Genomic DNA, 42,913 nt, shown 5'->3' with positions numbered 1-42,913 from the left:
TGGGCTTTTTCGACTATGGCGGCGGCGTGAAATACTTCCTGTACGACCGGCTGGCGCTGCGGGCGGATGTGCGGCACGTCGTGGCCAATGCCAGCGCCTTCGAATATACCCTGGGCGTGACCATCCCCTTTGGCGGTGCCACGGGTGAGGCCAGACCGGCACCCACCTTTGCCTCCGTAAAAGCCGCTCTGGCAAAAAAACGGCAGGAGCAGGTAGCGCCGCCCCAGCCGATTCCGCAGGAAAAGCCCCGGCAGCCTGCTGCCGCTGCACCGGACGAAAGCAAACCCCAGGAACCGTCGCCATCGGAACAGCTGGCACGAATGAAGGAACAGTTCACCAAAGAAGAACTGGACCGGATTACAACATTCAAGACAGAATGGGAGAAGGGGAAAGAAGCCCGGTTGGCTGCTGAAAAGAGTGCGCGGGAACAGGAAATGCTCGATCAGGCCACGGCCCGGAGCGAGCTGAGCCCGGAAAAGGGATGGCAGGATGCTGCACCGGCAGTCCAGCAAACCAAAGGGAAGTCAGCCACCGCAGGCGCCTCAAAAAAGTCCGTATTGAAAAAGCGACATAAAACCATCGTTAAGAAAAAAAGGCTCCTGCCGGCGACCCAATAAGCAACCGTGCATTGGGCGCGGAGCAAAATACGTTTTGCCACGCCGAATACAGAAACAATACCTATTATTGCTTGATTTAATACCCAAAATGGTAGATATTTCAGACAGGTTCGCGATAATTGTCTCTCGTTGACGCGATCAGATACAAGACGACAACCGTATTTCCCGCTACATGGAGTACCCCGCCTATGGCCGTTCCTTCCCACATGCGAAGTCCGCGAGACAAGTTCCTCAACCAGCTTACCGGCATCGACTGTGAATTCAATAATTGGCAGGCGTGGCAAAGGCTCATGGACTGGCTGAAAAAGCAGCCCTGGCATCAGGAGCTGTTCGGCGGCGACAAGATTCCCAGCCGGTTGCTGCATCACTCGACCCTTGCCAACGAGGTCAGCAAGTACCTCGGCGGCCCGGAAGACAACTCGTAAGTCCCCTCATAACGTAGTTAAAGCAAAACGGTTTCCGACCATAGCGCCGGGAACCGTTTTGCTTTGCACCTGCCGGGCCACCATCCTCCGGCTCTCATTCTTCCGCAGCTTGACGACGCGGGGTCAACGTTTCGTATCCTGCAGGTTCGAGGCGTCCCACCCGCCCCCCAGGGCCTTGATCAGGAGCACGCCGGCAGTCATGCGGCTACCGCGGATGGTTATGGCCGTCCGTTCGTTGGCAAGCTCGGCGGCCTGGGCGGTCAGCAGGGTCAAATAACTGGTGATGCCGGCCTTGTACTGGTTTTCGGCAACGGCTACCGATTGCCGGGCGGCCTGAACCGCCTCATCCTGAACCTTGGACTCTTCCTCCAGGATGCGCAACGCCGCCAGATTATCCTCCACCTCCTGAAAACCGGTCAGCACGGTCTGGCGATAGGTGGCCACCTCGGCATCGTAGGCGGCCCGCGCCTGGTCGTTCTGTGCGCTGCGCAGCCCCCCATCGAACAGGGTCTCCGAAACCGCAGGGCCAACCGACCAAAATCGGCTCGGCCAGCTCAACCAGCGGGAAAAGCTCGTCGTCTCCAGACCGCCCGATGCGCTCAAGGTAATGGATGGATACCAGGCCGCCTCGGCTACGCCTATTTGGGCATTGGCCGCCGCCATCCGCCGCTCCGATGCGGCGATGTCGGGCCTGCGTTCCAGCAACAGGGACGGCACCCCCAAGGGGATGACCGGCGGCGCCGCTTCGAGGGGAGCGGCGGGCAGACTGAAATCAGCAGCCGGTTTGCCGATCAACAGGGCGATGGCATGCTCGTACTGGGCACGTTGCACACCGAGGTCGATGGCCTGGGCCTGGGTGCTCTTGAGCAGGGTCTCTGCCTGAAGCACATCCGCCTTTGCTGCCACACCGCTGGCGTAGCGGTTTTTCGTCAATTCAAGGGATTTGCGGTAGTAGGCAACGGTGGCGTCCAGGAATGCTTTCTGGGCATCCTGGGTGCGCAGTTGAAAATAAGCCTGGGCAAGCTGGGCCTGGGCACTCAGGCGGAGCGCCGCCAGATCGGCCTCGCTGGCCTGGGCGTTTGCCCGGCTCGCTTCCACGCTGCGCCGTACGCGGCCCCAGATGTCGGCCTCCCACGAAATATCCACGGGAATCGTATAGGTGGTGGCGTCGGATTTTGCAGAACTGCCAAGGGTTGACGACTGATGGGCACGGGTGGCCGAGGCCCCGACCGAGACCGTCGGGTAGTAACCTGCCTTGGCGGACTGGATCAGAGCGCGGGCCTGGCGGAAGCCGGCCTCGGCCGCGAGCACGTTTTGGTTCGACACGGCAACCTGCTCTTCCAGGGCATTCAACTGCGGGTCGTTGAATAGCTGCCACCAGGCCCCCTTGATGGCTTCATCCCGCGGTTGTGCCGTTTTCCAGCCGTTCACTTCCTTGTAGGCCGTCGGCATGACCGGCACAGCCGCAGGCCGAACGTAATTCGGGCCGACCGTACAACCGGCCAGGAACATGAGCGTTCCGGCAAGAAAGAAGTAACGGCGGCAGGGCGATTGTATCATAAGCATGGTGTATCCTTTCCCAATTCAAAACGTCATGGCCGGGCAGCGCGAGAAACCATTGCCGCTAATCCGTGGTGTGTCCACGTTTAAGCACGGGATGCGTTCTTCCTCTGTCCCCGGATCTTCGCCACCCACAGCCTGAAACGGTCCATATAGAGGTACACCACCGGGGTGGTGTACAGGGTCAGCATCTGACTGAAGATCAGGCCGCCGACGATGGAGATGCCCAAGGGGCGCCGCAATTCCGATCCTACACCGAACCCCAATGCCATGGGAAGCGCTCCCAGGAGTGCGGCCATGGTGGTCATCATGATCGGCCGGAAGCGGAGCAGGCAGGCCTCGTAGATCGCCTCTTCAGGACTTTTCCCCTCGTTGCGCTCGGCGGCGATGGCGAAGTCCACCATCATGATACCATTCTTCTTGACGATGCCAATCAGCAGAATGACGCCGATGATGGCGATCAGGCTCAAGTCGGTGCGGAACAGCATCAGGGCGGCCACCGCCCCTACCCCTGCCGACGGCAGGGTGGAGAGGATGGTGATGGGGTGGATATAGCTCTCGTACAGCACCCCGAGCACGATGTAAACCGCCACCAGGGCCGCCAGGATCAGGAGCGGCTGATTGTTGAGTGAAGCCTGAAACGCCTGGGCCGTCCCCTGGAAGCTGCCCCGAATGGTGAGCGGCATCCCCATCTCCCGGGTGGCGGCCTCGATCGCCTTGACCGCATCGCCCAAGGCCACGCCGGGTGCCAGGTTGAACGACAATGTGATTGCCGGAAATTGCCCCTGGTGATTCACCGCCAGTGCCGTGGCCGAAGGTTCATAATGGGTAAAGCTCGAAAGCGGTACCTGGCTGCCGTTGGTCGAGGGGACGTAGATGTCCCGCAACGTATCGGGCCGCTGCCAGAAGACGGGGTCAACCTCCATGATCACATGGTATTGGTTCAGCAGGGTATAGGAGATGGACACCTGGCGTTGGCCGAAGGCGTCGTACAGGGTATTGTCGATCACCTGGGGGGTGACGCCCAAACGGGCAGCCGTGGGGCGATCGATCACCAACGATGCCTCCCTCCCCTTGTTCTGCAGGTCGCTGCTGAGGTCGACCACCTGGGGGACCGTGCGCAATTTCCGGAGCACGTTCTGGGACCAGGTGTTGAGCTCGTTCAGGTCGCTCCCCTGGAGGGTATACTGGTAGAGGGCGTTGCCGATCCTGCCGCCGACGCGCAGATCCTGCACCGGGGCCAGGAAGGCCGGTGCACCCGGTACGCCCATAAGCTTCCTGCGCAACCTCTTGATGACGTCGTTGGCGCTGCTGGTCCTCTTTTCAAACGGTTTCAGGGAGATAAACATCCGGCCGGTATTGGTGGTTGCGCCGCCACCGTTACCGCCCGTGAATCCGGTCACATACTCCACATCCGGATCGGATTTGATGATGCCCACGATCTGGGCCAGCTTCTGCTCCATGGCCTGGAACGAGATATCCTGGGCAGCCTGGATTCTCCCCATGATACGGCCGGTATCCTGTTCAGGGAAGAACCCCTTGGGGACGAGTATGAACAGCGCCACATTGACCACCACCGTTGCCACGATGATGAGCAGCATGATGCGGGTATGGGCGAGTGCCCAGGAGAGGGTGACCTTGTAGAAGCTATGAAGCCAGGTGAACATCCCTTCGCTGGCCCGGTAGATGATGCCGTATTTCCGTTTCCGTTCAGGCTTGAGCAACGTGGCACACATCATGGGAGTCGCGGTCAGGGACACCAGCAAAGAAACCATGATCGCCGCCGAGAGGGTTACGGCAAATTCGCGGAACAAACGCCCGACGATCCCTCCCATCAGCAGGATGGGAATGAATACCGCCACCAGGGAAACGCTCATGGAGAGGACAGTGAAGGCAATCTCTTTGGAACCGGACAGGGCCGCCTGGAGCGGCGATTGCCCCTGTTCCCGGTAGCGGGTGATATTTTCCAGCACCACGATGGCGTCGTCCACAACAAAACCGGTGGCAATCGTCAAGGCCATCAGCGACAGATTATCCAGGGAGTAGTCGAACAGGTACATCACCGCAAAGGTGCCGATGATCGACACCCCAACGGCCACGGCCGGGATGAGCGTGGCGCGCGCATCGCGCAGGAACCAGAACACCACCAGGATCACCAGCAGAGCGGAAAGCAGCAGCGAGCGTTCCACGTCCCGCAGGGAGCCGCGTATGGAAGGGGTGCGATCAAGGACGACCGACAGATTGACGGCCCCCGGCAGGGCAGCTTGAAGCTGCGGCAGCAAGGCGCGCACGTTGTCCACCGTCTCGATGATATTGGCGCCCGGCTGGCGTGAGATGATCACCATGACCGACGGCTTGCCGTTCACCAGGCCGGCGGAGCGCAGATCTTCCACCGAATCCCGCACATTGGCCACATCCGCCAGCCGGAGTGCTGCGCCGCTCTTGTAGTTCACCACCAGCGGCAGATACTCCTTGGCCGTGCGAAGCTGGTCGTTGGCACGAATTTCCCAGGTCTTATCGGCTGAGGAAACCTGGCCTTTGGGCCGGTTGGCATTGGTAGCCGCCAGCGTGCTGCGCACGTTTTCCAGGCTGAGGCCGTACTTGCTGAGCGTAAGCGGATTCAGTTCCACCCGCACCGCCGGGAGAGAACTTCCCCCAACAAACACTTGGCCGACCCCTTTCACCTGGGAGAGCTTCTGCTGCATGATGGACGAAGCGGCGTCGTACATCTGCGGTTTGCTCATGGTATCCGAGGTCAGGGCCAGGATCAGGATCGGCGCATCGGCCGGATTGACCTTGCGGTAGCTGGGGTTGCTGGGGAGGTTGGAAGGCAGATCGCCACGGGAAGCATTGATGGCCGCCTGCACGTCCCGCGCGGCGCCGTCGATGTCGCGGTTCAGGTCGAACTGCATGGTGATGCTGGTGGAACCGCGGTTGCTGGTGGACGTCATCTCGGTCACGCCGGCGATACGGCCGAACTGGCGCTCCAGAGGCGCCGCCACCGAGGTGGACATGGTTTCCGGGTCTGCGCCGGGCAGGGATGCCGAAACCGAAATAGTCGGAAAATCCACCTGGGGCAGCGGCGATACCGGCAAGAGACGGAAAGCGATCACCCCAGCCAATACGAGCCCCAAGGTAAGCAGTGTGGTGGCGACCGGACGCTTTATGAAAGGCGCGGAGATGTTCATGGTGTGGTTACGTCGGGGCTCTTGATCGTTCTTTCACCGCCCCGCCGTTTTCCCCGCCGCTGCGCCAGCCGGTCGAAGGCCAGGTAGATCACCGGTGTGGTATAGAGCGTCAGGATCTGGCTGAAAATCAGGCCCCCCACGATGGAGATACCCAGCGGTCGCCGCAACTCCGACCCGACGCCATGCCCCATGGCCAGCGGCAACGCCCCCAAAAGAGCCGCCATGGTGGTCATCATGATCGGCCTGAAGCGTAGCAGACACGCCTGATAAATGGCTTCTTCCGGCGGTTTTCCTTCCTTGCGTTCCGCATCCAGGGCAAAGTCAACCATCATAATGCCATTCTTCTTGACGATGCCGATCAGGAGGATAATGCCGATGATGGCAATGACACTCAAGTCGGTGCGGCAGATCATCAACGACAGCACCGCTCCGACGCCGGCGGAAGGAAGGGTGGAGAGGATGGTGACCGGATGGATGTAGCTTTCGTACAACACTCCCAGCACGATGTAGACCGTAATCAGGGCCGCCAGAATCAGTAGCGGTTCGTTGGACAAAGATGATTTGAAGGCCTGGGCCGTTCCTTGGAACGTGCCTCTGATACTGGCCGGCAGCCCGAGCTTCTCGGTGGCCGCCTCCACCGCCGTGACCGCGGTCCCCAGCGACATGCCCGGCGCCAGGTTGAACGACGTGGTCACCGCCGGGAATTGCCCCTGGCGGTTGATGACCAGCGGCCCGACCGACTCCGTCGCCCGGGCAATGGTACTCAGGGGGATCATGCCGCCACTGGTGCTGCGCAGATAAACCGATTGCAGGCCGGTGGGGCTGTTACGAAAATCCTCTTTAACGGCAAGTACGACCCGGTACTGGTTCAGTTCGGTAAATATGGTCGAGACAAGCCTCTGGCCAAAAGCGTCGTAGAGAGCATCGTCGATATTCTGGGGGGTGATGCCGAAACGGGCCGCCGTGTTCCGGTCGATATCCAGCACGACGCGCGCCCCCTGGTCCTGCTGGTCGCTGCTGACATCAAGAAGTTCGGGACGTGCTTTCATCGCCTCGATCACCTTGGGCGCCAACGCTTTCAGTTCATCGGTATTGGGATCTTCCAGGGTGTACTGGAACTGGGTGCGACTGACCCTGGCATCGACGGTCAGGTCCTGAACCGGCTGCATGAAGAGTTTTATGTCGGCGACACCCGAAGTGTTCGCCTGCAAACGGCGTACGACCTCGCTGGCGCTGGCGTCGCGCTCGGCGAGCGGCTTCAGGTTTATCATGATGCGACCGCTGTTGAGTGTGGTGTTGATACCGTCCACCCCAATGAAGGAAGAGAGGCTCTCGACGGCAGGATCCTTGAGGATCGCCCGGGCAAGTTCCTGTTGACGCTCGGCCATGGCGGGGAACGAGATGGATTGTGCCGCCTCGGTTACCCCTTGGATGGCACCGGTATCCTGTACCGGGAAAAACCCCTTGGGCACCAGCACATAGAGTACGACCGTCAGCACCAGCGTGCCGACCGCTATCACCAGCGTCGCAGTCTGGTGCCTCAGCACGATCTTGAGCGACCGGCCATAGGCGGCAATGACTCGATCGAAGAAGAGCTGCGAGGCGTGGTAAAACCGCCCCTGCCGTTCTTCAGGCACATGCTTGAGCAGTCGGGCGCACATCATGGGGGTCAGGGTCAGGGAGACCACCGCAGATATGAGGATGGTGACCCCCAGGGTGACGGCAAACTCGCGGAACAGGCGACCGACGACATCGCCCATGAAGAGCAGAGGGATCAACACGGCAATCAGCGAGACCGTCAGCGACAGGATGGTGAACCCGATCTGTTGCGAGCCCTTGAGCGCTGCCTGGAGCGGGCTCTCCCCCTCCTCGATGTAGCGGGTGATGTTCTCGATCATGACGATGGCGTCATCAACCACGAAACCGGTGGAGATGGTCAGGGCCATCAGTGTCAGGTTGTTCAAACTGAATCCCAGCAGGTACATGACCCCGAAGGTCCCCACCAGTGAGAGCGGTACCGCCACGCTGGGGATGATGGTGGCAGAAAAATTGCGCAGAAAGAGAAAGATGACCAGGACCACCAGCACTACCGCAAGAAGCATCTCGTGCTGCACGTCGCGCACCGAGGCCCGGATGGTGTTGGTGCGGTCGGTCAGCACCGACACCTTGATCGAGGCGGGCAACGAACTCTGCAGTTGGGGCATCAGTTTTTTAATGCGGTCCACGACCTCGATAACGTTGGCACCCGGCTGGCGCTGTATGTTGACGATCACCGACGGCTTCTCGTTCATCCAGGCGGCCTGGTTCACGTTCTCCGCATCGTCCACGACATCGGCTACATCGGACAGCCGTACCGGCGCGCCGTTTTTGTAGGCGACGACCAGGGGCCGGAAGTCCTTGCTGCTGTAGAGTTGATCGTTGGCTCCGATGATATAGGACTGCCGGGGACCGTCAAAGCCCCCCTTGGCCTGATTGACGTTAGCGGTGGCTATGGAGGAACGCAGGTCTTCCATGGTCAGGCTGTAGGAAGCCAGCGCCGTCGGGTTTGCATGGACCCGCACCGCCGGCCGCTGTCCGCCGCTGATACTCACCAAACCCACGCCGGGAAGCTGGGAGATCTTCTGGGCAAAGCGGGTATCGGCCAGGTCCTCTATCTTGGGGAGAGGCAGGGAATCGGAACTGAGCGCCAGGGTCAGGATCGGCGTATCGGCCGGATTGACCTTGCTGTAGACAGGCGGGTTCGGAAGGCCGGTGGGAAGAAAGGTGGAAGCGGCGTTGATGGCTGCCTGTACCTGCTGTTCGGCAATATCAAGGCTCAACTCCAGGCTGAATTGCATGGTGATGACCGAGCAGCCGTTGGAACTGGTGGAGGTCATCTGGGTCAGGCCCGGCATCTGTCCGAACTGGCGCTCCAACGGTGCCGTGATGGAGGTTGCAACCACATCAGGACTGGCGCCGGGGTAAAAGGTGCGCACCTGAATGGTGGGGTAATCCACCTGGGGGAGAGCCGAAACCGGCAACTGCTTGTAAGCCACGGCACCGGCCAGCAGGATGGCGATCATCAGCAGGGTTGTGGCCACGGGACGGAGTATAAAAATGCGCGAAAGATTCATGGAGTGTCCTGAAAAATTTCATTCGGATGGACGATAACGTCCATAGCAAAAACAGGTTGCCACGGAGGACAGAGAGGACACGAAGGAAAGGCTAGAGGGGTTTTCATAACCGTCTTTATGGATTTGTAATGAAATAGCGGTGTTAACGGCATAAACCCCTTGAACATATATAAACGGCATCCTAGCCGTTACTTTTTTTCTCCGTGTACCTCCATGTCCCCCGTGGCGAAGATTTCGAGGTCATGGTCTTGTTCCTTGTTGAACCCCACCAGGTTTCTGTCCCGCCCCCTTCACCGCTCCCCGCTGTCCACCCTGCCCTTTCGGACTCCCGGGAGCAGTTGCGCCATTTGGGGCGCCCTGGCCCCGCTGGTGACCCGGTTCCCTCAGCTCCACCTTGCTGCCGTCCCGCAGACGTTCGGCGCCGTCCACCACCACCATCTCGCCCGCCGCGAGGCCTGAGGTGATGGCGATATCATCCCCCTGGGGGGTGCCGACGACGACCGGACGAATGCCGACGGTTTTATCGGCCTTCACCAGGTACACGAAGGTGCCCTGGGAGCCGCGCTGGATGGCGGAGGCGGGAACCACGACACTATCATGCCTGGTTTCCACCAGCAGTCGGGCATTGACGAACTGATTGGGAAACAGGACATTATCATTGTTGGGAAACACCGCCTTGAACTTGACCGTGCCGGTGGCCGGGTCGATCTGGTTGTCGATGGTCAGAAGCTGCCCCGTGGCAAGCTTTTGTTTTTGCTCCCGGTCAAAGGCATCCACGGTAAGACGCGTTCCCGACCTGAATTTGCCGAGCACCAGGGGAAGGCTGTCCTCGGGGACCGGGAATACCACCGTAATAGGCTGGAGTTGGGTAATGATCACCAGGCCGGTAGTATCGCTGGCATGGATGATGTTGCCGGCGTCGACCTGACGCAAGCCGACCCGGCCGCTGATGGGCGCCGTAATCCGGCTGTAGACCAGTTGCAGTTTTGCGCTGTCGATCTGCCCCTTGTCAACCTTGACGGTCCCTTCATACTGGCGCACCAGGGTCTCCTGGGTGTCCAATTGCTGCTTGGGGATGGAGTCCTGTTGCCACAAAAGCTTATAGCGCTGCAGGTCGAGACGGGCATTCCGCAACAGTTCCTGGTCGTGGGCCATCTGCCCCTCGGCCTGGGTCAACTGCACCTGGTACGGCCGCGGGTCGATAACGGCCAGGAGATCGCCCCGCTTGACGGTCTGCCCCTCCCGGAAGCGGACCTCCATGAGCTGCCCATCAATACGGGACTTGACGGTGACGGTGTTGAGGGGGGTCACATTGCCGAGCCCTGTGATATACACCCCCACATCCGCCTTTCCCGCGGCCTGCGCCACCACCGGGACCACCTGGGGGGCATTTTTCGCCCCACCCTGCTTGGCGGCCGGGACCGGTTTCCCGCCCCAATACAGGTACCCCCCACCTGCCAACAGCCCTATCAACGGCACGATCAGCCACCAGAGCCGGGACCGTGAGGCTGTCGGGGAGTTTTCGGATGGTCCATTGCCTGTCTCTTTCTGATGAGGTTGTAGGCTCATTGCCGCACCGCCCCTGTTTCCGGTTTCTTCAGGCGCTCAAAAGTGCCTGCTGCATGTAACGTCACGATTTCCTCCTGCCTTATGTGCTTGCTGCCCGGGATAGGATAATGATGGAGATGAAATCCATTACCTCTTTGCCACCAGCCGCAATATATAGACCATAATGTGAAAAATATAAAGGCGTCAGGCGCCCTGTTTTCAGAATACTTTCAGTACTGTCGCCCGGAGTAAAATGAGAAACGGAAGATCTCTTCCGTTTCTCATTGTGTACACTCGTGAAGCGCCGTTCTGCCATCCGTTTTGCATAAGAAGGTGGACCTTACGCTTTCAGAGCATAAGACGGACAAAACGCCCAAAGGTTACACTGACAACAAACAAAAATAACGAGCCGCCTCTCCATAATGCCCGAATTGCCTTCCCATATTCATAGCAGTGGCAACTTTTTTGCGTTTTTTCGCACCATTACAGGGATAAAACGTATACCGATACATGTGACGGTTGACATTAGTCCCATCAGGAGTGAAAATGTCGCTTTAATGGAGGTTTTGTGGATACCGTTCTCGTTGAAATATTCGTCATTGCAGTGATGATTGTTCTGAACGGCTTTTTTGCCTGCTCCGAATTTGCCATCATATCCATTCGCAAGAGCCGTGTCGCCCAACTGGTGGACGAGGGCGACAAGCGGGCAAACCTCATCGAGGTGCTTCAGCAGGACCCCCACCGCCTGTTGGCGCTGGTGCAGGTCGGCGTCACCGTGACCGGTGCCACGGCCTCGACCATGGGCGGCATTATCGCCGTCGACTACCTCCGCCCCTGGTTTCAGAACCTGGGGATCGGCTTTTTGGCCCATGCCGCCGAACCGGTGGCGGTCACCGGCATGGTGGTTATCATCTCCTACCTGTTGCTCATCCTGGGTGAACTGGTACCCAAGGCGATCGGGCTGCAATACTCCGACGCCATTGCCTTGCGGGTTGCCCGGCCCATCAGCGTACTCGCCCGGGTCGGCTCGGTCCTGGTCAGCCTCCTGACCGTCTCCAGCAAGGCGGTGATGCGGCTCTTGCGTATTCCAGCCAACCGAGAGCCCTTCATCTCCCGCGAAGAGGTGCAGCACATCGTGGCCGAGGGGCATGAGAGCGGCGTTTTCAGCGAGACTGAGCACGAGTACATCCGCAATGTCTTCGAATTTTCCCACACCTGCGTCCGCGAGGTAATGGTCCCGCGCACGCGCATGGTAGCCATCGATCTTGCCGCGCCCCGTGACCAGGTGGTGGCCACGCTCCTGGATAACATGTATTCCCGCTATCCGGTCTATGCCGGGAGCATTGAGGAGATTGCGGGGGTGGTGCACGGCAAGGACATCCTGGGGCGGTTGGTGGCGGGTGAACAGCTCGACCTTGCGGCCATCATGCTGCCGCCGGTCTTCGTGCCGGAGGGAAAGAAGGTCAACGAGCTGCTCAAGGAAATGCAGCGCAACCGCAACCAGATGGTGCTGGTGGTAGACGAGTACGGCGGCCTGAGCGGCCTGGTCACCACCGAAGACCTGATAGAGGAGTTGGTGGGCGAGATCGAGGATGAGCACGATGTCGGGGAACAACCGACCATTATGAATATGGAGGACGGCAGCCTGATGGTGGATGGCCTGCTCTCGGTCTTCGACCTGGCCGACGCCCTTGAGATCAAGCTGGACGAGGAACTCCCCTTTGAAACCGTGGCCGGCATGATCCTGCAGGAGCTGGGCCGTTTCCCGCTGAAAGGCGAGACCGTCGAATGGCACGGCTACCGGTTCCTCTGCGAAGAGGTGACCCAGACCGCGGTACTGAAGGTTCGCGTCACAGCCCTTCCCCCCGAACAGCCATGATGAAACGCTCCTATATAAAGCTTTCCGGCATCCTGCTGCTGGTCGTCAGCACCATCGTGGTCAGCCTGGCTTTTTTTCTGCCCTACCTGCTGGATGTCAACGCCTATCGCGACGAAATCCTCGCTTCCCTGCAAAAATCCCTCAACCGTAAGGTCACCTTCACCCGGGGCGAGTTCAAATGGCACTTCGGCCCTTCCTTCGATTTTGACGGCATCACGGTCAAGGAGCCGGACAACAGCGCCGATTTTCTCAAGGCCGACCGCATCACGGTGCGGCTGGCCCTGTGGCCCCTGCTGGAAGAACGTGTCGTGTTGCGCGACGTAGCCCTGGAAGGGGCTGACATCCGTCTGGTACGGAACAAAGACGGGAAGTTGAACATCGACGACCTGTTGGCGCCGGGCAAAGAAGGCATGCAGATTCAGTTCCGCAAGGTGCAGCTCAAGCGCAGTACGATCCAGTGGCACGACATGGCCGTGGGCAAAGACGGGCTGCCGGCGGTTGCCGCCACCAATATCGCCCTGACCATGGATCACGTGGCCCGCGGCCGCAAAGGGAGCGTCAAGCTCGTCTGCGACATCCCGGCCGTATCGGGGGCTCCGGCCAAAATCGCCCTGAACGGCACGATCAGGCTCCCCGAAAAGGGGCAATCCCTGCTTGAGATGGAAGTAAACGGCGATGCGGATGTCAAACAGGCCGAGATCGGCCGTTTCTGGCCTTACTTCGGCAGGCACATCCCCTTCGCCAACCCGGGTGGCCGCCTGGACGTCGCCACCAGCTTCAAGGGCAAGCCCCGGGAGTTCGCCGCCAAGGGCAAGATCCGCATCAACAACGCCGCCGTGTCCTGGCCGACCATATTCCACGCCACCGTGGCGCCCCGTTTCCTCCAGGCGGACTATGACCTCAAACTCAACGGCAAACTGCTGAATATCAAGACTATCGACCTGAGCACCGACGGTTTCAGGATCAAGGGGAGCGTCCAACTGCACGATTATGCAGGCCCGGATCCGCGCATCGTCGCCAGAGCGGCCACCCCGGGCACCTTCCGCTATGAGGATGTCAGGACCTACGTTCCCTACGGAATCATCCCCACCGATACCCGTGATTATATCGAGAACAAGATCAAGTCCGGGGTCTTCAAGCTGGATACCGGCGTACTGGACGGACGGGTCAGCCAGATCGCCCACATGGAGCGGGGAGACAATTACAACACCCTCCTGATCCGGGGGCCGGTGGAAAAGGCCGTTCTCAGCTACGGCCCCAAGGCGCCGACGTTCAACAACATCAAGGGAACCGTCGAGTTGAAGGGCAAGAACTTCAACCTGATCGGCATGACCGGTTCCTTCGGCACGTCGCCGTTCAAATTGCACGGATCGATCACGGAATACAACACCGACAAGCAATCCGACTACCCGGTCCGCATGGAGATCACCCCCCGCTCCCCCGAGATCGCCTGGCTGGCCAGGATCGTCGGGGCGCACAAACTCGATTTCAGTGGCAACTCCAACCTTGTCCTCACCGGCAGCGGCCATTTTTCCGCCTACCGACTGGACGGCGAATGGGAACTGAAGCAGGCCGCCTACACCTTCCCCGGCGTTGTTCGCAAACCCGCAGGCATGGCGAACCATCTCGCCTTCAGTTCGACCCTTCCGCCGGGCGAGATCAAGCTGAACAGCCTGGCCTACACCCTGCCGCCTCTCGCCCTCTCCGCAAACGCCTTGCTGAGATACGGCGATAAGCCGTACCTCGGTTTCGAAGTGCAGACCAACCCGTTTTGGTTGAGCGAGACCTTGCCCATCATACCCATGTGGCAACAGTACCGCCCGCGCGGAAGGGTACAGGCCCATATCCGCGGCACCGGCAACCCCGAAGACTTCTCGGCCATGGATTACTCCGGCAGTATTGCCCTGAACACTTTTTCCTTCCTGCCGGATCCAAAATTGAAGCCGGTGAGCGGCATCAGCAGCACGATCACCTTTCACGGGAACAGTCTGGAAACTACCGGCATGAGCGCCCGCTACGGCGATTCGCTCCTCAACCTGCGCGGCCGGGTCAAAAGCCTGAAAAACGCCGAAGCCGAGATCACCCTGTCGTCACCCCAGTTCTTCCTGCGGGACATAAACCTTATCCCCCCGCCCCCGGCCAAGGCAAATGCCAGCATCCGCCGCCTGCATGCCGTGCTGGCCGTCAGGGACGGCAGGTATGCCGTCAACAGTTTGTCCGGACTCTTCAATACGTCCAATTTCAGCATCAACGGCGATTACACCACGGGGGCCGCCCCAACGGCCAACCTGGCGCTCAGTTCATCCAACCTCGACCTGGACGACCTGCTCCTGCTTGCCAAACTCTCCGGCCAGGGGAACACGGACAACCGGGCGTCATCGCGACTCAACCTGAATCTCAAGCTCAACGCCGAATCCGGGAAATACGAAAAGGTTCCCTACTCGAAGCTGAATGCGACGCTGCACCAGGAAAACGGCATTCTTTATCTCCAGGGCATGGAGGCCGGGATGTTCAGCGGCAAGGTGACCGCAAAGGGACGCATTGCACCGGGCAACGGCCAGGAGCGACGCTATGACCTGAATATCGGGGTTTCGCGGGTCAATGCGGAGCGCCTTCTTCAGGCGCTGGACGTGACCAAGGAGGTCACCGGGACCCTCAACCTCTCCGGCGACCTGACCGCCCGGGGGGCTACCATGGCGGACCTCAAGAGGACAGCGCTCGGCAATGTGAAACTGAGACTGGAAAAAGGCACTCTGCGGAAGTTCAACGTGCTCTCCAAGATGTTCTCGATCCTTAACGTATCCCAGTTGCTCAAGTTCCAACTTCCGGACATGGTGTCGGACGGTATGCCGTATAAGGACATCCATGGCAGCTTCGCCTTCAGCGACGGCAGCATTTCGACCCAAAACCTCTTTATCAACAGCGATGCCATGAACATCTCGGTCATAGGCCGAGCGGACATGGTCAGGGAGGAACTCAATTTCACCATCGGCGTCCAGCCGCTCCAGACCGTGGACAAGATCGTCAACCGCATCCCGGTGGTGGGCTGGCTCCTGACCGGCAAGGGCAAATCGGTGGTAACGGCCTATTTCGAGGCAAAGGGCAAGTGGTCCGATCCACAGGTGAGCGCTATTCCGGTCAAGTCCATGGCCAGGGGAGCGTTGAATATCTTCAAGCGGGTCTTTGAGCTGCCGGTGAAGCTGTTCACGGATACGGGAGAGGTCATGCTGGGACAATAGAAAATCTACTGCGGGGTTGATCTGCGGCGGTGCCACTCGCCTTCTCGCTCGCGTGCGCCTTGCATATCAGCCGACCACAACGATTTTCACCAAGCGGTGAAGGGCAAGCCAACAAGGCGAAACCGACCCTTTGCCCCCTTACTGCACGAGGGTCAAAGGGTCGCGAAAGATTCGTTCCAGTCGGCGTTTGTAGTGATCCGGCACATCAGTAGATGGCGTAATTGGCGGGGTCTGAAAAGATCTCTTTCAGCAGCAGATTGTTGAGGTAATGGCCGGTCTTGTTGGCCTCGACCTTGCCGAGGAGGCGGTAGCCGCTGGTGTACAGATCGCCGATCAGGTCGAGGATTTTGTGGTTGACCAGCTCCTTTTTGTAGCGCAGGCCGTGGGGGTTGACGATGCTGTCCTCGCCGATTGCCACGGCATTGTCCAGGGTCGCCCCCTTGGCCAAACCCGCCTGGCGGATCGCTTCCAACTCCTCGATGAAGCCGAAGGTGCGGGAATTGATGATGGCGAACGCGTTTTCCACGTCCGTGACCCGTTTCTTCTGCTTGCCGACCGGCGCCCGGAACTCGATGGACATGGTGATTTCCAGGGTATTGAGCGGCTTGACCCGCAGAAACGCGTCTTCCCGGGTGACCTCCACCGGGCGCAGCACCTTCAGATAGACGCCGTTTTCCGGGAATTCGTAGACGCCGGCTTTCCACATGCCCTGATAGAACTCCCAGGCCGAGCCGTCCATGATGGGGACCTCGGGGCCGTCGATGTACACCAGGCAGTTGGTGATGCCGGAAAAGTAAAAGGCCGCCATCAGGTGTTCGATGGTGGAAACCGATGCCCCATCTTTGGCGATCAGGGTCGAGAGGCGCGTGTCGGCAACCATGTCGTAGCGGGCCGGGATCATCTGGCCGTTGATGACAAAGGCGATGCCGAACTCGCGGCGGGGAAGGAACTCCAAGTTGACCGGTTGGCCGGTATGCAGCCCGATGCCGGTGATCTTGAAGATACGATTGATGGTGGTTTGTCGTTTGATCATTGCGCAGCTTTCTAAGAGGTTGTTGAAAAACAGTCATCTCGCCGCCGTCCTCGAAAACCCTTTCGTGCGGCGTAGCGCTGCTACGCCTCCTCAGGGCATTCTGCGGGTGCGACGATCTGACTATTTTTGAACAACCTACTGTTTTCTAAGGATCAGCCGTTGATTTTCTTTTTCAGCGCCTCGTGTTCCTCGGCCAGGGTGGCGTACTTTTTCTCCAACTCGCGAATCTGGTCGAACAGACACGAAATCGCCTTGGCCTCCGGATCGGGCAGTTGGCCGTGTTGCAGGTCGGGGCGAAGCTCTTCCTTCTTTTCCTGGGCCATGACCACCCGACCGGGGATGCCCACCACGGTAGCGTTTTCCGGGACCTCCTTGACCACCACCGAGTTGGAGCCTATCTTGGCCCCCTTGCCGACGGTAAACGGTCCCAGCACCTTGGCCCCCGAACCGATCACCACGTTATCGCCCAGGGTCGGATGGCGCTTGACCTTGTCCCAGGTTACCCCGCCCAAGGTCACGCCGTGGTAGAGGGTCACGTTGTCGCCGATCTCGGCCGTTTCCCCGATCACCACCCCCATGCCGTGGTCGATGAAAAACTTGCGGCCGATCTTGGCGCCCGGATGGATTTCGATGCCGGTCAGGAAACGGCCGAGATGGGAAATGAAACGTCCCAGGAAAAACAGCTTGTTGATCCAGAACCAATGGGCAATACGATATATCCAGAGGGCGTGCAGGCCGGGATAGCAGAAGATGATCTCCATGGCATTGCGGGCGGCCGGATCGCGTTCAAAGACGGAGTTGATATCCTCGCGCAGGTTCTTGAACATGGTGAAACTCCCGTACAAACAGTTGAAAATTGTGGTACAGGATTAACATAGGCCCACTAAATCTGTCAATTTTTATCACCTGTTTTGTCGTAAACTTAGCTCTCGACAAAGGGCGTACTTTTCACTAAGATGCGCCCATTACGTCTTGTATACAAAACACTTTTTACTCGGCATCCAACCATAGCAACAAAGCCGAATTTCCGGCAACGAAAGGAGAACCACAGCCATGTCCACCAAACCGTTCGTTTATCAGGAACTCTTCCCCCTTGCCACAGATGAAACCAAGTACCGTAAGGTCGAGGGAAGCGAAAAGTACGTCGAAATTGCCGAATTTGCCGGCAAGCAGGTTATCAGGGTCTGTCCCGAGGCGCTCACCGTTCTGGCCAATGAGGCCATGCGGGACGTTTCCTTCCTGCTGCGCCCCGCGCACAACGAGCAGGTGGCCAAGATCCTGAGTGATCCCGAAGCCTCCCAGAACGACAAAGGGGTCGCCATGGCGTTCCTGCGCAACGCCGAGATCTCCGCCCAGTTCGAGCTTCCGGTCTGCCAGGACACCGGCACCGCCACGGTCGTCGCCAAGAAAGGCCAGCAGGTCTGGACCGGCGTCAAGGACGAAGAGTGGATCTCCAAGGGGGTCTACAAGACCTACACCGAAGAGAACCTGCGCTACTCCCAAACCGTGGCCCTGGACATGTACAAGGAAGTCAACACCGGCACCAACCTCCCGGCCCAGATCGACATCGCGGCCACCGACGGCGACTACTACAAATTCCTGTTCATGGCCAAGGGTGGCGGTTCGGCCAATAAGACCATGCTCTTCCAGGAGACCAAGGCCCTGCTCACCCCGGGCAAACTGGAAAAATTCCTGGTGGAAAAGATGAAGTACTTGGGCACCGCCGCCTGTCCTCCCTACCACATCGCTTTCGTCATCGGCGGCACCAGCGCCGACGCCTGCATGAAGACCGTCAAACTGGCAACCGCCAAAGAGCTGGACGGCCTCCCCACCCAGGGGAACGAGCACGGCCAGGCCTTCCGCGATCTGGAGCTGGAAGCGAAACTCCTTGAGGCGGCCCAGAAGTTGGGCATCGGCGCCCAGTTCGGCGGCAAGTATTTTGCCCACGACGTGCGCGTCATCCGTCTGCCGCGCCACGGCGCATCCTGCCCGGTGGGCATGGCGGTATCCTGTTCGGCCGACCGCAACATCAAAGCCAAGATCACGAAACACGGCCTGTTCGTCGAGGATATGGACCGCAACCCCGGCCGCCTGATCCCCGACCAGTACCGCGGCAAGCACGGCCACGGCGTCAAGATCGACCTGAACAAGCCCATGAAGGAAATCCTGGCCGAACTGACCAAGCACCCGGTTTCCACCCCCCTCCTCCTGAGCGGCACCATCGTGGTGGGCCGCGACATCGCCCACGCCAAGTTCAAGGAGATCCTGGATAGCGGCAAGCCGCTGCCCGAGTACCTGTTGAAGCACCCGATCTACTACGCCGGACCGGCCAAGACTCCGGCTGGCAAGCCCTCGGGCTCCTTCGGCCCCACCACCGCCGGCCGCATGGACTCCTATGTGGACGAACTGCAATCCCACGGCGGCGCGATGATCATGATAGCCAAGGGTAACCGCAGCCAGCAGGTTACGGACGCCTGCAAGAAATACGGCGGGTTCTACCTCGGCTCCATCGGCGGCCCGGCCGCGGTCCTGGCCGAGGAAAACATCAAAAAGGTCGAGTGCATCGATTTCCCGGAACTGGGGATGGAAGCGGTCTGGAAGATAGAGGTGGAGGACTTCCCGGCGTTCATCCTAGTGGACGACAAGGGGAACGACTTCTTTAAACAGCTTGGTTTGTAGAGATTATTTGATACGATGCAACGCCGAATGGCCACAGGGGACTGTGGCCATTTGCACATACTCTCACCTCACCGCCTCTTATACGTCCCCATCAACTCCCCCTTACCCAAAACATGCCCCTGCATGGCCCGTTCAAGATCGCCCTTGGTGGTGGAGCTGCCGAGCTTCAGCACGGTATCCAGGGCATAGACCCTGAAAAAATAGCGGTGGGTCCCGGACGGCGGACAGGGGCCGCCGTAGCTGTTCCGATGCCAGTCGTTCTTCCCCTGGACGGCCTTGGGCGGCAGGCCGTGCTCGGGGATCTCCCGCGTCTGGGGCGGGATATTCCACACCACCCAGTGCACCCAGTCCCCCATGGGCGCATCAGGGTCATCCATGACCAGCGCCAGGCTCTGGGTGGCCTGCGGCACCTTAGCGATGACGATGGCGGGACTAGTGTCGTCCCCGTCGCAGGTGTGGCGGGACGGTATGGCCTCCCCGTGGCTAAAGCCCGGACTCGAAATGGTCAACGTTTCCATCCTGCGTCCCCCCTTTCCCTGAGCGGTCGCGCACAGCCCCCCAAGCGTTGCCAGCAGCAATGCCGCCAGTACGCGCCCCACATTCTTCCGCCCTCGCCATTTCATTACAGCTTGTAGCCTATCGTGCGCAACAGGCCGTGCCGTTGCTGGCGTTCTTCAACCGATTCCACCCCCTTGGGGGCATAACCGTCGATCACCCCGAGGATGCCCCACCCCTGCATGGTGGAGGCGACGATCACCTGGAGTGGGTTGGCCGTGGCGCAATAGACGCAGCAGACCTCGGGGCAATTTTTTACCTGGTTGAGGATGTTGATGGGATAGGCATCCCGCAGCAGGATGCAGAAGACATGGCCGGCGCCGATGGTCTTCAGCACGGTGGCACATCCTTTGATCAGCCCGTCGTCGTTCCCCTCGGTTCGGATCAGGCAGGGGCCGGACGCCTCACTGAAGGCGACACCGAAGCGGGCCTGAGATACCGTGGTGGCGATGGCCTCATAGAGGTCCTCGGCGGTTTTGATGAAGTGGGTCTGGCCGAGGATGATGTTGCACCCTTCGGGATAGTCGATCTTGACGTTATGAATCTCCAACTGCATACCCCCTCCTTTGCGCCCGTTATTTCGGACGCTTCCATGATCGTTGCATTGCAATCGGGACGGCCGCGCTGAATTCCCCTTATCTGTCCAGTATCTCCCGCACCTTCCACAGAAGTTCCTGCGGCCGGACCGGCTTCATGACAAGCTCGATCCCTCCATCATCCACGCCGCGATTCCGAATGAAATCAGCAGTGTATCCGCTGGCATAGCACACCTTTATGTCCGGTTGCAGCCGCCAGATCTCTGCAACAGCCTCTTGACCGCTCTTTCTGGGCATGATGATATCCATGAGGACCAAGTGAATCTTACCACGGTTTGCCATGAATTTCTCGACAGCCTCCTGTCCGTCCTCCGCCAGGATCACCTGATAGCCGTACTGAGTCAGGATATCGTCTAAAAGCCTGCGCACACCAGCTTCGTCCTCGGCCACAAGGATCGTTTCTGTCCCGCCGTCGGGAACAACCGGCTCCCCCGTTTCTTCCTGCGGTCCCTGCCCTCCCTCACTCAGCGGTAGATATATCCTGAAGGTGGTGCCGTGTCCCGGTTCGCTGTAGACAGTGATAAAACCGTTATGCTGCTTGACGATCCCGTAGACGATGGCCATGCCGAGGCCGGTTCCCTTGCCTTGCTCCTTGGTGGTAAAAAACGGCTCGAAGATCCTCTTGCGGGTCTGTTCGTCCATGCCGCAGCCGGAATCGGAAACCGCTATGCAGGCATAACGGCCCGGCGTACCGTAACCATGGGTAGTGATAAAGGAGTCGTCAACATCCAGGGTGTTCGTTTCGATGTTCAACAGCCCCCCCATTTGCATGGCATCCCGAGCATTGGTGGCCAGGTTGATCAGGACCTGTTCGATCTGGGCGCTATCCACGCGAACGGTGATCTCAGGGCGATTGCAGATGGTTCTGAGCTGGATATCCTCACCAATGACCCGGGCAAGGAACTTCTGAACATGCTGTACAATACCGTTGAGGTCGGCCAGCCTGAAATCCATGACCTCCTTGCGGCTGAAGGTGAGCAGTCCACGGGTCAACTGGGCCGCCTTCTCGGAAGAGGCGACAATCTGCTCGACCTCATCACGCTGGTGCGTATCCAACGTCGGGTCCATCTGCAACAGATTGCAATACCCCATGATAACCGTGAGCACATTGTTGAAGTCATGGGCCACCCCTCCCGCAAGCTGGCCGATGGCCTCCATCTTCTGGGCCTGCCGGAGTTGCTCCTCCATGGCCCTCTGCTCGGTCATGTCATAGGCCAAGGAAAGCAGGCACTGGCGACCGTCAACCGTGATGAGTTCGCCGTAATACCTGCAGGTGATGTATTTTTTATCCTTTGAGCACAAGCGCAATTCAACGCCCGAGGTGCGGCCCTTTTCTCCAAATTCGGTCAGCAGCACCTGTCGCTGGTCCGGCGTGATCCAACCAAGCTCAAGCGATGCCCTGCCGACGGCCTCCTGACGGCTGAAGCCGGAAAGCTCGACGAATTTTTTGTTCACATCCAGAAAGCGTCCCTCTTCAAACGTACTGATCGTCATGATGATGGGGGCGTTGTCAAAGGACTTGGAGAACTTTTCCTCGCTGAGGCGCACGGTTTCCTCAATCTGTCGCCGCTCGGCAATTTCCTCTTCCAGAACGATCGTCTGCTCCTGGAGCGCCTCCTGGGCCACCTCACGCTCTACGATTTCATGTTCCAGCGCCACGGTCTGTTCATAAAGCTCCGTGGTCATGCGCCCCAACCTGCGGGTCCCGAATCCGATGCCCCCCAGACCCAGCAGCCAGATGAAGGCGTGGTTGATATATACCCCCCGCATCTCTTTGGCCAACATTGCATAGATCGGTTCCAGGGGGACAGAGACGCTCAGCCCTCCCCGTACATCCCCCTCATGGTACCCCTGGGGCGCATGGCACTTGAGGCAGGGTTTGTCGGCAAAGAGCGACTTCATGTAGCGATAGTACGGTTTGCCGTCGATATGCTCTATCTCGCCGACCTCCGTAACACCCCGTTCGAATGTCTGTAGCACCCCCTTTTCCCAAAGGTCGGGGGCGTTCTCGGCCCTGATCGGTTTGAGGCTGGTGATATGGCCACGGCCGGTCCCTGTGTATTCCTGGGCCATTTCAAACACCTGACGCGTCATGTAGGCCGGGTTCATCAAGGTCAACCGCTTACCGGAGGGGGTGGTTATATCCCGCTCGGGGATGTGGGACAGGTAGGGATTGGGTTGGGTGGATTCCGTCACCGGCACGTACACGCCGCCATGGCGGGATGCCCAGCGGCGGTAGAGGAGATCCTTCTCGAAGAACGCCTGACTCTGCATCTTGCCGAGCAACAGCACATCCTCCTGATGTTGCCGGTGATCCCAGTACAGCGAGTACGCCACGAGCAATGTCCAGAACACCGCAATGATGGCGCCGAAACGCTGTATGCGGTTTCCGGGGGTAAGTCCGGTAGATGCGCCCTGTTGCATATGCCTCCCCCGTGCCTCGGCACGGCACCTATGCCAAAAAAGCTTCGTTATTATTTTTGTAATTTTATCACAAATTGCCGGACAAGCAATTGCCTTCGGTCGCGACCGACTTGACTCAAATTAATATGTAACCGTAGGTCGTTGTGGAAGGAACAACATGAGGACTCCGGCCAACACAGTGGCTCTCTTTAGAAGGGACACCGGGCAGTATCTGTGATAGTCTTACACCTTTATCCCATGTTCACCACGGAGCACCCATGCGCATATGGATCGACGCCGACGCCTGCCCGCGGGTCATCAAGGAGATCGTCTTCCGGGCCTCGGAACGTCTCGATATCCCAGTCTGCCTGGTGGCCAACACCAGCTTGGCGAAACATCATTCCCGCCTGATCGATTCGGTGGTGGTGAGCGAGGGCTTTGACGTTGCCGACGACTACATTGCCGAACATGCCACCCCGGAAGACGTGGTCATAACCGCCGACATCCCGCTGGCGGCACGGATTGTAGCCAAGGGTGCGGTGGGGCTCGACCCGCGGGGCGAGTTCTACACCGAAGAAAACGTAGGCGAGCGCCTCTCCATGCGCGACCTGATGATGGAACTGCGCGATGCGGGCGTGGTACAGGGGGGGCCGGGCCAGTTCGGCGCGACTGACCGCCAGCGCTTTGCCTCCTCCCTGGACAGCCTGCTGACCCGAATGATCAAGGGGAGGAAACACTGAATTAACGATTGCTGTTGAGGCGGCAATGATGATATAAATAGTAATTGACCTGAGCCACAGGGATCGCCCCTGTGGTTTTTTATTTGTTTGAAAGGAACCGATACACATGATCACCGCTTCAAATGTCGCACTTTCCTACGGCAAACGCATCCTCTTCAAGGATGTGAACATCAAATTTACGCCAGGCAACTGCTATGGCCTGATCGGGGCCAACGGCGCCGGCAAGTCAACCTTTCTCAAGATACTCTCGGGGGAAATCACCCCGGACAAAGGGGAAATCGCCCTCGGTCCCCGGGAGCGCCTTGCTGTGCTGCGCCAGGACCAGTTTGCCTTTGACGAGGAGACGGTCTTCAACACGGTTATCAGAGGGCATGAAGAGCTTTACAAGATCATGGTCGCACGGGAGGCGATCTACTCCAAGGCCGACTTCAGCGAAGAGGATGGCGTCCGTTCGGCGGAGTTGGAGGCCGATTTTGCCGAGATGAACGGTTACGAGGCCGAGTCGGAGGCAGCGGTGCTGCTGAACGGACTGGGCATCCCCGAGGAACTCCGCACGAAAAAGATGAAGGAGTTGGAGGGTGGTGACAAGGTGCGCGTGCTGCTGGCCCAGGCCCTGTTCGGCAATCCGGACGTGCTGCTCCTGGACGAGCCGACCAACAACCTGGACCTGAAATCCATCTCCTGGCTGGAGGATTTTCTCTTCCGCTTCACCAACACGGTGATCGTGGTCTCCCATGACCGCCACTTTCTCAATCAGGTCTGCACCCATACCGCCGACATCGACTTCAGCCGCATCCAGGTCTACGTGGGCAACTACGATTTTTGGTACCACGCCAGCCAGTTGAACCTGAAGCAGCGCCAGAACGAGAACCGCAAGGTGTCGGAGAAGGCGGAGGAGTTGAAGGCCTTTATCCAGCGCTTCTCATCCAACGCATCCAAGGCCAAGCAGGCCACCTCGCGCAAGAAACTCCTGGACAAACTGACCCTGGAAGAAATGCCGGTCTCGTCGCGCAAGTACCCCCACGTCATGTTCAAGGCGGAACGCCCCTGCGGCGACATTATCCTGGAGATAACCGGCCTCACCAAGGAGATTGACGGGGTGAAGGTGCTGGATAACCTGGACTTGATCATCCGCAAGAACGACAAGGTAGCCTTTGTCGGTGGCAACGGCCTGGCCCGCACCACCCTGTTCCAGATCCTGGCCGGCGAACTGGAGCCGGACAGCGGCTCGTTCCGCTGGGGCGTGACCATTACCAACGCTTATTTTCCCAAGGAGAACAGTAGCTATTTCGAGAAGGACCTGAGCCTGATCGACTGGTTGGGACAGTATTCGCCCCCCACCGAGGGCGAAACCTTTGCCCGGGGGTTCCTGGGGAGGATGCTCTTCTCCGGCGACGAGGCCATGAAGAAGACCTCGGTCCTCTCCGGCGGCGAGCGGGTACGCTGCATGCTGTCCCGCATGATGCTCTCCGGCGCCAACGTGCTGATCCTGGACGAGCCGACCAACCACCTGGACCTGGAGTCGATTACCGCCCTGAACGACGGGCTCATCGCCTTCCCGGAGGTAGTGCTGTTCGCTTCCCACGACCACGAGTTCGTGGCCACCATTGCCAATCGGATCATCGAAATTACCCCCGGCGGCATCATCGACCGCGTCATGGCGTTCGACGAATACCTGGAGAGCGAAGATGTGGTCCGGGAGCGGGACGAGTTGTACCACGGCCATGCAGAATTGAGCCTGTAGGGAGTCCCGACAACCGGTTATGCCTCTCTGTCACCCCGCCCCGTTGCCATCCGCAGCGGGGCGTTTTCGTGTCTGCACAAAATACATTTGCATCCCAAACAGATCATGGCAATATACTTAGTACGATCAAACGATGACCGCCATTAAGGCGGCGCAACGATCAGGCGGGAGATATTATTCACACGAACGGGGATACCATGCTAGACAACGACGACCTGGAACAACCAAACGAAGATGAGTCTGAAGGCGAAAGCTTTGCCGAGATGTTCGAGCAGAGTGCGAAACAGCATACCCGGTGGCTGGAGCCGGGGCAGAAAGTGACGGCGCGGGTATTGAAAGTCGGCACGGAATGGATCTTCATCGATACCGGCCAAAAGGGCGAAGGTGTCGTCGATGTGAAAGAATTCATGGACCTGGATGGTCATGTGACCGCAAAAATCGGCGACAGCATCGCCGCCTATTTCCTCTCGTCGAGCCACGGCGAGATGCGCTTCACCACCAGGATCGGCGGCGGCGCATCGGGCAATGCCCAACTGGAAGAGGCATTCCAGAGCGGCGTTCCGGTGGAAGGGATGGTGGAGAAGGAGATCAAGGGAGGGTACGAGATCAAGCTGGCCGGTACGACCCGCGCTTTCTGCCCATTTTCCCAGATGTCGCTGCGCCGCACCGACAACCCGGCCGCGTTTATCGGCACCCGCCTGCCGTTCCGCATCACCGCCTACGATGAAAAGGGCCGCAACATCGTGGTCTCCCGCCGCGCCCTGCTGGAAGAGGAACAGCGCCGTCTCAGGGAAGAGGTCCAGGCCGGCATCAGCGAAGGCATGACGGTCAGCGGCACGGTCACCTCCCTGCAAGACTATGGCGCCTTTGTGGATATCGGCGGCCTGGAAGGGCTGCTCCCCATCTCCGAGATCGGCTGGAGCAGGGTCAAGGATGTGAGCGAGGTTCTGAGCGTCGGCCAGCAGATAAAGGTGGTAATCAAAACCATCGACCGGGAGAAGGAGCGTATCTCCCTGAGCCTCAAGGACACCCTGGCTAACCCGTGGGACCTGGCGGTGCAGACCTATCCCGAGGGTTCCTTCCATACCGGCGTTGTTTCGCGCCTCGCCCCTTTCGGCGCCTTCGTCACCCTGACCGACGGGATCGACGGGCTGATCCACATCTCAAAGTTGGGAGGAGGCAAGCGTATCAACCACCCGCGCGAGGTGCTCAAAGAGGGTGAAGCCATCGAGGTCAAGGTCGAGAGCGTTGACCGCGCCGAGCGACGGATCTCCCTGAGTCTGGCCGGTGCGGCCCGGGCCGCCGAAGAGGAGGAGGCCACCCTGTCCGAGTTCCGCCGCCAGGCGGATGAGGCGCCCACGGGAATGGGGACATTTGGCGACCTGTTGCTTGCCAAGGCCAAAAAGAACAAAAAGTAGCGTCATGGGGGTTACGCCGCCCATAACCGTTACGCGACGGGGCAAGGAACGACGGCAGATACGGTTTCCTTGCCCCGTTCTTTTGTGGGGCAACAGAAATTAATGGCCCCTTCCGCACGGCGTCTCACGCGGTTTCATAGTTACGACAACCCCGTGCAAAAACATGTTGACAGGGTGATGCAAATCATATAGTTTAATATTAAACAATATGACATTAAGTAATTATTCGAGAAGAGCCCATGAAACCGACCGACACCACAACCTATCGCGCTTTAAACACCTACACCAAACTGATGCGCGCAGCGGAATCGGTGACCAGCCGCGTGGGACGCAACATGGCGGCTGCCGACCTGACCATCAGCCAGTTTGGGGTATTGGAGGCGCTGCTGCATAAGGGTCCATTGTGCCAACGGGACATCGCGGCTAAGATCCTCAAGAGCACCGGCAATATCACCCTGGTCATCGACAACCTGGAAAAGAGAGGCTTGGTGCGACGCGAACGCATCAACGAAGACCGGCGCTACCTGACCATCCAACTCACCGACCATGGGTTGGAACTGATCCACGAAGTCTTTGCCAGGGTTGAGGCGGCAATTGTGGCGGAAATGAAGGTACTTACCCACGACGAGCAGGAGACCCTGGGGACCCTGTGTAAAAAACTCGGTTTACGGGAAGGGAGGGGATAGGAGCAGGACGTTTTTTTTATTCAGATAGTTTGACATTCAATCACACTACTTTAAACCACTTGTAGCGAAAGGAGAATCACATGAAACGCATCATCACCGCCATCAGCATGATCATCGCCCTCGCCCTGCCCGGCCTGGCTGCAGCATCCAGCTGGACTATCGATCAGGATCATTCCAATGTCGGCTTCAAGGTCAAGCACCTGATGGTCAGCAACGTTAAAGGCGAGTTCCGTAACTTCAACGGCACGCTGGAGATCGACGACAAGGACGTGACCAAGTCAAAGGTCTCCGTCAACATCGAGACTCCCTCCATCACCACCGGGGTCACCAAGCGGGACGATCATCTGAAAAGCCCCGACTTCTTTGATGTGGCCAAATACCCGGCCATGACCTTTGTCTCCAAAAAGGTCAAAAAAGCTGGCAACAACAAACTGAAAGTCTACGGCGATCTTACCCTGCACGGCATAACCAGGGAAGTTGTGCTTGACGTGGAAGGCCCCACCAAGGCCTACAAAGACCCCTGGGGCAACACCAAACGCGGTGCAACCGCGACCACCAAGGTCAATCGCAAGGACTTCGGTCTGACCTGGAACAAAGCCATAGAATCGGGCGGCGTGATGGTCGGCGAAGAGGTCACCATCACCCTGGAAGTGGAATTGCTGCAGAAAAAATAGCGTCGGGTCTTGCGACTCGGCACGGTAACACCATCCCCCTGAGGGCCGGAGAACCGGTTCGGATTCCCGGCCCTCAGGGGGATTGCACGAGGTGAAATACCATGAGACCAATCCTACCGACACTTTTCATCTCCCACGGGGCCCCCACCCTGTTGATCGACCCGGTACCGACCCGCGACTTCCTGCTCACACTGGGTGCCAACATGGAACGGCCGCGGGCGATTGTCTGCATCTCGGCCCACTGGACCACCCGCGTCCCCACGGCGACCCATACGACGCAGCCGGACCTGATCTACGACTTCGGCGGCTTTCCCGATGAACTTTACCGCATGACCTACCCGGCTCCGGGCGACCCGGCTCTTGCCGAACGCATCACCCAACTCCTGGAGAATCATGACATCGAGGCGAGCCGGGATGTGACGCGAGGCCTCGACCATGGGGCCTGGGTGCCGCTCAAGCTGATGTATCCCCACGCGGATATCCCGGTGGTCCAACTGTCGGTGCAACCGCACCTGAGCCCGGCCCACCATATGGCAATCGGAGCGGCCCTCCGTCCCTTGCGGGAGGAGGGGGTGCTGATCCTGGGCAGCGGCTCGGCGACCCACAATCTCAGGGATTTTTTCGGGCGGGCCATCGACGCGCCGCCGCAGCCGTATGCCAAGGAATTTGATGACTGGCTCTGCAAGGCCGTGGAGATCAATGACCGGGACTCGCTGCTGGATTACCGGAATACGGGACCGAATGCCTTGGCTAACCACCCGACGCCGGAGCACTTCCTGCCGTTGTTTGTCGCCATGGGGGCCGGAGACGCGGGCAAAGTGCTGCACCGGGCCTTCACCTACGGGGTTATCTCCATGGGAGCCTTCGCCTGGGAGTAATCATTGCCTTAGCCGCATCCGCGTAAGACGTACAAAAAGGGCGGCCGCTTTTTCGGAAAGCGGCCGCCCTTTTTTGTCCCCTTTGTTGCCATCCGCACCCATGCCGGCGTCCCGCACGCGAACCGCCTGCGGGACGCCGGCTCCAAGATGGGCGGCTGCCTGCTATTTCGTCTTGGCGGGGGAGAGTGTCTTCAGGTAGGAGACGAGTGAAGCCAGGTCAGGAGAACCGGCCGGGAGGGCCTTCCCCTTGAGCGCTTTCACAATGCACTGGTTCACAACCTTTTCAAGCTTTTTAGGGGCAGAGGCAGCGGCCTTTTCCAGCCCACTGCCCCCAGGATGGCAACTGGCGCAACTTTTACCGTTTGTCCCCAGGGCGGTGCTGTTGAACAGCTCTTTACCCCGCTCAGGGGAGGGTGAAACGGCTGCCATTGCACTACTTACCGACACGGCCAACAGGGTGAGAATTGCCACGGACATTTTCATGCTGTTGCTCCTTGAATGAAATGAATTCCTCTCAGGAGATGCTACCCGTGAAGTTCTCTTTGTCAAATTGTGTTAGAACCAAAAAAGGCAAAAACGCCCCCGCGAATGCGCCGCGGCAGCGGTATACACATTTGCCGCCGGCCCAGGTTTGGAATAGAGTGTACGAAATCTGTATTATCAGCATAAAAGGAGATGCCCCATGCGCTGCAACCATGCCCTTATTTTACTCGCTGCACTGTTTGCTCTGACCGCAACCGCGGCCTGTACCAAGAATGACGCCAACAGACCGGTGGAAAAGCCCTCCGAACAGACGGCGTCGGCCCCGGCACAAAAACAGACCGGAGAACAACTCTTCAAAGCCAAATGCGCCCAATGCCACAAGATCAAGGATCAGGGCGGCGTGGTCGGCCCCGATCTGACAGCCATCGCCTCCCGGAAAGATGCTGCCAGCCTCCAGGACTTCATCAAAGATCCCAAAAAACAAAACCCCTCAACCGCCATGCCGTCCTTCGCCGACCTGCCGGCCGACGACCTCAAGGCTATTGTCGACTATCTGGGTAACCTCAAGTAATTTGCACAATTTTCCTATCCGGACACGACAAAGGGTTAGCCTGACGGCTAACCCTTTGTCGTGTCCGGGCGCATCTATCCATACCTATTTTCTCACCAGTAACCGGGTTATTCATCCCCTGAGTGAATTCTGCGCCTCACCCTCGGCCGGATAGGTACGCTCTGTGCCGGTGGCGTTCCGGCCGGGGTGACAACCGGTTGTGGACCAGGGTTCGGCGGGGCAACCTGGGGGGACACCGGTTTGTCCTGTGGTTGGGCCGGAGGTTGCGTGGGCGTGGCCTGTTGGGGTGGTGCTGTGGCTGGTGCGGCCGGTGCTCCGGCCTGGACCGCCTCTATGTGCAGAGGCTTTGCCCGTGCCTTGTAACGCGCGGGAATCTCGTACTCCTTGTTGGTATAGTGGGCCACCCCCCGCCCATCGATCCACTTATAGACATCGGCCTGGGCGCTGGATGCCAGCATCAGCGCCATGACCACCAGCAATCGTTTCATGGTCTACTCCCTCTCTGTTGTCCCTCTTGATGCACTCACATCTAACATCAATGACCGATCCCGAGGGTGACGAGCACAAAAATCCTCCACCCAAGCAACCCCACCGTGGCTCCGGCACACAGTAGGGCCAGGAGCCGATGCAAGGCGTTCTCCTTATTGCGCTCATCATACCCCAAAAGCAGCCCCAGTACGATCCCGCCGACAATACCGCCGCCATGGGCCCAGTTGTTGATGCCCGGCATAATGAAGCCGAACAGCGCCAATCCGAACACCCAGCCACTGACCTCCCGAAAGACTGTGGCCCCGTAGACGCCGCCACGACTGCGGCCATAGTAGAGCAACGAACCGATGAGGCTGCAAATGGCCCCCGAGGCGCCTATGGTAAAGGGAACCCCCGCCAGATAGGAAACAAGGTAACCGCAGACGCCCCCCAGGGTGTAGATAACGAACATGCGGCCTGGCCCGTACTCCTGGGTGACCCAGGGGGCTATCTGGCGCAACGCCATCAGGTTGAAGATAAGGTGCAGAATGCCGCCATGCAGGTAGTTGGCGGTGATCACCGTCCAGTAACCGTTGTACCCGTCAATGGGCACCGTTCCGGTCGCCCCCAGCAGCATAAGGCCCGTCTGGTCCGGGCTGAGCATGGACAGCAGGCCGGCGGCATTTCCGCGCCCCATGCTGAGGATGATGGAGAATGCATAGATGATGATATTGACGGTGATGATGGCCTTGACCAGCCAGGCCCCATCGACCCCGCCCTGCACCCAGGCTGTGGGACGCCACCAGGCACTGGAACGTTGCGCCCCGCACCAGGAACAGACGGATTCTTCGCTGCCGATCAGTTGACGGCAGCGGGGACAGAGCATTGCCTTTTGCGTCATTATGGTAACTCCATCGGTAATTTTAGTGTCCTGTTTCTGCCAAGCGACGGCAGGTGGTCAGAGCGCCCCCAGCACCTTCAACAGGTGGGGCACCATCTGCTTCTTGCGGGACATGACCCCTTTCAGTTCATACAGGCGGGGCTCCAACTGGGGATACCCCATGATATGGGCCAGTTCGTTTTTCCCCTCCACCAGGAAAAGCGTGCTTTCGGTGTAGATATCGGTCACCATCAGGCCCGCCATGTGCAGCCCTTCCTCTTCCTTGACCTGTTTCAGCACCTGACGCAGATCGTCTTTGATCTCGTAGAACTCGTCGAAACCGACCACCTCGACCTGGCCGACGCCGAAAAGGGTATCGTGGGCCGTGAAGTGTTTGAAGTCGGAGCGAACCGCCTTTTCCAACGACCCATAGGCCTTGAAACCGCTGCACGAGGAAAAGATATCCCTGCCGAAGGCCACGTGGTCCAGGCCGGCCCGTTCTTCCAGCCAGGCCACCATCTCCCGGTCCCGTTCAGTGGTGGTGGGGGATTTGAGGATGACCGTGTCGGACATGATACCGGCCAAGAGCAGGGCAGCGATCGGTTTTTCCGGCTCCAGCCCCCGTTCCCGGTAGAGGGTCGCAACCACCGTGCAGGTGCTCCCCACGGGGGCCGTCATGAACGTAATCGGTTGATTGCTGGGGGGGTTGCCCAGCTTGTGGTGGTCGATCACCTCCAGAATCTCCACCGTATCCGCCCCCGGCACGGCCTGCCCCAGTTCGTTGTGATCCACCAGGATCAGGGCATAGGGGAAAGAGGCGAGAAGCGACGACTTGGTGGCGACCCCGGCGATGGAACCGTCCTCTTCCACGGCCACCACCGCAGGCTCGCCCGAGTGGAGCAGCTTGAGGCGCAGGTGTTCCAGCGGTTCGCCGACGCCGATCCGTTCAAATCCCGGCTCGATGAAACAGGCCAGGGGCGTGGAGAGGCGGGCCAGCCAGGCGGCCGTGGCGGTGTCGTGGGGCGTCGAAAGGATTGCGACGCCGGCCTCCCTGCCTTTGGCGACCAGATCGTCCCCGACCGCCAAACCACCGGTCACCACCAAAATCCGCACCCCTTTGTCGATGGCCGCCTGTTGGATGGAGGGGCGGTCTCCGGTCATGACCAGCATGGTCGCCGGGTCATAACCGGCAATTCTGGAGAGGAAGGAATCCTCTTCCATGGCGCCGATGAAGAGGTGGAGGTGCTCCAGTTCGTCCGACGCTCCACCAGACAGAAAGGTTGCATCCAGGCTGCCGGCAAGAGCGGAGAGCGAGCTGTCCACACCCCGTTTGCGGTCGGAGCCTGCCACCAGATATTTTTCCGACAGTTTGAGAAGGGAGACAATACCGATGGGAGCATTCGCCCCATCCACCACCGGCAGCACCCTGATACTGTGGCGATGGAACAATGCCAAGGCTTCCCTGAGCGGCATTTCCGCCCCGGCGGTGACCGGTTGGCGCTTGATGACGTCGCGCACCTTGGGGTGAATATCGGCCAGGTAAACCGGCAGCTCAATGCCGAGGCGGCCAAGGATATAAAGGGTTTGGGGGTTGGGCGAGCCCGCCATGGCAGCCTTGACGTTGGCATGGCCGAGTTGTTTCTTCAACTCCGCGTAACCGATGGCCGCCGCTATGGAGTCGGTATCGGGGTTTTTGTGCCCGATGACATATATCTGTTTGTTCATGGTTGCTCCTGCACATTTTTGTGGGGCCAGTATAGGGATGGCGGACGACATTGTCAAACAGGCCCCTGCCCCCCGCCACGCGACAGTCCGCAGAATGGCGGATTTACATTGGTGCAAAATCGTGCTACATGTCCATTTTACAATATGTTATGAGCCTCCAAAAGGAACCATCATGAAAATAGCATTGCGCATAGTGCTCGGACTGATCCTGCTGACTGCCTCAATCGCCAAACTGAGCAACATGTCGGGCTTCGTAGCGGTACTGCATTCGTATCACATATTTCCCCAGGGACTGCACTGGCCGGCGGCAATCATGATCAGCGGCGTCGAACTGGTGATCGGTTCATGGCTTTTTTGGGGGCGCCATCTGCGGCAGGCGGCCTGGACCTCGTTGGTGCTGCATAGCGTCTATGCCTGTTTTGCCGCCTTCATGCTCCTGCGCAACGTGCCGATTCTCAACTGCGGCTGTTTCGGTTCCTACCTTGCCCGTCCCCTTTCATGGATGACGGTGGGACAGAACCTGGTACTGGTTGCCCTGTCGCTGCTGTTGGCCCGGCTCGCCCGCCCGGTCAGGTCGTTGTACACCCGCTGAGCAGAGCCATCGTACCGAATGAAAGCATCTTTACCAGTGTGATGCACACCATTTATTAAACGGCAGCAAGAGGTTTTCGACTGTAACCCCCTGCCGTTTCGGCACAATGAGACAGAAGTTTGCCATACACGATCACGTTCAATCATAGCGGCTGCTTCGTTGCAACACAATTAATGGCAAGGAGGACATCATGGGATCAAGAGCACGCGAAATCATCGGCATGAATGTGGATGAACTCATCGATCTGTTACGACGGGCCTTTTGCGATGAGTGGTTTGCGTACCATCAGTACTGGCTGGGCGCCAAGCTGGTGAAAGGCCCCATGAAGGACGCGGTCGGGGCCGAACTGCTCCAGCATGCCACCGAGGAGTTGCTGCACGCCGATATGGTCGCCCTGCGGATCATCCAGCTCGGCGGGACCCCGGTCACCAAGCCGGAAGAGTGGTACAAGTTGACCAACTGCGGCTACGACGCCCCGGACGATCCGTTTGTCAAGGTCATCCTCGACCAGAACATCAAGGGAGAGCAGTGCGCCATCGGCGTCTATAGCCGACTTCTGGAGGTAACCAAGGACAAGGATCCCATCACCCACAACATGGTGCTGCAGATCCTCCAGCAGGAAATCGAGCATGAGGAAGACCTGCAGGCGCTTCTGGAGGATTTTGAATTGATGATGAGGGCCTTCAAGGGGTGAGAACCGGAAGGTCGGACCACACCTCCATCAATCATCCACCGGGAGTTATGCATGACCGATAGTGATGCGCGCAAGGAGTTCGATAATGGCCTGATCCTGTTCAAGGCCGGCAGTATCCTGAGGGCATTGGGACATTTCGAAAGATCCATGGATGCGCAGCCAACCTCCCTCTGTGCCTCCTATTACGCCTATTGCATGGCAAAGGAGCGGGGCCATGTCACAAAGGGGGTGGCCCTGTGCCGCGAGGCGTTGGCACAGGAACCGGGCAACCCGGTTCACTACCTGAACCTTGCCCGCATCCACCTGTTGGGGCCAAACAAAGAGGATGCCCTCAAGGTTCTCAGGGAGGGGATCCAGCACGCCCCTGATCCGGAACTTGCTGCGCTGCTTGCCATGGTCGGCGTGCGGAAACCGCCGGTCATGTCATTTTTGCATCGCGACAATCCCATCAACAAATTCCTCGGCATCCTGCTCAAGAGACTTGGCATGCGCTAACGTTCGGTGCGTTCAGTCATGGGACACGGGGCAGAGGGGTCGTTGAAAGAGATGCAACCACGGGAGGAACCGATGCCCCTGCATACCATCACGATCTTCCTCGGCTCGTTCCTCCTGTTCCAACTCCAGCCGCTTGTTGGACGCTCCATCCTTCCCTGGTTCGGCGGCGGGCCTGCCGTCTGGGCGACCTGCATGGTCTTCTTCCAGGTCGGGCTTTTTGCCGGCTACTCCTATGCCCATGGCGTCTCGACCCTGAGCCGGACGCGGCAGGCCTGCATCCATGGCGGGCTCCTGATCGCTTCCCTCATCCTGTTGCCGGTCTCTCCCGCCGCGGATATCTGGAAACCTGCTCCGGGGAGCCCACCCGCACCGACGATCCTTTCGCTCCTGGTGGCCACCATCGGGTTGCCGTACCTCACGCTTTGCGCCTCAGCTCCCCTTGTCCAACACTGGTTCCAGCACGATGTTCCGAAGCATTCGCCCTACCGGCTCTACTCCTTCTCCAACATCGCCTCGCTGTTGGCCCTTGCAAGCTACCCGTTCGTCGTCGAGCCCCTGCTCTCCCTCCGGCATCAGGCCATTGTCTGGAGTTGGGGGTTCGGCCTCTACAGCTTGGCCTGTGCCGCCTGCGTCCTACGACCGGTTCTCTCCGGCACATTTCGCACCGCCATAACCACAAATGGCGGTCAGCCAGAACGAAGTGAGGATGTGATCGGACCGGCGATCTCAGCCGTCGACCTGCTATTCTGGCTGCTGCTCTCGGCATGTGGTTCTGCCCTGCTGCTGGCGACAACGAACCAGCTCTGCCAGGAGGTGGCGGTGATCCCCTTTCTCTGGGTTGCCCCCCTCGCCCTCTACCTGTTCAGCTTCGTTATCTGTTTCCGCAACGACCAGAGTTATGACCGGGTTCTGTGGGGCATCCTTCTGCCCGGCTTTCTGGTCCCCGCCTGCTCGGTCTTCGCTTTGGGCACCAGGGTGGCATTACCGCTGCAGATCATCGTCTACCTCGCCGCACTGTTCGCCGGCTGTATGGTCTGCCATGGCGAACTGGTGCGCTCCCGCCCCCACCCCACCCGCCTGACGACCTTTTACCTGGCGCTATCGGCAGGCGGGGCGCTGGGCGGTATGTTCGTCGCATTGGCCGCGCCAGTCCTTTTCACCAACTTTTGGGAGTATCCGGTCACGTGGTGGGCCACCTGTCTCACCGTTGTTGCCGCCTGGCGCCGAAGCGGCTTCTTCAGCCGCGCCCCGCACTGGCTGATGCCGCTCGCAGGCTGCGGCATCGTTCTGCTCGTCATTACTACGGCACGCCCGCTGCTGAGTTATACGCCTTATACCGACACGGTCACCCGCAATTTTTACGGGGTCCTGCGGGTGGTAAAACACCTGGAAAACTCCGGCGAAATGCGGACCTTGATGCATGGTGCCATCACCCACGGCATCCAGTTCGTGGAACCGGGGAGACGCCGCCTCGCCACGTCGTACTATGGCCCCGGGAGCGGTGCCGGGCTTGCCCTGCTCCTCCATCCGCGCCGCGCACTCCACCTGCCGTTACGGGTCGGCGTTATCGGTCTCGGGACCGGTTCCATCGCGGTGTACGGGCTTTCGGAGGATCTGTTCCGGTTTTATGAGATCAACCCGGCGGTCATCACCATTGCCCGGGAACGTTTTTTCTACCTTGCCGATTCCGCTGCCCGGATCGAGACGGCTACCGGCGACGCACGGCTGTTGCTGGAAGCGGAGCTTGTATCGGGACGGCAGCAGCAATTCGACATCATGGTGGTGGATGCCTTCAGCAGCGACGCCATCCCGATCCATCTTCTGACCAGGGAATGTTTCGCCGTGTACGGCCGCCATCTGCGCCCTGACGGCATCATCGCCATCAATGTCACCAACCGTTTCCTCGACCTCGCCCCCCTCATCAGAACCGAGGGAGAACTGGAAGGCTTTCGCGTAGCGTCCGTCAGTTCACCGGCCGATAGCCCAAACGGCATCTTCAAGGCCGACTGGATGCTGCTCACCAAGAACGCGAAATTCATAAACGATGCCACACTGCGGAGCAGGCTCGCGCCACTACCGCCAGCGGCGCCCCGGCCCTGGACGGACGACTACGCCAGCCTGTGGCCTTTGGTGAAGTTCTAGGGGGTGTCCGTAATGAGCGCACCGATGGGGCAACTCGCGATGCAGGCGCCGCAACGGGTGCAGCGCTCCGCGGACACGATACGGGCCGTCTTGCGGTGTCCCTGTTGTTCAAGCGTCACCAAATGGAGAAGACAGGCGGCCACGCACCGGCCGCAACCGGAGCAGTGATCGACGGCCACGCGGGGTACTGACGGGGAGGAACCTAAAAGAGGCCCAGATCGAGCTGTTTCCATGTGAATTCAGGCTTCTGGGTGGTACGGCTGAAGGGGTAGTAGCGGGGACACTTGGCAACGACGGCATTTGCCGCCTGTTTGCACGTGCGGCGACATGAACCGCACAATCGGTTGGGGGATGCCTGCTTCATTTCCTTGTTCCTGGGGGACATGGTTACCCTCATAGGTCGGGGGAGCGGTTTGACGCGCCGCTCCCCCGGTTCAGTCATTTTCAGGCTACAAAACGTACCCAGTCGAACGTATCGGCGATCTTGCCGGTCTGGATGCCGGTCAGGGTGTCATACAACCTTTGGGTCAGACGTCCCACCCCCTGCCCCACGGAGACGCACTCGTCCTTGTAGCAGAGCTTGCCGACCGGCGTAATCACCGCTGCCGTACCGCTGCCGAAGGCCTCGGTGACCTTGCCGCTCTTGAAATCGGCCATCAGTTCGTTGACATCGATGGGACGTTCCTCCACCGTGCATCCCAGGGTCGTGGCCAGCTTGAGCACCGAGTCGCGGGTAACACCGGCAAGGATCGAACCGGCCAAGGGGGCGGTGACGATGTGGTTGCCGTAGACGAAGAACATATTCATGGCCCCGACCTCTTCGATGTAGCGCCGTTCACGGCCGTCCAGCCAGAGCACTTGATCGAATCCCTTTTTCTTGGCATCCTGGCCGGCCTTCATCGAGCTGGCATAATTACCGCCGGTTTTGGCTTCGCCGGTGCCGCCCGGCGTGGCGCGTACATACTTGTCTTCCACCAGGATGCTGACCGGATTGAATCCGGCGGCATAATAGGCGCCCACCGGTGAGGCAATAACATAAAAATAGTAATGATCGGAGGTTTTCACCCCCAGCACCGGCTCAACGGCGATCATGGCGGGCCGGATATAGAGGGAGGTTCCGGGTGCGGTGGGAATCCAGTCGCGCTCCAGGGAAACCAGCTTCTCGATACCGTTCAAAAAGAGTTCTTCGGGAACCTCGGGCATGCAGAGGCGTTCCGCCGAGGTTTGAAAACGCCGGGCGTTCATCTCGGGACGAAACAGGGCGACCCTGCCGTCATCCCACTTGTAGGCCTTGAGCCCTTCAAAAATCTCCTGGGCATAGTGAAACACCAGACAAGCCGGGTCGAGCACGAACGGCTCGTAAGGTTTGACGCGGGCATCGTGCCACCCTTTACCGGCACTCCATTCGGCCAGAAACATCCGATCGGTAAATATCTTGCCAAAGCCGAGATGCGACTCGTCCTTGAATTTTGCCTTCATCTTATCAGCGGACAACGGTAGTACTGAAATATCCATGAAGCGCCTCCGGAAATGATGCCATGACAGTGTCATAGTAATAATTTGTCTAGAAACTATATCAATTTCCTCTAGCACTTTCAACCCTAGTTTTGATGATGTAAAAAGGGCAAAAATAAGGCATATTGTCAAATTATGCCGCGGCGCCGGCTACGGGCCCAACTGGAAGCGGCTGCGGTATTCACGCCCATGGGAGCATCGTGCAGCTATTCCGCTGCAAAAAATGAAATGGAGGCATTGTCATGAAAAGATTGCTGTCAGTCGCGGCCTGCATTGGGCTCATGCCCCTGTTTGCAGCAGCGCCGTCCTTTGGAGAGGCTGTCAAGGATTATACCGATTCCCCTACCGGCATCCGGTTTGCCCGCATCACCGGCGGCTGTTTCAAGATGGGCGACACCTTTGGCGATGGCGCCAGCAACGAGAAACCGCCTCACGATGTCTGTGTCTCCGACTTCAGCATGGCAAAGCAGGAAACGACCCAGAACCAATGGAAAGTGGTGATGGGGAACAATCCGTCGTTTTTCAAGAGCTGCGGTGACGATTGTCCGGTGGAGAACGTAAGTTGGAATGACGTGCAGGAGTTCATCAGCAAGCTTAACAAACTAAGCGGCAAGGAGTACCGCCTGCCTACCGAGGCAGAATGGGAGTACGCCTGCCGTAGCGGCGGCAAGAGCGAAAAATTCTGCGGCGGCAACGATGCGGAGGCCGTGGCATGGTACTTCAGCACCTCGGGCGACCGCACCCAACGTGTGGCGAGGAAGCGGCCCAACGGTCTGGGCATCTACGACATGAGCGGTAATGTCTGGGAATGGGTCGGCGATTGGTATGACGAGAAATTTTCCAGCATCAAGGACAATCCCCAGGGGCCTTCAACCGGCTCAAACCGCGTCATCCGTGGCGGCGGCTGGTTCATGCTTCCCAAGAATGTCAGGGCCTCGGTGCGCAGTTCCCTGGAGCCGGAAGTGCACACCTATGACGTGGGATTCCGTCTGGTCATTACGGCCCCCTGACCCACCGGGTCAGGGAACGGCAGAGGCGCCGAAAGCGGCTTGTCACTCATCTCTTTTGTAACCGAAGCGTTCCCGGCAGTGGATGCAATTCTTATGGTCGGCACATGGTTTCAAGAGGGAGATGAGAATCAGGTAGAGCAACATGATTTCCTGGACCACGAGACTGATATGGTTCAGGTAGTAGGTGCGATAGTAGCCGGGTATGGTAAAGACCATGAACTGGTTGATCTTGCAGATGATCTCCAACTCCCGCAACCACGGGGCAAGCCATATCAGGCCGAACGCCACGGCAATCAGGCTGCCCAGCCATTTTTTGATCACCCACCGGCAGGCAAATAATTGCAGTTTTTTGCAGAAGCAGAGAAATACTCCGCTCAATATACTGATGATCACCGACGGACCGATCAGATAGTTGTCCAGATAGTGGATTCCCAGGTTGAAGGCGTTCAACTCCGCGGTGCTGCCGGATTCATGGTTGAGATAGAGCAGAACCCCGATACAGACGACGGTCCCAAACCAGATGCAGGATGAAATGATATGCGTGAACTTGAGTACGATGCTGACGGTACTGTATTCCTCAAGTACCTGCATGATTTAGTACCTCCCCGCCCGTTACGCCTCTTCTCACCCTATATACTATAATCCGATGCAGACAAATTGCACATAATGTATACAGAACAACCCCCCATGTGGTCGCCCGCTCCTGTTTCGCCAGGGCTTCGTCATGCACCGGATAACGCCGGCACGGTTAAAAACAATCCGGCTAAGGAACAAGTCCGAGCAGTCTGATTAATCGACAACCCAATAAAAAACCCCGCCTCTTGCGAGGCGGGGCGATTTCCAACTATGCATTACAAGTTGCCGTGTTCCTGATTACGGCCGAAGTCTCAGCGGAGTCGGCGTTGTACCTTTGGTGTCGGTATAATGCGTACCAGCCAACCATGCCATTGATTCCGTGGCAAGGCCGGTACCGGCCAGAACCGTACTGCCGCCAGAAGCCCCCGGTGTCGGGTTCAGAACGTTTACGTCATAGCCTGTGTAGACGCCAGCCAAGCCAGCTACTGACGCTGCAGTCATGGCCCGAGCGGTAGTCAGGGAGGTGAAATCCATCTTGTTGTTGTCCAGGTAATCGACGGTGTCATACACAACCCGCTGGCTATAGGTGCGGGCATGGAGGTATGCGCCAGGATCGCGGGCCAGGACATTAAGGTTGTAACAGGCGCCCATCAGCCTGTAAGCCTGTACCTGGGTAAGCCCCCCGGTCGGAATGACCGTTATGTTGGCGTTGCCCAATGCGGCAACCGCAGCATCGGTGACTCCGGCAACATTTTTACGAGTCCAATCGGTAATTGCCGTCTTACCGGTGGCATCCTTTTGCATATCAAAGAAGTAAGGATAGGCGGTGCCGTCATACTTGATAGCATACTTGATCAGCAGCAGTTGCTTGACCAGGGTCAGACCATTCTGGAACGCAGTGCTTTGCGGTTCCAGCATAGCTTTCTCCATATCGGCAAGTGTTTTCATTGTGGTGTAATTGCCAGTGCCCGTACCCGTACCGCCGTCAAGATGGGGAGCATCCGCATGGCATTGGAGGCAGAGTTCCTCTGCCGTTGCTTCGTCGATCTGCAGACTGTGCCCGGCGCCCGGGCGACCAGCGGCGGGAGGCGTAAAACCATTGCCGGCGACAGGATTATACGCCTTCATGTGACAAGTAACGCAGGGACCGTTGGAAGCGATGGCGGTCGCGTCACCAGCCGCAGTAAGATAATCCTCGCTGTTAGCAATAAGCGGCGTGCCAAGCCTTCTGTGGGCGCTGTTCTGTCCAAGGGCAACGCCATCGGGTGTGGTGGTGTTTAATGCTGAAAGCGTCTGGTTGTAGGTTCTGGTGCTGGCAAATGTAGCACCTTCGTTGCTGGTGGCTGCCGGAGCGGTCAACGTGGTGAAGTTTTTGAAGCCTACTTCCATATACATGGTGCCGGCTGCGGCCATGTAATGGCTATTCTGGAATGAAGCATTGGAGAGGTTCCAATTGCCGGTAGCAAACATTTCCGTCAGGTTGGGACCGGCAACCCTGCCGCTGTGGCAGGAAATGCATATGTTTGAATGGCCGACATCCGGGAATTTAGCCGCTTTGTGGCTCTGAACGACCTTAGCTGTGACCTTGTCCGTCATATTGACGTTGTAGAAGGTAGAGACAGCGTTTACTCCCCGTACTGAGAAGCTGTCGTTGTAGTGGCAGGCATCGCATTTGAGCGCCGAGTTGACCTTTGGATCACCCGGGAGGTTAGCGACGCTGGTGAAGTTGCTCTTGGTAAACTGCACGAAACCGTCGGCGGTATGACAACGTAGGCAGTCACTGGCAGGGATGACTTGCGAAAAATCTTCGCTGCCGCCGGTAATCAGCCACTTATGGCTCGAGCTTGGCACCCATGCAGCGCCGGCAACGTCGCCATGGTCGGACGCCGCCCATGCTTTACGCTCCGAAGCGCCGAGGCCAGTGTCTGGATTGTGGGGTTCGTGACAGAAAGTGCATCTTGTCGTGTCGGCGCTGGTTGGATTGATGTACTGGACACGATAGCTGGTAATGTTTTGGAAGTGGGCCACTTCTGCGGCGGTAGGAGTGCCGAATGCACCAATAAATGCAGGTTGATGACAAGCCCAACATCTTCCGGCAGTATCAGGGTTCGGGTAGGGCATGGGGCCGACGCCATTATGCTGTGAACCGCCGCCGTGGCAGTCCTGGCAACCAATAACTTCGCCGACGCTGTTCTTGAAATGCTTTGATTGAACGTATTCAGAGTAAATAGGCATACCGCTTTGTGCGTTATATGACGAGCCATGGCATTGGGCACATAAAGCTTCGTCCACCTTGGGCACATCGCTTGGAAGTATGCCCGCTTCTTTGCTGCTGGCGCCACAGCCGTTCAATAATACGGCACAAGACAACGCGCCCAGCAACATCATGCTTAACTTATTGATCTGCATAGTTTCCTCCTTCAGTTTAATAACGACCTAAAAGGTTCCCGACAGGTGACACTGCAAGCAAACCTTGCCGCCGCTTCTGTCTTTGTAGTTGCCGCCCTTGAAGCCTCGCGGATGGGGGTTCACACCGCTCGTTGTCGCGCTGTGGCATTTCTTGCAGGTGTCGCCGTCAGCATGGCACGTCTGGCACGCCTGCAGGTTCCGCCGCGCTTCGGTCGCATGGTCCATGCCCCATCTGTTCCCGTTCACCGCCTGGCTGTTGTGGGATTTGAAACCCAGTGATTTCAGGCCGGCCTGGGGAAGTTTGCTGTGGCATGCCGTGCAGTATTTCTGATCATGGCAGCGATAGCATTGCTGCTGGTTGTCCTGAGCCTTGATCGG

34 protein-coding genes and 2 pseudogenes are annotated in these 42,913 nt (G+C 58.8%); 17 read left to right on the top strand and 19 right to left on the bottom strand.

Going from position 1 to position 42,913, the window contains the following annotated elements:
* Window positions 1-617, top strand: a pseudogene (locus F6V25_RS17125) (hypothetical protein); the annotation flags it as partial.
* A gap of 206 nt (window positions 618-823) precedes the next feature.
* Window positions 824-1,042: a hypothetical protein gene (locus F6V25_RS16350; protein WP_151129677.1), complete on the top strand. Its 219-nt coding sequence runs from the start codon at window positions 824-826 to the stop codon at window positions 1,040-1,042.
* 123 nt (window positions 1,043-1,165) lie between these two features.
* On the opposite strand, the gene F6V25_RS16345 is transcribed toward F6V25_RS16350, so the two are convergent.
* The 4 genes from F6V25_RS16345 to F6V25_RS16330 form a co-directional block, all read right to left on the bottom strand.
* Window positions 1,166-2,608 (bottom strand): efflux transporter outer membrane subunit, encoded by a 1,443-nt coding sequence (locus tag F6V25_RS16345; RefSeq protein WP_246167078.1) that lies wholly within the window; start codon window positions 2,606-2,608, stop codon window positions 1,166-1,168.
* 80 nt (window positions 2,609-2,688) lie between these two features.
* Entirely contained in the window at window positions 2,689-5,790 is a 3,102-nt protein-coding gene (locus F6V25_RS16340; RefSeq protein WP_151129676.1) for a multidrug efflux RND transporter permease subunit, read from the bottom strand.
* Window positions 5,787-8,903, bottom strand: coding sequence for an MdtB/MuxB family multidrug efflux RND transporter permease subunit (locus F6V25_RS16335; protein ID WP_151129675.1), 3,117 nt, complete (start codon window positions 8,901-8,903; stop codon window positions 5,787-5,789). Before F6V25_RS16335 ends, F6V25_RS16340 begins: the two co-directional genes overlap by 4 nt.
* Before the next feature lie 240 nt (window positions 8,904-9,143).
* A complete protein-coding gene (locus F6V25_RS16330; protein ID WP_246167077.1) occupies window positions 9,144-10,382 on the bottom strand; it encodes an MdtA/MuxA family multidrug efflux RND transporter periplasmic adaptor subunit in 1,239 nt (412 codons plus the stop codon).
* A 637-nt stretch (window positions 10,383-11,019) separates the two neighbouring features.
* Between F6V25_RS16330 and F6V25_RS16325 the strand changes: the two genes are divergently transcribed.
* Both F6V25_RS16325 and F6V25_RS16320 read left to right on the top strand, forming a co-directional pair.
* The gene (locus F6V25_RS16325) at window positions 11,020-12,330 is read left to right on the top strand and encodes a hemolysin family protein (RefSeq protein WP_151129673.1); all 1,311 of its coding nucleotides are present in this window, start codon (window positions 11,020-11,022) and stop codon (window positions 12,328-12,330) included.
* Window positions 12,327-15,569, top strand: a complete 3,243-nt coding sequence (locus F6V25_RS16320; RefSeq protein WP_191966239.1) for a DUF3971 domain-containing protein — start codon at window positions 12,327-12,329, stop codon at window positions 15,567-15,569. Before F6V25_RS16325 ends, F6V25_RS16320 begins: the two co-directional genes overlap by 4 nt.
* Before the next feature lie 205 nt (window positions 15,570-15,774).
* Here the strand turns inward: F6V25_RS16320 and lpxC are convergent, their stop codons facing one another.
* Both lpxC and cysE read right to left on the bottom strand, forming a co-directional pair.
* Entirely contained in the window at window positions 15,775-16,602 is an 828-nt protein-coding gene (gene lpxC, locus F6V25_RS16315) for a UDP-3-O-acyl-N-acetylglucosamine deacetylase (RefSeq protein WP_151129671.1), read from the bottom strand.
* Between the two features lie 152 nt (window positions 16,603-16,754).
* Window positions 16,755-17,429, bottom strand: a complete 675-nt coding sequence (gene cysE / locus F6V25_RS16310) for a serine O-acetyltransferase (protein WP_149305550.1) — start codon at window positions 17,427-17,429, stop codon at window positions 16,755-16,757.
* Window positions 17,430-17,655: 226 nt separating this feature from the next.
* Between cysE and F6V25_RS16305 the strand changes: the two genes are divergently transcribed.
* The gene (locus tag F6V25_RS16305; RefSeq protein ID WP_151129670.1) at window positions 17,656-19,281 is read left to right on the top strand and encodes a fumarate hydratase; all 1,626 of its coding nucleotides are present in this window, start codon (window positions 17,656-17,658) and stop codon (window positions 19,279-19,281) included.
* A 68-nt stretch (window positions 19,282-19,349) separates the two neighbouring features.
* On the opposite strand, the gene F6V25_RS16300 is transcribed toward F6V25_RS16305, so the two are convergent.
* The 3 genes from F6V25_RS16300 to F6V25_RS16290 all read right to left on the bottom strand — a co-directional run bounded on the left by F6V25_RS16300 (window position 19,350) and on the right by F6V25_RS16290 (window position 22,856).
* Window positions 19,350-19,904, bottom strand: coding sequence for a YbhB/YbcL family Raf kinase inhibitor-like protein (locus F6V25_RS16300; protein WP_338045606.1), 555 nt, complete (start codon window positions 19,902-19,904; stop codon window positions 19,350-19,352).
* The gene (locus tag F6V25_RS16295) at window positions 19,904-20,392 is read right to left on the bottom strand and encodes an adenosine-specific kinase (RefSeq protein ID WP_151129669.1); all 489 of its coding nucleotides are present in this window, start codon (window positions 20,390-20,392) and stop codon (window positions 19,904-19,906) included. Before F6V25_RS16295 ends, F6V25_RS16300 begins: the two co-directional genes overlap by 1 nt.
* 79 nt (window positions 20,393-20,471) lie before the next feature.
* On the bottom strand, window positions 20,472-22,856 hold the full coding sequence (locus tag F6V25_RS16290; RefSeq protein ID WP_151129668.1) for an ATP-binding protein: 2,385 nt from the start codon (window positions 22,854-22,856) through the stop codon (window positions 20,472-20,474).
* 257 nt (window positions 22,857-23,113) lie between these two features.
* Between F6V25_RS16290 and F6V25_RS16285 the strand changes: the two genes are divergently transcribed.
* The 6 genes from F6V25_RS16285 (at window position 23,114) to F6V25_RS16260 (ending at window position 28,975) form a co-directional block, all read left to right on the top strand.
* A complete protein-coding gene (locus F6V25_RS16285) occupies window positions 23,114-23,575 on the top strand; it encodes a YaiI/YqxD family protein (protein ID WP_151129667.1) in 462 nt (153 codons plus the stop codon).
* 106 nt (window positions 23,576-23,681) lie between these two features.
* A complete protein-coding gene (locus F6V25_RS16280) occupies window positions 23,682-25,319 on the top strand; it encodes an ABC-F family ATP-binding cassette domain-containing protein (RefSeq protein ID WP_151129666.1) in 1,638 nt (545 codons plus the stop codon).
* 197 nt (window positions 25,320-25,516) lie between these two features.
* Window positions 25,517-26,737 (top strand): 30S ribosomal protein S1, encoded by a 1,221-nt coding sequence (gene rpsA / locus F6V25_RS16275; protein WP_151129665.1) that lies wholly within the window; start codon window positions 25,517-25,519, stop codon window positions 26,735-26,737.
* A 239-nt stretch (window positions 26,738-26,976) separates the two neighbouring features.
* Window positions 26,977-27,423, top strand: a complete 447-nt coding sequence (locus F6V25_RS16270) for a MarR family winged helix-turn-helix transcriptional regulator (RefSeq protein WP_149305543.1) — start codon at window positions 26,977-26,979, stop codon at window positions 27,421-27,423.
* Window positions 27,424-27,503: 80 nt separating this feature from the next.
* Complete coding sequence (locus F6V25_RS16265) at window positions 27,504-28,097, top strand: YceI family protein (protein ID WP_151129664.1); 594 nt, start codon at window positions 27,504-27,506, stop codon at window positions 28,095-28,097.
* Window positions 28,098-28,198: 101 nt separating this feature from the next.
* Window positions 28,199-28,975 carry a DODA-type extradiol aromatic ring-opening family dioxygenase gene (locus F6V25_RS16260; RefSeq protein WP_151129663.1) on the top strand — a complete coding sequence of 259 codons (777 nt, stop codon included), beginning with the start codon at window positions 28,199-28,201 and terminating at the stop codon, window positions 28,973-28,975.
* A 162-nt stretch (window positions 28,976-29,137) separates the two neighbouring features.
* Here the strand turns inward: F6V25_RS16260 and F6V25_RS16255 are convergent, their stop codons facing one another.
* Window positions 29,138-29,458: a cytochrome C gene (locus F6V25_RS16255; protein WP_246167076.1), complete on the bottom strand. Its 321-nt coding sequence runs from the start codon at window positions 29,456-29,458 to the stop codon at window positions 29,138-29,140.
* A 199-nt stretch (window positions 29,459-29,657) separates the two neighbouring features.
* Between F6V25_RS16255 and F6V25_RS16250 the strand changes: the two genes are divergently transcribed.
* Entirely contained in the window at window positions 29,658-30,029 is a 372-nt protein-coding gene (locus F6V25_RS16250) for a c-type cytochrome (RefSeq protein WP_151129662.1), read from the top strand.
* 107 nt (window positions 30,030-30,136) lie between these two features.
* Here F6V25_RS16250 and F6V25_RS16245 read toward each other — a convergent pair whose 3' ends face one another.
* From F6V25_RS16245 to F6V25_RS16235, 3 genes are read right to left on the bottom strand one after another with little or no spacing between them, the layout of a single operon-like run.
* Window positions 30,137-30,517, bottom strand: coding sequence for a DUF4124 domain-containing protein (locus F6V25_RS16245; RefSeq protein ID WP_151129661.1), 381 nt, complete (start codon window positions 30,515-30,517; stop codon window positions 30,137-30,139).
* Between the two features lie 47 nt (window positions 30,518-30,564).
* Window positions 30,565-31,398 (bottom strand): rhomboid family intramembrane serine protease, encoded by an 834-nt coding sequence (locus F6V25_RS16240; protein WP_151129660.1) that lies wholly within the window; start codon window positions 31,396-31,398, stop codon window positions 30,565-30,567.
* 57 nt (window positions 31,399-31,455) lie between these two features.
* Window positions 31,456-33,102: a putative manganese-dependent inorganic diphosphatase gene (locus F6V25_RS16235; RefSeq protein ID WP_151129659.1), complete on the bottom strand. Its 1,647-nt coding sequence runs from the start codon at window positions 33,100-33,102 to the stop codon at window positions 31,456-31,458.
* A 172-nt stretch (window positions 33,103-33,274) separates the two neighbouring features.
* On the opposite strand from F6V25_RS16235, the gene F6V25_RS17120 reads away from it, so the two are divergent.
* The 4 genes from F6V25_RS17120 to F6V25_RS16215 all read left to right on the top strand — a co-directional run bounded on the left by F6V25_RS17120 (window position 33,275) and on the right by F6V25_RS16215 (window position 37,025).
* Window positions 33,275-33,694, top strand: coding sequence for a MauE/DoxX family redox-associated membrane protein (locus F6V25_RS17120; protein WP_191966238.1), 420 nt, complete (start codon window positions 33,275-33,277; stop codon window positions 33,692-33,694).
* Between the two features lie 190 nt (window positions 33,695-33,884).
* Entirely contained in the window at window positions 33,885-34,388 is a 504-nt protein-coding gene (locus F6V25_RS16225) for a ferritin-like domain-containing protein (protein ID WP_151129657.1), read from the top strand.
* Window positions 34,389-34,439: 51 nt separating this feature from the next.
* Complete coding sequence (locus tag F6V25_RS16220; protein ID WP_151129656.1) at window positions 34,440-34,883, top strand: tetratricopeptide repeat protein; 444 nt, start codon at window positions 34,440-34,442, stop codon at window positions 34,881-34,883.
* 72 nt (window positions 34,884-34,955) lie between these two features.
* Complete coding sequence (locus tag F6V25_RS16215; RefSeq protein ID WP_151129655.1) at window positions 34,956-37,025, top strand: fused MFS/spermidine synthase; 2,070 nt, start codon at window positions 34,956-34,958, stop codon at window positions 37,023-37,025.
* Here the strand turns inward: F6V25_RS16215 and F6V25_RS16210 are convergent.
* The 3 genes from F6V25_RS16210 to F6V25_RS16205 form a co-directional block, all read right to left on the bottom strand.
* On the bottom strand, window positions 37,022-37,258 hold the full coding sequence (locus tag F6V25_RS16210; RefSeq protein ID WP_151129654.1) for a 4Fe-4S binding protein: 237 nt from the start codon (window positions 37,256-37,258) through the stop codon (window positions 37,022-37,024). The genes F6V25_RS16215 and F6V25_RS16210 overlap by 4 nt on opposite strands.
* Entirely contained in the window at window positions 37,228-37,389 is a 162-nt protein-coding gene (locus F6V25_RS17115; protein ID WP_191965748.1) for a hypothetical protein, read from the bottom strand. Before F6V25_RS17115 ends, F6V25_RS16210 begins: the two co-directional genes overlap by 31 nt.
* 80 nt (window positions 37,390-37,469) lie before the next feature.
* Window positions 37,470-38,540, bottom strand: coding sequence for a branched-chain amino acid aminotransferase (locus F6V25_RS16205; RefSeq protein WP_151129653.1), 1,071 nt, complete (start codon window positions 38,538-38,540; stop codon window positions 37,470-37,472).
* 242 nt (window positions 38,541-38,782) lie between these two features.
* Between F6V25_RS16205 and F6V25_RS16200 the strand changes: the two genes are divergently transcribed.
* On the top strand, window positions 38,783-39,550 hold the full coding sequence (locus F6V25_RS16200; protein ID WP_151129652.1) for a formylglycine-generating enzyme family protein: 768 nt from the start codon (window positions 38,783-38,785) through the stop codon (window positions 39,548-39,550).
* 42 nt (window positions 39,551-39,592) lie between these two features.
* Here the strand turns inward: F6V25_RS16200 and F6V25_RS16195 are convergent, their stop codons facing one another.
* From F6V25_RS16195 to F6V25_RS16185, 3 genes and pseudogenes are all read right to left on the bottom strand, one after another.
* Window positions 39,593-40,141: a DUF2269 family protein gene (locus F6V25_RS16195; protein WP_151129651.1), complete on the bottom strand. Its 549-nt coding sequence runs from the start codon at window positions 40,139-40,141 to the stop codon at window positions 39,593-39,595.
* A gap of 282 nt (window positions 40,142-40,423) precedes the next feature.
* A complete protein-coding gene (locus F6V25_RS16190; RefSeq protein WP_151129650.1) occupies window positions 40,424-42,535 on the bottom strand; it encodes a hypothetical protein in 2,112 nt (703 codons plus the stop codon).
* 27 nt (window positions 42,536-42,562) lie between these two features.
* Window positions 42,563-42,913: pseudogene (locus F6V25_RS16185) on the bottom strand (cytochrome c3 family protein); the annotation flags it as partial.

Source organism: Oryzomonas japonica, from assembly GCF_008802365.1.
GTDB classification, from domain to species: domain Bacteria; phylum Desulfobacterota; class Desulfuromonadia; order Geobacterales; family Pseudopelobacteraceae; genus Oryzomonas; species Oryzomonas japonica.
Note: the sequence above shows the minus strand (reverse complement) of the source record. Positions and strands in the feature narration are given on the sequence as shown.

Excerpts from the sequence above, each read along its gene's own strand:
- F6V25_RS16195 (WP_151129651.1), bottom strand. The coding sequence starts at position 40,141 with ATGCAGGTACTTGAGGAATACAGTACCGTCAGCATCGTACTCAAGTTC.
- F6V25_RS16200 (WP_151129652.1), top strand. The coding sequence starts at position 38,783 with ATGAAAAGATTGCTGTCAGTCGCGGCCTGCATTGGGCTCATGCCCCTG.
- F6V25_RS16225 (WP_151129657.1), top strand. The coding sequence starts at position 33,885 with ATGGGATCAAGAGCACGCGAAATCATCGGCATGAATGTGGATGAACTC.
- F6V25_RS16295 (WP_151129669.1), bottom strand. The coding sequence starts at position 20,392 with ATGCAGTTGGAGATTCATAACGTCAAGATCGACTATCCCGAAGGGTGC.
- F6V25_RS16350 (WP_151129677.1), top strand. The coding sequence starts at position 824 with ATGCGAAGTCCGCGAGACAAGTTCCTCAACCAGCTTACCGGCATCGAC.
- F6V25_RS17120 (WP_191966238.1), top strand. The coding sequence starts at position 33,275 with ATGAAAATAGCATTGCGCATAGTGCTCGGACTGATCCTGCTGACTGCC.
- F6V25_RS16255 (WP_246167076.1), bottom strand. The coding sequence starts at position 29,458 with ATGAAAATGTCCGTGGCAATTCTCACCCTGTTGGCCGTGTCGGTAAGT.
- F6V25_RS16305 (WP_151129670.1), top strand. The coding sequence starts at position 17,656 with ATGTCCACCAAACCGTTCGTTTATCAGGAACTCTTCCCCCTTGCCACA.
- F6V25_RS16270 (WP_149305543.1), top strand. The coding sequence starts at position 26,977 with ATGAAACCGACCGACACCACAACCTATCGCGCTTTAAACACCTACACC.
- F6V25_RS16335 (WP_151129675.1), bottom strand. The coding sequence starts at position 8,903 with ATGAATCTTTCGCGCATTTTTATACTCCGTCCCGTGGCCACAACCCTG.
- cysE (WP_149305550.1), bottom strand. The coding sequence starts at position 17,429 with ATGTTCAAGAACCTGCGCGAGGATATCAACTCCGTCTTTGAACGCGAT.
- F6V25_RS16290 (WP_151129668.1), bottom strand. The coding sequence starts at position 22,856 with ATGCAACAGGGCGCATCTACCGGACTTACCCCCGGAAACCGCATACAG.
- F6V25_RS16265 (WP_151129664.1), top strand. The coding sequence starts at position 27,504 with ATGAAACGCATCATCACCGCCATCAGCATGATCATCGCCCTCGCCCTG.
- F6V25_RS16280 (WP_151129666.1), top strand. The coding sequence starts at position 23,682 with ATGATCACCGCTTCAAATGTCGCACTTTCCTACGGCAAACGCATCCTC.
- F6V25_RS16210 (WP_151129654.1), bottom strand. The coding sequence starts at position 37,258 with ATGGAAACAGCTCGATCTGGGCCTCTTTTAGGTTCCTCCCCGTCAGTA.
- F6V25_RS16260 (WP_151129663.1), top strand. The coding sequence starts at position 28,199 with ATGAGACCAATCCTACCGACACTTTTCATCTCCCACGGGGCCCCCACC.
- F6V25_RS16300 (WP_338045606.1), bottom strand. The coding sequence starts at position 19,904 with ATGAAATGGCGAGGGCGGAAGAATGTGGGGCGCGTACTGGCGGCATTG.
- F6V25_RS16235 (WP_151129659.1), bottom strand. The coding sequence starts at position 33,102 with ATGAACAAACAGATATATGTCATCGGGCACAAAAACCCCGATACCGAC.
- lpxC (WP_151129671.1), bottom strand. The coding sequence starts at position 16,602 with ATGATCAAACGACAAACCACCATCAATCGTATCTTCAAGATCACCGGC.
- F6V25_RS16190 (WP_151129650.1), bottom strand. The coding sequence starts at position 42,535 with ATGCAGATCAATAAGTTAAGCATGATGTTGCTGGGCGCGTTGTCTTGT.
- F6V25_RS17115 (WP_191965748.1), bottom strand. The coding sequence starts at position 37,389 with ATGAAGCAGGCATCCCCCAACCGATTGTGCGGTTCATGTCGCCGCACG.
- rpsA (WP_151129665.1), top strand. The coding sequence starts at position 25,517 with ATGCTAGACAACGACGACCTGGAACAACCAAACGAAGATGAGTCTGAA.
- F6V25_RS16245 (WP_151129661.1), bottom strand. The coding sequence starts at position 30,517 with ATGAAACGATTGCTGGTGGTCATGGCGCTGATGCTGGCATCCAGCGCC.
- F6V25_RS16220 (WP_151129656.1), top strand. The coding sequence starts at position 34,440 with ATGACCGATAGTGATGCGCGCAAGGAGTTCGATAATGGCCTGATCCTG.
- F6V25_RS16205 (WP_151129653.1), bottom strand. The coding sequence starts at position 38,540 with ATGGATATTTCAGTACTACCGTTGTCCGCTGATAAGATGAAGGCAAAA.
- F6V25_RS16240 (WP_151129660.1), bottom strand. The coding sequence starts at position 31,398 with ATGACGCAAAAGGCAATGCTCTGTCCCCGCTGCCGTCAACTGATCGGC.
- F6V25_RS16285 (WP_151129667.1), top strand. The coding sequence starts at position 23,114 with ATGCGCATATGGATCGACGCCGACGCCTGCCCGCGGGTCATCAAGGAG.
- F6V25_RS16215 (WP_151129655.1), top strand. The coding sequence starts at position 34,956 with ATGCCCCTGCATACCATCACGATCTTCCTCGGCTCGTTCCTCCTGTTC.
- F6V25_RS16320 (WP_191966239.1), top strand. The coding sequence starts at position 12,327 with ATGATGAAACGCTCCTATATAAAGCTTTCCGGCATCCTGCTGCTGGTC.
- F6V25_RS16250 (WP_151129662.1), top strand. The coding sequence starts at position 29,658 with ATGCGCTGCAACCATGCCCTTATTTTACTCGCTGCACTGTTTGCTCTG.
- F6V25_RS16340 (WP_151129676.1), bottom strand. The coding sequence starts at position 5,790 with ATGAACATCTCCGCGCCTTTCATAAAGCGTCCGGTCGCCACCACACTG.
- F6V25_RS16345 (WP_246167078.1), bottom strand. The coding sequence starts at position 2,608 with ATGCTTATGATACAATCGCCCTGCCGCCGTTACTTCTTTCTTGCCGGA.